Genomic DNA, 57,671 nt, shown 5'->3' with positions numbered 1-57,671 from the left:
ACGTTTGCAAAAGTTTCCATTTTTAAATCGCTGTATTCATAATTTGTATACGACAATCCAAAACCAAATGGATATTGTGGTTGGTTATCTTTTGAATACCCATTTTTATAATTTATTTCTTTTTTACTCTCGTTACTTGGATAGGTTACACACAATTTAGCCGTTGGGTTTACATTACCAACTAAAATATCTGCTATAGCATTTCCTCCTTCTTCACCAGGAAACCAAGCTTGTACAATTGCTGCACATTTATCTTCAAACTTGCTTACCAATTGTTGTCTTCCTCCCATTATAACTAAAACCACTGGTTTACCTGTAGCAATCAATTTTTCTACAAAAGCTTCTTGTTCTCCCGGAAGTTTAATTCCTTTTCGCTTTCTTCCTTCACCAACTAAATAGATATTTTCACCAACTGCCGCAACAATTACATCACTCTCTTTTGAAATTTTTAATGCATTATCCAAGTCTGGTTGTGGCAAACCTTCAATAGCCATTACTTTTAGTTTACTTAATCTATCATCTCCCATTCCAGCTTCTACCTTAGATTCTAATGGAGCACTCCAATCACAGCCTCTTTCATGTTGAATGATAACATTATCACCCAATTTAGATGCTAAACCTTCACTTAAAGGAACCAATTTTGGATTATTAGCATCAAATTTTGTACTCCACCAAAATGAAATCATTGATTGGTACGTATAATCTCCTAACATACCATAAACACTTGCTGCGTTTGGACCAACTAAAGCTACTTTTTTAATGTCCTTTTTTAATGGTAAAATTCCATTGTTCTTCAACAATACAATAGACTGACAAGCAGATTCATATGCCAACTCTCTGTTTACAGGTGGATCAAAATCTAATTCTCCATCTACACCAATTTGTGGTTTTTCATCTAACAATCCTAACCTAGCTTTCATAATTAATGAACGTCTTACAGCATCATTTACTTTTTCTAAGGTTGTTAAATTTTGTTGAATTGCTTCAGGCAATAATGGAAAACATTGTCCTTCTGATAGTTCAATATCTGTCCCTGCATTTAAAGCCATGGCTCCAGCTTCAACCATAGTTTTTGCTTGTTTATGACCTTTATAAGTTAATCGAATTGAACCATAATCACTAACAACAACACCGTTAAATCCAACTTGATCACGTAACATAGTAGTTAACATTTCTTTGTTTGCTACAACTGCCATTCCTTTGTACTTTCCATAAGAAGGCATTACACTTTTAACACCTCCTAATTTAATTGCTACTTCATGCGGCATCAAGTATTCTTCATATAATTCTTTTGGATCATTATTTTGTGCTCCATAGCCTGCAAAATGTTTTGTGGTACAAGCAACACCACTACTTAAATCTTCACCTTGTAAACCATTTACAAAAGCTAAACCTAAAGCAGAAGTTAAATATGCATCTTCACCATAACTTTCTTCAATACGCTCCCAATGTGCAGTTCTACTAATATCTAACATTGGAGAAAGAGCATATGTGGCCCCAGCCGCTCTCATATTTAATCTAGTAGAATTTGTGTTTTTTGAAATTAACTCTTCATTCCAAGAACAGCCCATTCCAATTTGTTGTGGAAACGTTGTTGCGCCTTGTGTTGCAAAACCTGTTATAGCCTCTTCGTGAAAAATTGCTGGGATTTTAGAATTAGTTTCAGTCATTAAATAATTTTGAACTGAACGTACAAAATCTCTTAATTCACTTGGCTCCATAGTTAAACCCGATGAAAACTGACTAAAATGCCCAATTCCATGTGGAATCATCTCTCTACATTTTTCTAATGAAATTTTTCCATCTGTCATTATCTCCATTGGACGAATACCTTGAATTTGAGCCAACTTTTCATCCATTGTCATGTTACTCATAATGGACTCAACTTTTTGGTCAATCTCTGAGGTTGAAAAATTAGAAATTAATTGTTCTGGTTTTTCCTGCTTCTCTGAACACGAAAAAAGAAAAAAAGTGATTAGTAGAATTGATAAAACTCTCATTTTATAATAATTATATTTTACTTGTTTTTATAATAACTTCAATCAAATATAAAACTATTAAAGTTTCGTTTTTCTAAATATTCCATTTAAATAGTTTAAAAACTCAATAGAACAACAATTCAAACCAAGAGTGTTATTATTACAACAATTGATAAGTTTATTTAATAAAATTTACACTATGTCTTTAAAATTTAAAGCAAAATAGTAAATGATAATTTTAAAAAAAACTCCAAAATTGTAGTTGGTTACAATTTTGGAGTTCAACATTACCAAACTCAAGCTAATGTTTATTCTTTTTTTTATTTTTATTTTTTAACCAAGATTTATTTTTCTTTATTGGCAATACTGCTCCAGGCTCTAATGGTCCGTGTGGTGCTGTAGCAAATAAATCAAACTTAGGTAACACCTTTTTCAATTTACTTTTTTCTGCCTTCAAATTTTTAGGTACAGTATTCCAATCTTTAATTACAGGATAACTAATTAAATCTGAAGGTGTTTTACTAACATCAAACCATTTATCTCTACCATCTTTTAAAACGTTTTTACTTCTAATAATTTGCGTACCAGATTTGTAAGCGTAAATCCATTTTCTATGCTCTTTTTTATCTGTAGTTAAATAAGGCCAAAAACTTTCTCCATTTATTTCGTAGTTATCAGGAATTTCAACTCCAACTATTTCAGCAATTGTAGGATATACATCTGAAATATTTAACAAAATATCTTGTTCACCTTTTTTAGTAAAGTTAAAACCGGGAGCATACACAATAAATGGAACGTGTACACCTTTTTGTATTTCGTTACTATTTTTACCATATCCACTCGTTCCATTATCAGCACAAAATATTAGAATTGTATTATCTTCAATTTTTAATTCCTTCATTTTTTTCAAATACAGCGAAACCTGATAATCTAAATATTTTAGATGACTATGCATTCCAGGTTCAGTTACAGTACCGTTTGTTTTGTAATTCCCTTTACTTCCTGTTACATTTGGTTTTGTTCTTTTGTATTTACCGTTTTTATATGTAACAATTGGAGTTCCAGGCCATTTATTGCCTTCCGTAGGATGTAAAAAATCAAATCCATCGTGTCCTAAATGCGAAGTATGATACAAAAAGAAAGGTTCATCTTTTTTCACTTTTCGCTCCATAAAATCTAACGCAAAATCTAACTCAACATCAGGTCCATATGTATTTACGCTGAATTCTTTTTTAGATTTCTTAGTGTTTGGCCACCATTCAAATTTCTTGTTTGAAGTTGGGTGATTCATTAGCATTACTTGTGGTTTCCAATACCAACTAGATTGTGGATAGGTAACAACTTCTTCACCTGAATCATTATTAACCACTAATTTTTTCCCATCCTTTTTAATTTGTTCCACTTGAAATGTAGTATAAGGATTATCACCTGCCAGTCTAACATTACCCGCTGTAAACACACCTTCTTCAAATCCATATTCTTCTAAATCGTCATTACGCATTTGAGTTTTTCCAACCCAAAATGTTTTGTAACCACCTTCTTGAGCAATATGTCCAATTAATTTAGGAGAACTTTTAAAAAGTGGATACGTAGCTGTTTTCTTTTTGCCTATTGAATACCTTCCAATATCACTATTTGCCCACCATTTATGAATATGTGCATATCTACCAGTCATCATCATAGCTCTACTTGGAGAACATACAACGGCTGCCCAAGCTGTCTTTACAAAAACACCTTCATTTGCAATATTATCTAATACAGGCGTTTGGGCTCTATACTTCATATCTTGCGTATTTCCACCTTTTGGTGGACTCCAAGTATCTGATTTGTAAATAGGCATTTCTCTTGCGCTAATATCATCTGCATAAATTAAAATGATATTTGGTTTTTTACTTTTTTGTGCTAAAACAGAAAATGTTACAGCAAAAATTAAAATGAATTGAATGTATTTAAACATAGTTGTTGTTTTTATTTCTTCGGAATTATTTTCTTTGGAATATTAATTTTTTTATCATCAGATCCTAAAGCAAAATCTGAAACATTATAATCGTTTACTTTAGACCAATTACTTTCAACTCTTCCATCTCCCAGCACAATATTTCCTAATTTTTGTCTAAACCAATCTGCCAATTTTATATACTCTTTATCATTGGCTACATTGTTTCTTTCTTTTGGGTCTACACGTAAATCATACATAGCCATTTCAACGGCATTTCTATCTGCTTCAACTCCCCATTTTACATTTGTATTAGGTCTATACTTATTACTTGCTTTTGAATTTTTTTCTCTTGTTCGCATAGAAAAAGAAAAGTTTTTAGTGCGTATATATGCTCTTGGACCAATTACGTGGTTCATTTCAGCAATAACATAATCTCTGTTAAGCTTTTTGTTTTCTAACACTTCAGCCAAATCATAACCATCTAAAAAATTGAATTCTTTTTTTGAAACATCTGAACCTCCAGCTGAAACAATTGTTGGAAAAATATCTACATATTCTGTAAATCCTTTATATACTTTACCTGCTGGAAATTTCTTTTTTTCTGAAGAAACAATAATAGCAGAAGTATGGTTTGATAATTCCCAAGGAGAAAATTTAGTTTCTATTCCTTGTTCACCTAATTGCCAACCGTGATCTCCACAAACATAGAAAATCATGTATTCTTGGTTGTTTCTTTTGCTATATGCCTTAAATTCATTTATTGCTTTTCCTATTTCTGAATCTCCATAAGCGCAAAAAGCATAATAGTCTCTAATAGTTTGTTGCTTTTCTTCTTCAGTTAAACCATCTATTTGGCCTTTATCATATAACTTTTTTAACTGAGGCGGTAATTTCTTTAATTCAGATTTACTAAACTCCGGTATGCTATATGTTTTTCCTTTAAAACGATCTCTAAATTCTTTTGGAGGCATAACTGGTGTATGCGGAAAATGGTAACTTAAACTTGTAAAAATTGGTTTAGAAGTATCTGCTCCATTAAGTTTTCTTCCCATTGGCGATTGGTAACTTTTATTAGCATTTTTTAAATAATCTAAAAATTCTCTTGTAATATTACCATCTAAAGTTTTACCTGCTGGCATTGAGTTTACACCACCAACAATTAAATCGGAACTGCTTCTTGTATACGCATATAATATATCTAACTCCTTCTCTACCTCAGCTTTAACTTTCTTTTCTTCTTTTGAAATACTTTCTAATCTGGAGAAAGACTTATGAGTTCCATCTGGATAGTAGAAATTTACTCTAGAATCAGTTTTTTTACTTTTTCCGTTTACTTTACCCCAAACTGAATTGTTATCCCAATCAGTTGTTTTAGAATTTCTTCGTAAATCATTTGAATACACATATTGCTCATAAAATTCAGGGTCTCCTTTTATAGTTTTCCCATTCCATTCAAAAATATAATACCCTTTTTTACCAAACATTGTAGTTTGGTAGCCATTATCAATCATTACTTCGGGTAAGGTTTTATTGAAATTATCATTTTGATTGTGCGTTTTTTCAAAACCATAAATTCCAGCATGATGTGGATATTTACCTACAACAATACTTCCTCTAGAAGGAGCACAAGCCGGTGAATTACAATGAAAATTTGTATAAACAGTTCCTTCTTTTGCTAAAGCATCTAAATTTGGAGACTCCACATAACCTAACGGACTTTCTTTTTTACCAGTAGTTATTTCGTTAAAATAGCCATTTGAATCCATTCTTTGATCATCGGTCATAATCCAAAGAATATTTGGTTTATTTTCTTGTGCAGATAGCTTTAAACTTAAAACTAAAAGGAATAAAATTTTTAATATGGTTTTCATTTAATATTGATTTGATAAAATTACCTTAATAGATAGATTACAATTACAATACCAAAAGAACAAAATAAAATATGTAAACCTCAGTTCATATGATTTTAAAACCGACACAAATGTTTAATCAAAAAATGAGATATTTACAGTAAAAAATAGTACGTTGTATATAAAAAGTATATATACATTATTCTACACAACACTCCATAAAACACTACTTGTCAGTAATTTAATTTTTAACAAAAATAAATTTTGCTGATTTATCACCTATTAAAATTTCAAACTCTCCATCTTCTGTAACTCGCTCTAAATTTGCATTTATAAACGATAAATCATCTTTATTCAATATAAATTCTACTATTTTTGAGGCTCTAGCTTTTAAATGAATACGGTTAAACTTTCTTAATTTTTTCATTGGTGGAATTACAGAAGCAACTAAATCTTTTACAAATAAATCGATAACCAAATCGCCATCAACTTTACCTGTATTGGTGACTTTTACTTTTACAGTTAACGATTCATTCTCTTTCAATGTTTTAGAACTCAATTCAATTTCATCATATTCAAATAAAGTATAACTTAAACCTTCACCAAAAGCCCATTGCGGTTTATAGGTTTTTATATTACGAACCGGAGCATCATAATTTAATAAATTACCGGAATATTTAGGATATGAAAATGGTAATTTCCCACTTGGGTTATAATCTCCAAATAACACATTTGTTATTGCATTTGCGCCTTGACTTCCAGGCCTGTATGCCATTAAAACACCATCTATTCCTTCAATAAATTCATTTACAATTCTTGGTCTTCCTTCGGTTAACACTAAAATTACAGGTTTATTTGTTGCAATTGCAGCCTTTGCTAGTGTAATTTGATCTTTAGACAGTTCTAAATCATCTATATTTCCTTTAGTTTCCGCATAGCTTATTTCACCCAAACACAAAATAATACAATCTACATTTTTAGCTTTTTGAGTTACACTTTTTATTTCTGAAGTAGTTATTTTTTGAAATTTATTTGGCGCAACACACGTAACATTTTCTTTTCCTATTTTGATTTCTATAGCTTCTTTAATTGTTAAAGTAGATTCAGCATATAAATGTTCTCTATCGCCTTGCCAAGTATACGACCAACTACCGTGTAATGTAGCTAAAGAATTTGCTGCAGGCCCAGCAATTAACACTTTTGAATTTTTACTTAACGGCAAAATTGGTTTATTATTTATTGATTTGTTTTTCAACAAAGTCATACTTTGTTCAGCAGTTTTTAAGGCTGTTTCTTTATATGAAGCCAAGCCAAAATTAGCAACTGCTTCTTTTTCAGGATACGGATTGTCAAATAACCCTAAATCGAATTTTACTTTTAAAATTCTCCTTACTGCATCATCTATTCGATCCATTGAAACCTCTCCTTCATTTACTAGCTCAATTAAGTCGTGATAAAAATCTAACTTATTTGGAACCATACTCATATCAACACCTGCATTTATAGCCATTTTCACTGCGTCTTTGTTGTTTTTAGCTACTTTATGTTCTTTGTGTAAATACATAATATCTTCCCAATCGGTAACCACGAATCCTTTAAAACCCCACTCGTTTTTCAACAAATCGGTTAATAAATACTTATTTATATGCACTGGAATTCCATTTATTGACCCTGAATTAATCATAATAGTTGGAGAACCTGTTTCAACAGCCTTTTTAAATGGCGGCATAAACGTTTCTCTTAATACAATATCGGGAATATATGCAGGTGTTCTATCTTTTCCAGATTGCGGAACTGTATAACCTAAAAAATGTTTCATACAAGATGCTACATTTGTATTGCTTTTTAAATTGTCTTTTTCATAACCTTTAATTACTTGTGTTCCAAATTCTGAAACTAGTAACACATCTTCTCCAAAAGTTTCTTCAAAACGAGGCCATAATGGTTGTTTTCCAACACCTAAAACTGGATCAAAATTCCAACGAATACCACTTGCCCTCACTTCTTTAGCTGTAATTTCAGCAATTTCAAAAGCTAATTTAGGATTTCGAGAAGCTGCCAATCCAATATTGTGAGGAAACAAGGTGGCTCCTTCAGTATATGTTGCACCGTGAATGGCATCAATTCCATATAAAACAGGTATTTGTAACCTACTTTCTTTAGCGTAATCTTGAATTTTAGTAATTAACTCGTGCCATTCTTCAACAGAAAAAGGAACTGAACCATCTACATTTAATAAAGAACCTACTCCATTTTTAACTATATATTCTTTTAGTTTTTCTTCTTGAAGAACTCCTTTTTTATAAAATACACTCAGCGTAATTTGAGTCATTTGCCCAACTTTTTCTTCGAGAGTCATTTTGCTAATCAAAGAATCAACCTTTGTGTTTTTTGGTTTATTATCTTTTTGATTACACGCTACTAACAAAACAAAAGCCACCAATAATAATTGATAGCTTTTTTTAAATATATATGTCATTTTTTAATTTTATTCAAGTGTGATAAATTTACTAATAATAATCCCAAAAATCGAAATCTACCGCATCGATTTTATCCTTATCATCGCCTAATTTAATCGCATTTTCTTTCATTTCTTTTCGCATTTCAGCAACTTTTTCTTTGTACTCCGGAAAAAATGAAAGATCTGTAGTTTCCCAAGGATCTTTAACAATATTAAATAGTTGTGTTACTCTAGAACCTGCAACAAACTCACCAGTTTTACGATGTTTTCCATCTGCTCTTACATATTCAATTAATTTAAAATCGCCTTTTCTATAAGCTCTTTGAAATTGTTTATAAGCAAAATACATAGAATTTCGAACTTGCTTAATTTCATTATTAATTATAGGCAACAAACTTTTCCCTTCAATTGAAGTTGGTTTTTCTATTTTAGCTAAATCACAAACTGTTGGAAAAATATCGTGTATGTACGTTAACGCATCAATTCTTCTACCTTTATCTTCAACTAAATTTCCTGAAATAATAAAAGGCACGTGAATTCCATCTTCATTATAAACGCTTTGCTTACCCATTAGACCGTGGTTTCCAACTGCCAAACCACTATCACCTGCCAATACAATAATTGTATTTTCGTAAACACCAGTTTCTTTTAAGGTTTTAATTACTTTTCCAATTTGGGCATCTAAATGTGTAATAATTGCATAATAGCTTGCCAATTGTTCTTTTGCAACATTTAAGGTTCTTGGCCAAGCAGCTAAAGCCTCATCTCTTAACACCATATCTCCATTATCAAATGGATGTTGTTCCAAATACGATGGTGGTAAATTAATATCTTTTACAGGATACATATCTATATATTCCTTTGGAGCTTGACGAGGATCGTGTGGTGCGTGAAAAGCTAGATACATAAAAAATGGTTTTTTCTTATCTGCTTGCTGAATGTATTTTGAAGCTTTTTCTGCAAAAACTTCAGAAGTATGAGGCCCAAAAGCTTCTGTTGCTGTTGGTCCGCGTTTATCATCTTTGGTTAAACCTCTTCTTTTTCTATTTCCATCTTTATCATAAATTAATAAAAATGCCTCATCTCTTGTATAATTACTATTTTTATTGAAATCCCAATAAGGCATTCTAAAATGATCGGTTAGGTAAGCGCTTCGCCCCATAATATTATCACCTGTATCAAATGAACGGTTTAGTGAAGGATTTCCTTGATGCCATTTACCAACAATATGTGAGTTATAACCTGCTTGTTGAAAAGCTTCACCCATAGTAGTATCTGTAGTTGGAATATGGCGGCCTTGTTCTTTTAAACTAAATAATTGTCTACCTGTATGTAACATTGCTCTACTAGGTACACAAGTAGCACCAGAAAAAGAACCCATTAGATATGCATTTGTAAATGAAATACCATCGTGTGCCAATGCATCCATATTTGGTGTTTTTACAGCCATACCACCTAAAGCGTGCACACCTGTAAATCTATGATCATCCGTATAAATTACCAAAACATTTGGCTTTTTCCCTTTTTTCTTTCTTTTACTTTGAGCAAAATTTGGTACTACGGTAAGAATTCCAATAGTTAGTACTACAATTTTTTTTATGAAATTACTTTTCATGATTCTTTATACTTTTCTAAATTATTATTTTTTATTTTTTTTTAGCTTCTTTTTATCAATATAGCCTGGTGCATCGTGGGCAGTAGCATGCAAATTATATTTTGGTAAAATTGTGTTTAATTGATCTCTTTCATCTAAATGTACTTTAGACATTTTAGACCAATCTTTTATTTTTGGGAAGCTTACTAAATCATCAGCATCTTCAGCTACATTGTACCAAGTACCTTCTCCATCTTTCATTACATTGAAACCTCTAATTAACTGCATTCCTTTTTTATAAGAATAAATCCACTCTCTATGTTTTTTAGTTGAAGTTGTTAAATACGGCCATAAACTTACACCATCAACCTCATAATTTTTTTCTATTTTCACTCCAACAATATCTGCTATAGTTGGCATAACATCGGCTATATTTACTAAAATATCTTGTTCTCCTTTTTTTGTTAAATGCATTCCAGGAGCATACACTATAAATGGTACATGTGTCCCTTTTTGGCTTACCGGACTTCCTTTTCCATAATAATGAGTTCCATTATCTGCACAGAAAATAAAAATAGTATTATTCTCAATACCCATTTCTTTAAACTTGTTTATATACAACCAGGCTTGGTAATCTAAATAGTTTACATGATTTCTAATTCCAGGTTCAGACAATGAATTATGCGTATTATAAACTCCTTTATCACCAGTTACATTTGGTTCAAATCTAATATACTCATTACCAGTCCATTTTATTTTTGGTGTTTGTGGGTAATTATTATCTGGATGCTGATTGAAGAAATCTACAGAACCGTGACCTAAATGCGTTGTATGATATACAAAAAATGGTTTCTTTTCTTTTTGTTTACGCTCCATAAAATCGAAAATTAATTCCAATTCTACATCAGGCCCAAAAGTATTTAAACCATACTTTTCTTTAGACTCTTTTGTATTTGGCCACCAATCTAATTTTTTATTAGAACTTGGATGGTTCATTAAACGCACATGTGGCTGCCAATACCAACCATACTGTTGATAGGTATTCATTTCTTTTCCGGTATCTGCATTTATATAAACCTTCTTTCCACCTAATTTTTTTGGAATAATTTTAAAATCTGTCATTGGGTTGTTTGGAGCACCTTGTTCTCCAGGTGTAAATACACCTTCATCAAAACCAAATTTTAATAAATCTGATCCTTTCATTTGTGTTTTACCAGACCACATAGTAGCGTAACCAGCTTTTTGAGCAATATGCCCAATTAAAGTTGAACTTTCATACAAAGGCCATGGTCTTCTTTTTCCTTCTTTACTTATAGACATTCCCAAATCTCCATTATGCCACCACTTATGCTTATCTGCATAACGACCAGTCATCATCATTGCTCTACTAGGCGAACAAATTGTTGCAGCCCAAGCAGTTTTTATAAATACACCTTCTTCTGCCAAACGACTTAAAACTGGGGTCTTAGCCCTCATTTTCAAATCTGTAGATTCTCCTTTAAAATCTGCATTCCAAACTGTTGAATTATAAATTGGAAATTCTCTAGCACTAATATCATCAGCAAAAACTACTACTATATTTGGCTTTTGCTTGTTTTGCTTTTGAGCATAAATATTACCAGCCAATATGATAATAACTATTGAAACTATAAATTTATTTAATTTCATTTTTACTTATGTATTGATTCATTTAGAACTAAATCAAATTTATAATTTTATCAACGCAATTACCTCTTTTAAGCTTCCTTATAATACTACATTTCAAAAAATTACTAGTACATATGATTTTTTCAGTTTACAAGTCCTACAATTATAATTAAAAAGTAATATGTACTAATCTTAAAATCATATGTACAAGCACAATAATAACTTTATTCTCAAATTTGTAGTCTAAAACTAAATATTATTATGAAACACATTAAATTATTAGTATCGTTACTTTTTGTAGTTACAATTTCATTTTCAACAGTTGCTCAAGATAAATCTGCAATGGCAGCTGCTAAAGGATTAGAAAAACTAAAAAAAGAAATAGTTACTGGTGATGCATCTGTGGCATTATCAAAAAAACAAGAAAAGGAATTTACGGCTGCATTTGTAAAAAATCTAAAAGCAATTAAAGAAGTTAAAAAAACAGTTACTGATAAAACTGAGAAACAAGCCCAAATTAAAGAACTTTATAGAACATTTAGTATTAAACTAAAACAAGAAATTTTAACAAAGGCTCAAAATGTTGCAAGACAAAAAGGTAAAAAAATTCTTAAAAAGTAAGTTTAATAAAACTCCATAAAAAAAGCTCCTTTTAAATTTAAAAGGAGCTTTTTTTATTAAAACTTTTTATAATTTATCTCAATCTAATTATTGAAGATTGCGGTTTAGCCGCACCTAATTTTTCGCTTAATGCTGAAGGTGAAGAATTACCAACTATAACTTTATATTCGCCTTTTCTCCATACCTTTTCTCCTGCAACATTTATAACTTTAAGTTCTTCAGCTTTAATAGTGAAGTTAACTGTTTTTGATTCCCCTTTTTTTAATGAAATACGTTGAAACCCTTTTAATGAAGTATTTGGTAAATTGTCATCATTTTCAACTGGGCTAATATACAATTGAACAACATCATCAATATCGAAATTACCAGTATTGCTCACTTCAACAGAAACATTTAAATCATCTTTACTTTTAAGTTTATCTTTATTTAAAGTAAGGTTTTTAATTTCAGTTTTTGAATATGTTAAACCAAAACCAAATGGAAACATTGGCTCTTCTTTCATATACTTATAAGTTCTACCTTGCATAGAATAATCATCATAAGCAGGTAGTTGAGCTATGCTTTTAGGAAATGTAATTGGCAAATGCCCTGAAGGTGAAACATCTCCGAATAAAATTCTAGCTACTGCGTTTCCTCCTTGTTCACCTGGATACCAAATTTGTAAAATTGCATCACAATCTTCTTCAATTCCTTCTAATGAAATTGGGCTACCGCTAGCCACAACTAATACAAGTGGTCCTTTTTTACGCTCAGCTATTTCCTTTACATAATTAATTTGATTTTCAGGTAGTTTTAAATCTGCTTTATCACCAATATCTTGTGAGGCAATAGCATCAACTTCTTCACCTTCTCTATCAGCTGTTAAACCTACCACACAAATTGTTACATCAGACATTGAAGCAACAACTGGTGCATAATTTTTAGGGTTTATATTTTTATGAAAAGGCAATGCTCCACTTCTATAATTTAATGAAGTTCCAAGTGAAACAATATCTGTAATTCCTTCTAAAATTGTAACTAAATTAGAACTTACACCATAGTAGCTACCCATTAACATATCTCCAGAATTAGCAAAAGGCCCAGTTACATAAGGAACTTTAATGTCTTTTGGTAATGGCAATACGTTGTTTTTGTTTTTTAATAAAACAATTGACTTTTCAGCAGTTTCTAACGCTAATTGTACATGTTCATCGCAATGAATTTCTTCTTTTCCAATATTTAAATAAGGATTGTTATCATCTTTATCGAACATTCCTAATCTAAAACGAGTTTTAAATAACTGTTTTGTTCTTTCAGTAATCAACTCTTCCGTTACAAGGCCTTTTTCCATTGCTTCTTTTACATGTTTAAATGTACTTCCACAATTTAAATTAGTTCCTGCATTTATAGCTACAGCTGCAGCTTCAACACCAGTTTTCACATACTTCATTTTATAAGCAATTCCTCCAACAGCACCACAATCTGATGTTATATAACCATCAAATCCCCAAGTATCTCTTAAAACTTCTTTTAATAAATAAGGACTTGCTGCTGCTGGTTTTCCGTATACTGCATTATAAGCTGCCATAACACCTTCAACTTTACCTTCTTTTACCAAAGCTTCAAAAGCAGGAAAATATGTTTCATATAAGTCTTGCTTATTAGGTTCTGCATTAAAAGTATGACGAACATTTTCTGGCCCAGAATGAACAGCAAAGTGTTTTGCACAAGCCGCAGTTTTTAAATATTTATCGTTATCTCCTTGTAAACCATTTACAAATGCAACACCAATTTTAGACATTAAAAGAGGATCTTCTCCATAAGTTTCTTGACCTCTTCCCCAACGTGGATCTCTAAAAATATTTACGTTTGGAGTCCAAAAAGTTAATCCAGCATATCTACTATGATTCCCCATACTTTGTGAAACCTTGTATTTAGCTCTTGCTTCATCAGATATTGCAGAAGCTACTTTTTTAGCTAAAACTGGATCAAAAGTTGCTCCTAAACCAATTCCTTGAGGAAAAATGGTTGCTTTTCCGTTACGAGCAATTCCGTGAAGGGCTTCATTCCACCAATCATAATCTGGAACTTTTAAACGATCAATTGCTGGAGCTGTATTTACTAATTGCCCAACTTTTTCTTCTAATGTCATTTGAGACACTAAAATATCCACTCGCTTATCAATTGAAAGAGATGAATCTTGAAAAGAAAAATCTACTTCCTGTGCTTTTAAATTAAAGCTACTTGCAACGCAAACAACTAAAAATGCAAAAAATTTATATTTCATTTTAATCATACTTCTAAATATATCTTGTTGCTATCTACTTTTTGTAAACAAACTTAAATTCATCTGTTACAATATTCTTTTTTCCATTAGGTTGCTTAACAAAAATTTTAGCAACATATGTTTTATTATTCTTTAATTTATTATTCAACTTTAATTGCAAATCTCTATTTCCAAAGCCAGCAAATACAGTATGTTTTGTTTGAATAACGGGCTTTTTATTTTCATCAAATAATTTAATTAAAACTTCTCTGTCTACATTAGACATATATGAGTAGCTTACATCTATATTATTTTTTGAAGAAATTTTAGATAGCTTATTGTTGAAGTATACTCTATCATTAAAAATGGTTAAATTCTCTGTTGCATTATTTTTAACTTTCTCGTCTATATCAACTAAATCATAAACTCGTACCCAATCGTAATAGCACGTGTTTTTTGTTGGATCAGCTAATTCTTCATCATTTGGTAATTTAATCCAAGGAAAAGGATAGGTTTCCGAAACCATATTTAATCCCATTGTTTTATCAAAAGGCTTTTTAGTAATTTCATCATAAAAATCAACCGTTTTAACCTTTCTATCATTTAAAAAATAACTCACTTTACTTTCGTTGTGCCACCAACCTCCATAAGTATAAAAATCTTCGGAAGGCATTGTTTTGGTTTCAATTTTAGATTGTGGTGCACGATAATCGTGTCGTTTTCCTTCACAATCTGTATACCAATAATGCGAATTAGAATTCATTCCACGAGCAAAATATTTACCATCAAAATCACCTTCTCTACCAATACATTCCTGAAAATCTAACTCCAATCCGTATTTATCACTTTCACAATCTGTTGGTCCATCTGTACTTCCTCTGGTAGACATCCAAAAAGTTGTAGACATAGTTGTTTTGGCTGCCTTAAATTTACACTCATAATATCCAAAATAAGCATCTGTAGTTTTTGAAACCACGGCTCCACCTGCTATGTTAAAAATTTTCTTAGTTCCATCTTTTCTAATTTGAATAGAATCTTTCTCTAATTTTTTTCCAGTAATAGACATATATCCATTTCCAACTTTTACTTGTGAAGGTAAAAATATACCAGGCTCTCTACCACTCCAATTTGGGTGATAATCATACCATTTTGTAGCATCTAATTTGTTTCCGTTAAATTCATCAGAAAACTTAGCATTTAAAACCCATCTTTTTCCAACTGGTGGATCTGGCGGATCGGCTCTTAAAACTGAAGTTATTAATGAAACAACTAAAAGAATTATTAACTTTTTATACATTTTATTGGTTATTTAAAGCTTTATTTTCTTCTGCAATTCTTTTTCTTTGTTTACCATTCAACCCCATTTTATAATAATATTCTGGTTTATGGTATACATGTGTCTTTTTCATATCCGGATCATTTACATCTAAACTTAAATCACAATCAAAACGTGTTAAAACTGCATGATTAGTTGACCAACCGTTTACAGCTGTAAAATGCGAAATTCCCCAAGTAATTCCTCTTCCGTCTTTTGTATCAGTAAAAGCATCAGGAATAAAAGGCCCACCTGCATTTGGCATATCTGTTGTAATTGAAGCAATGTTAAAGTTTACACCATCTTCAGAATATTGCACGGTATTGTGCTCGTTTCCATCTCTAATAACCAACGCAGCAATACCTCCTTTAAAAGGAAACAATGTTGTTTCGTGCCCTGAATTTATAATAGGATTTTGAGGATGTTTTGTAAATGGCCCTAAAGGATTATCGGCAGTTGCCAATCCTTGCATTCTAATTAAATTTGGCTGTCCATTAGAATCTGATTTATAATACAAATATATTTTTCCTTTATAAACCATTGGGTATGGATCGTGAATAGAGTATTGATCCCACTCGCCTTCTGCTCCATTAGGAATTACAATTTTATTATAAGGTGTCCAAGGTCCGTCAGGTGAATCTGCATATGAAACTGCTACAGGGCAATCATCTCCACGTTTTCCACTTGCTTCCATAAACCCTTGGTAGTATAAATAGTATTTACCTTTCCACTCCAAAATATCAGTAGTAGCTACAGATCTCCAACCTACATTTGGTTTTTCTGGTCTTGGTACTGCAACTCCTTGTTCTTCCCAAGTAAATCCATCTTTACTTGTTGCATAGTATATATCACATAAATCCCAATCGCTTGAAGGAATTACATCTGTACATTTTTTTGCTCCTTGTGGCGGTGTTGGAGTTTTTCTATGTGTGTACCATACATAATATTTACCATTTGCAAAAATTACTTTTGAAGGATCTCTACGCGTAATTGTACCATCATGATTACTATAATCTAACCCTTTTAATTTGGTATATTTAAATTGAGAATACAATTCATTATCTTGAGGGCGAGGTGCCATATAATTATCATAATTACGCTCCATTGCCGAACTTATTTTAATATTCGGTTTTTCATTTGGAAATTTATAGGGAAAATTTCCTTCTTTTAATTTAACCTCTTCTTTTTGGTTTTGAGAATTTGAACAAGCTGCTAAAAGAATAATAGCAAAACTGTATAATGTAAATTTTAAAACTTTCATTTATATTTAATTTTAGATACCTCTAAGGTAAAATAAAACCAAAAATGAAACATACACATATGTTTTTATATGTATAATTATTTACCTATTAATTTCAATGAAATAGAACAAACCTAGAATTTAAACTAGATTTTAACTAGACTAATAATTAAATGCTATTTATAAACTCTTCTAAATTATCACTTCTACTTAAACCTAATTTTTTTCGAAGTCTGTATCTAGATGAATGTACGCTTTCTACAGAAATACCCAGTAATTTAGCCATATGCTTACTTGGCATATTAAGTTTAACCAAAGCACACATTTTTTGATCTGCAGGTGTTAGTTTAGGAAAATTAGTTTTCAATGTCATATAAAAACTTTGATTAACGGCAGTAAATCTAGCTTCAAATTGTTCCCAATTATTATCATCACTTCCCTTAATTGCTTTCAACATTCTTTTTAAAGAATTCGCATTAATATTACCTTTTTCATCTGCCAATCTCTTTTCAATACTACTAATTAATTCGTCTTTTTCAATAAGTCGCAAAGCAGATTCTGTAAGTTCTTTATTTTTTATTTCTAAAATTTCAGACTGTTGCTTTAATTTTAATTCTTGCTCTTGAAGTTTTAAGCGTTGTTTTTCTTTTAAAATCGATTTTTCGTTCTTGTGTTTATTTCTTAAAAAACGTATAAACACATAACCAAACAGTAATGTAAAAATAAATGAAACAATTAAAATTACTTTTTGAAGAAACCATATTTTATCTTCTGTTTCCAACTCTTTTATACGTTGGTTTTTTTCGAGGCTTTGCTGTTTATCTTTTTCAATTCTAAATTTATCCTTAATTTCTAATAAATGTTGATTGTTTTTACTTCTAGATCCAAATATAAAATCATTCTCCAATTTTGCTAAGTTCAAGTACTTATAAGCTTCTTCATGATTTTTTCTTATTGCATATAAATTAGCTAATGATTCGTACACCAACATTTTATAGTTTAAATGTCGATTGTATTTTGAAGAAAACTCTAAAGATTTTTTATAATACTGAATGCTCTCATCAAAACGATTCATTTTTTTATAAATATCTCCTAAAAGCGCATAAATAACAATTAAATACGAAGGTTGTTTTTCTTTAAAATAAATTGATGATGCATTAATTCTATCTATAGATTTGGTATAATCTCCATTAACAGCTTCAATATAACCTTTCTCTATTTCTAAATAATGACTTTTTACTCTACGCTTAGATTCTGCTCCTAAAGCATAACTACTGTCTATATATTTTTGAGCCATATCAAACTCATTATTCATTCTATATAAATTAATTATAGAAAAATAACTGTTTAAAACATTATTGGGTTCAACTTTGTTAGCTGCCACCAATTTTTTATGAAGTTTTAGTGATAAGTCGAAATATTTTAAAGCCTCTTTATCTCGTTTATAAAAACTGTATAACCAACCTAAACCTCTATAAATTTTAACTTTAGAAATTAAATCGTTCGATTTATCTGCCAATAATAGAGCTTGCCAATAATAATCGTACGATTTTTCGTAGTTTACATTATGACCATGTAAATCTGCTAATTCTATTAAAAAATTAATAGCCTTTACTGTATCTTTTTTTTCTAAACTTAATTCATAGCCTTTATTATAATAATATGCAGAACTATCTAACTCTTTAAACTTTAATGAGTTTGCCTTCTTATATATTTTTTTACTCCAGTTTTGACTATTACAAGTGTAATTTACTAATACACAAAATGTAACAAATAACAATAATTTGTAGAAACGCATATTTATACTTTAATCAATACAAATATATGGATTAAACTTTATTCCTATAAATTGTATTTCTTATACTATTCTATTAATTATCCTTTTCAGATATTTTTATTATTTCTTTATAACTTTTACACTTACAGGTTTTTCGCTCATAACTCTGGCAAAGTATATTCCTGAAGGTTTATTTTTTAAACTTAAACTTATTCTACCTGATTGAATAGTATATAATTTAGATGAAATTAAACGAGAATAAACATCATATATTCTTACAATAATTTCACCTTCCATTACTGGCACTAACAATTGAAAATCTCCATTTGTTGCATTTGGAAAAGCAATTATATCTTCATAAAAATTAATAGTATCGACCAATTCTCCTTCACAATCTTTACTTGTTTTAATTTTAACTTCATCACCTTGATCAACGTTAATAACAAATGATTTATCAAATGTTTGGTATTGCATTTCATTGTTAACAAATACCATAAATGGAGTTGTCCCAGTTTCCATATTAACCGAAAGCTGTCTATTTGCTAAAGATGTTTTACCAGAAATCTCTGAGGCCTGTTTAATTTCAAAATTAAAACACTGACTCTCGGTAAGGTTTTTAACCGAAATACATAATTGGTAAACACCTGGTTCTAAATCTTCAAAGTTAATTTCATTTGTAAAATTTGTATCTACATTATTAAAACTAACAATATAATCTTGAGATATATCTGCAACTATATTAATTTTACCATTGTTCTCGTTAGTACAAGTTTCTGATGTAGTTGTTATCGTAAACAATGCATCTAATACAGACAATGTTTCTCCTTCTCCAGTATCTTCAATGGCATTAACACCTGCTGTCCAATTTGTACCAAATCTTTCATAAGCTCCTATATCTGGTGCACTACCTTTAAAAGGCTTATCAAATCCAGAAATAATCATTCCTGCATCGGTAACAGCACTTCCTGCAGAAGGCATAAAATTTTGATTGTTTGCATCTTCAAACGGAGAAGTGCTAGTTATTAAATTATTTTGAATATCGAAATCTGTTGATGTTTCAGTAAACCAATTTCCTGCACTAGCAAAATTATTATAAATCTTATTATTTTCTTGCGTATAACCATTTACCCAAGAATCCATTGCTCTTTCTGCATTCCAAATAGTATTATGATAAAAATCTAAATCCGTATTATTCCAATTAACTTGATAGCCACTCCAAGACACATTCCATACAACATTATGGTGAACTGTGTATCCTTTACTATTATTATCTAAATAAATTCCTGCAGCTTTAGCTGGGTCACTTGGATTATGAGAGTAATCTGGTGCCGTAGCATCGTGAAACCAATTGTGATGGATTTCATTATTTTTTAAAGATGAATTTCCAACTGTGTAAAAAATACCTGAGTCACTATTAATTTTTTGTGAAACAGAAACATCATTATATGCTATTTCGCAATTAGTACCACTTACATACATACCATCTCTACCTGCATTAAAAATAGTGTTTTTTAATATTTTCATATCGTTTGCACTAGTTCTTATTGGAGATGCGTGAATACCTACATAATCTATATTACTAATATAGTTTTCTTCAACAGTACAATTTGAAGCTGCCCAACCACCAATATTTATACCACTTACAGAACTATGGTCAATAGTACAACCTTTTATTAATGTGTTATCACCCAGAATTTCAATAGCAGCTTCACCTACTTGTGCTGATGTATTAGTTAAGCTATCATGACCTTCGCTACCATGAACTACTTTACAATTTATAATTTGATTATTATCTGCATTATTGTTGATTTTAATACTACCTCCAAAAAAGTTTAAGCCTTCTAATTTAATATAATCTCCTGTTAATTGTGCGGCAAATTTATTAGCAGCATATTCAACAGTTCCATTAGCTGGTATAGAACCATCTGCTGTTTGAAAATATAAGGTTTGCGTATCTTGGTCATAAAACCATTCTCTAGCATAATCTAATGCCTCTAATTTATTAAATAGGTATAATTGTCCACGGTTATTACCAGGATAATCTCGCCATGTAGTTGGGTTGTGAGTACTAAAAGGCCATTTAGTAATATCTACCTCAGTAAAATCTATTCTAGTTGTAGAACTATTAGTAACAGTTCTCGTCCAACTTGCTCCTGAATGTGCCCCTAAATAATATACTAACCCTCCAGTCCAATCTATACTAGGAATATTGTTTGCAATAAAATGTGTTCCATCACCTCCGGTAACTGGAGTACAATTAATAGTCCAACGATTATTATCGGTATTATTTGGCCATCGAGCCAAATCCATAAATTCATTATTATGGTAAACAGCACGAAACCTACTGTCTATAGACATATTTACATTAACTTTGTATATACTACCACTATGAACTTGCCAACCACTTAAAGCTTTTGTTGCTTTAATATCTACGGTTTCTCCATCTGCTGCTTTAAAAGTTAAATAATTGCCGGCTGTTCCATTTTTACTTATTAATAATTCTTCTTCATACACTCCACCTCTAATAATACAAACATCTCCTGCAGACATTACAGAAATTGCTTTACTAAAAGTTTTAAAAGGGCTTTCTATTGTTCCAGTATTAGAATCACTTCCATTTGTAGCAACATAAATATTTTCGGCAGAAACATTTAAGCTGAATAAAATAATTGATAGATAAATAAAAAAACGTAATGTTTTTAGCATAATGATATAATTTTAACTTTAAAGTATATCAATAATAAGACGATAAAGCGTAAAGGAATACAACGATTCGTTTTTTATTAACAACAATTAGTTTTTTAATCCCTTATACGCTATAATTGTTTTTTTATGAAGAGTAGAATACTTTTCTTGTTTAAAATCTACAGTACTTTTATTTTATTTATTCAATAATTTCTCTTCCCAAACTTTTAATATTTCTTCATCCGAAGCGTCTATATTTAGCCCTTTTTTCTTGAAGCCTTTTGCCAAAAACGCATGTGATCCTTGTTTTGCTCTTTCAACAGCATCTGAACTTTCAACAAACATATTTTTTTCAATTATTTTCAATTCTGAAATTAATTTATCAGAAAGTCTTTTTAGAATTTTAGTATGCTCTTTAGATTCAGCTAAATTTTTAAACTCATTTGGATCCTTAGATAAATCATACAATTCAAATTCAGGTCTTGTTTCAGCCATAAATTGATTGTATGGTGCTTTTAATTCTCCTTTTTTATCTAAAACTTTGTACAAAGTAAAAGCAGGATATTGTAATTTTTTATAAGACGTTAATTGCATATAAGGTAACTCTGGCATTCTGTTCCAAATTAGTTTGTAGCGACCATCAGTTATAGAACGAATATTATCAACAGCATCTCCACAACGTTGACGAAAACCAAACATATATTCTCTTTTTTCACCGTTTAATACATCTTTTCCGTGCATATATTCTGGAACTTCAATTCCAGCTAATTTTAATGAACTAGCAGTAACATCAACTAAACTTATCAAGTCTTGTTTAATTTCACCTGCATTCATTTTTTTAGGATAACGAACAATTAACGGAATTGCCAAACCACCTTCATATAACCATTGTTTATCACGTAAATGTGGACGGCCGTGATCTCCAAATAAAATAACAATAGTGTTATCCGCCAATCCTTCTTTTTCCAATCTATCTAAAATATAACCAACTCTCTTATCGGCAGTTTGAACACTTTCTAAATACAGTTTCCAATCTGCTCTAATTATTGGATGATCTGGATAAACTTCAGGAATTGTAATTTTTTCAGCATCTAAAGGATGTTCTTTATCTTCAACAAAAACTCTATGTGGTTCGTGAATTTGAACTTGTGCAAAAAATGGTTGTCCTTCTGCACGTTGATTCCAATCAGTACCATCAAAAAAGTTTTTACCTGAAAAATTGTAATCTTCTTTACCGTTTTTAGTCATTTTATGTGCCCAACCATTGGTACAGAAATATCCTTCTTTTCTAAATAGTTCCATAATTGGAACAATTCCTTCTTCTAAAGGAACTCTATCCATTGTTCGGTGGTTTAGTAAATTATAGGCACTAGGGTAAGTTCCTGTAATTTGTGACGAACGACTCGCAGAACAAACTGGCGCATTAGAATATGCATTTACATATTTTACACCTTGTTTTGCCAATTTATCCATATTTGGTGTGTATACATCTGGATTTCCGTAGCAAGCCAGTTCTCTACCTAAATCATCACAATTAATCCAAAGAATGTTTGGTTGAACTTTAACTTCTTTTTTTGAAGTACAAGAAACCGCTACAGTAACTAAAAATATAGCTACAACAAATTTTAAAATATTATCCATTATTAATTTTTTTTGATGAAATTCTTCTATCTACCTTCAGGATTTTTTCCTATACTTCCCATTCCTTGTGCAAAATAAACCTCTGGTCTATGCCATACACCTGTTTTTTTCAACATTGGTTCGTTATAATCTAGGCTTAAATCACAATCAAAACGAGCCATTATAGAATATCCTTTTTTAGGTTTTCCTGCATTTACAAAATGACATAATCCCCAAGTAAAACCTCTTCCATCAGTTGTATTTGTAAAAGCATCTGCAACAAATGGTGCCGCCGCCGTTGGAGTTAATGAAACTGCTGAAGCAATTTTAAAATTAACACCATCTTCAGAATATTGAATAGTTTCACGTTCATTACCATCTTTAATTGCTAAAGTGGCAATACCACCTTTAAAAGGCCAATAAGTAGTTTCGTGTCCAGATTGCATAACTGGATTTAATGGATGTTTTTTAAATGGACCTAATGGATCTTCACCAATTGCCAATCCGTGCCCAACAGCATAATTATTTCTGTTATCTGGCCATTTGTTATATGCAGCTTTATAATAAATATAAATTTTTCCTTTGTAAACAATTGGATGCGGATCGTGTGTTGCATTTCTATCCCAATCAGTCTCTTTTCCAAAAGGAATCACTTTATCTCCTCCGTGAGTCCAAGGTCCATTTGGAGAATCGGCATATGAAACAGAAACTGGACATAAATCTCCTCTTAATCCACTTGGTTCATCAAATGCTTGATAATATAAGTAGTACTTACCTTTCCAAACCAAAATATCTGGTGTTGCAACCGAACGCCATCCAGATTTAGGTTTTTCTGGTCTTGTAACTGCCGCTCCTTGCTCTTCCCAAGTTGTTCCATCTTTACTTGTAGCATACCAAATATCACATAAATCCCAATCTGTTGAAGGGATTTCATCAGTAGCTTCTTTTGCTCTATTCCATCCAATTGGCGGTACCTTTGTATGTCGTTTTGTATACCAAATGTAATACGTTCCATCAACCAAAATTGGTCGTGAAGGATCTCTTCTTGAAATAGTTCCATCACCGTTATTATAATCAAATCCCTTTAAACGTGTATATTTAAACTGGCTAAACAACTCATTATCTTGCACTCTTGGAGTTGAATATTCAAACATTCTTTCTGAAGCAGTACTCATTTCAATGTTTGGCTTTTCAGAAGGCATTTTAAAAGGAAACATTGTTTTAGCCTTTGCTTCATTTTTATCAATAGCTTCTGATTTTACTTTATTTTCTGAACAAGAAAAAAGGGTTCCAATAACTAATACAAGAAATCCTATTTTTTGAAGTTTATTTATTCTTTTCATTTTTATATTTTATTTTATTATTAAAACTGAAACTTTAATACACCTATTTACTTGTATTAAAAATTCGCTCCTTTTGTTTTTTACTTAAACCTTGTTTAAAATAATGATCCATATCGTAATGAGTTCTGGTTTCTTTCATTTCGTGGTCATCAATAGTTCTACTTAAATCACAATCAAATCTAGCTAAAATGGAATGTGGATTCACTTTTGGTTTTCCTGCATTTATAAAATGACATAATCCCCAAGAAATTCCTTGTCCATCTTTGGTATCCGTAAATGCATCAGGTACATAAGGAGCCGATGCAGCAGGAACCAATGATAAAATTGAAGCAATTTCAAAATTTACCCAATCTTTGGCATATTGAATGGTAAAATGCTCGTTTCCATCTTTGGCAACAATAGCAGCTACACCTTCTTTAAAAGGAAACAATGTTAATTCATGTCCTGAATTTAATACAGGATTCAGTTCATATTTTGTGAATGGCCCTAAAGGATTATCGGCAATGGCTAAACCACCAGCTACCCAAACATTACCAGGCCTGTTGAATGCCGATTTATAATATAAATATATTTTTCCATCATGAACAATTGGATAAGGATCGTGAATTGCGTATTGATCCCAAGCTCCTTTTGGACCAGTAGGAATCACAATTTCATTTGTTGGAGTCCAAGGACCATCTGGTGAATCTGCATATGAAACTGCAACAGGGCAATAATCTCCTTTTTTACCACTAGCTTCCATAAAACCTTGATAGTATAAATAATACTTGCCTTTCCATTTTAAAATATCAGTAGTTGCAACAGCTCTCCAACCTACATTAGGTTTAGGTGGTCTTGGTACAGCAACTCCTTGTTCTTCCCAAGTTAAACCATCTTTACTAGTAGCATACCAAATTTCAGCTAAATCCCAATCTGTAGAAGGGATAGTATCGTTACATTTTTTAGGTCCCATTGGAATAGTTGGAGTATTACGATAGGTGTACCACACATAATATTTCCCATTTTCAAAAATTACTTTTGAAGGATCTCTTCTACTTACTGTTCCGTCATGATTGTTGTAATCAAAACCTTTTAGTTTTGTGTATTTAAATTTGGTGTACAACTCATTATCTGCTGGGTGAATGGCACTATAATTATTGAAGCTACGCTTCATTGCAGCACTCATTTCAATATTTGCAGTTTCCTCTGTTACAGTATACGGAAATGGTTTAATCTCTTTTTTCTCTGTGTTTTTTTCATTGGAACAAGATGCTATTACAATTAATAAAACAGTTGCTATATATGGTAAAATGGTTTTCATTAGTATTTTTTAATTTAAGTTAATCTTGCCACTCTTTGTAAACTTCTTGGAGTTGATAATAAGCTTTCTTTCTATTGCGTTTTTCATCAACAATTCCCCATTCTCTAAACCCAGAATCTGGAGTACCTTTATAATTACTTCTATAATCATTATAACTCCAAATAGAAATCCCTGTTACATATGGATAGTTTTTTAGATTCTTCATAAAATCAATCAAATCTTCTTGTAATTGCGCGTCAGGTGCTGGTCCTATTTGCCCTCTTCCAATTTCTGAAACAAAAATGGGTTTATTAGGAAATTTCTCATAAACATTTTCTATTATTTTTATAGCATTTCCATAGCTATTTACACATAGAAAATCTAAATTCTCATAAGGTTCATTGCCTATTTCACCTCCTTGATATGAGGTATTACTCACATAGGTTTTAAGCCTTGAATTATCTAAAGAGCTTGTATAATCAATCATTTCATTTACATACTCATATTGATCATTTGTAAGGTGTTGCATTCCCCATTTAGGCTCCGTAGTTCTCAATTCATTTCCAACACTCCACGCCACAACACTTGGGTGATTGTAATCTCGCTCAATCATTTCTTTCATCCATTTTTTTGTTAATGGGTTATTAGGTTTAGATTGCGGGTCATTTTCTCCCCATACAGGAATTTCTTCAACCAATAAAAAACCAATACTATCGCAAAATTTCAATATATTTTTAGAAAGCGGAGCGTGCATTAATCGTGAAAAATTACAACCTAAATTATTTTTAATGTCTAACAAATCACTTTTTATTAAATGGTCTGGTTCTGTATTTCCATAATCTGGATGGTCGTGAACACGATTTACTCCATTCATTCTTACAGCTTTATTATTTAAGAAAAATTGCTCTCCACGAACTTCAAATTTTCGAACGCCAAATTTGTCTGAAACCGAATCTACTCTACTATTTTCAACTTTTACGATACTATTTAATTCATATAAATATGGATTATTAAAATGCCAAAGTTTTACATTAGCCAATTCTTTTTGAAATTTTATTGATGAAATAGCATTTGATTTCGCTTTAATTAACATTTCTAAAGAATCAACTTCAACACCATTAATATTGGAATAAACTTTTGCTGAAGCTTCTTTATTTCCGTTATTTTCGAGTTTATATTTAATTGTATAATTTACTTTATTATTTACAAAATCTGGTTCAGAAGTTATGTGTTGATAAATTATTCTTACCTCTTCAGTTGCAAATAAATTAACATCTCTACTTATACCTCCCCAAGCCCACCAAGCTCCACGTTTATAAGAATTATCTGCCATAACAACTATAGAATTTAAATTACCAGTAGTTACTTTATCAGTAATATTAAATTCAAAAGGCGTGTAACCACCAATATGTTTTCCTAATAATTCTCCGTTTAACCAAACTTTAGCAGTTTCATAAACAGCATTAAATTTTAGATGAATTTGTTTTTTTTCCCAATTAGTAGGCACTTTAAACTGTTTATAATAATATCCCTTTCCTTCATATTCTGAATATCGCTTACGAGTATCCCAATTTCCAGGAACTTGTATCGTGTCCCATTGAATATCCTTATTTTTTACAATGGAGTTTTCGTTCAATTTATTAGATGCAATAAACTGCCAAGTACCATTTAATGATAGCTGATTATTAGAATTCTCTTCTTGAGAACTAGTACAAGCCGTAACTAAAAAAAGTAGTATGAGAATGTTAAAAAGTGCCTTCATAATTAAAATTTATTCTTTAGTAACTTTTAAAGGAATTTGAATGTTAAATGAATTTCTAACTTTATTCACTAACGTATCAGCTGCACACATTAAAGCAATTGCTTCTCCATTTTCAACCACAACTTGTGGACGTTCTAAATGTGTAAACTGTTGCTCTCTTCCATTTTCCCAAGTAACAATTCTATCCGAAATTTCGTGGTGTTTTGATGGTTTCCAATCCAATCCATCTTTTGAATCATATTGAACTAAAGAGAATACACGCTTTTTGCCAACATGCTTAATTCTTTTTACAATAGCTCTGTATTTCCCATCTTGATGCCAGATATATGGATCTTCAGCAGGAAAACGTTCTCCTTTAATTTCAAAAGCTAATTTTTCTTGCTTTACAAACGGACCTGTTGGGCTATCAGCAATTGCAACCATATGAACAACTGGACCTCCTTGAGGTAATGGAAATTTTTTACCTACCGCTTTGTACACCATTAAAACTCTACCATCAGTCATTTGACAAACAGACGGGTTTGAAGTCATTAAAGCATCAGGAGCATCCTCATTATTATATGTAATGTCTAAAACTGGCTTGTCGAATCGTTTCCAAGGTCCGTTTGGAGAATCTGCAACTGCAACTCCAATGCGCTGATTGTTACGGTGCATCCAATTTATTTTAGCCTTTCCAGGAACACTTACAATTTTTTTATCTCCAAAATTACCCATATAATACAGGTAATATTTTCCGTTCATTTTATGAACTGTTGGATTGTGGGTTGCCGAACCATCCCAAAATTTTTCTCCTCGTTCGTCTAAAGCAATATCCACATGTTTAAATGGTCCGAAAGGTGATTTTGATGTAGCGTGTGCAACTTCAGAATAGTTTACCCATTCCCAACCTATTTTTTTTGGCCAACGTGCATATAACATATGGTACAAACCATCTTCTCCTTTTACTACTGAACCTCCCCAAATACTTATAGAATCTCCTCCACTAAATACAGACTTTGGAGATACTTTTCCAAACTCAATTTTAAAATCAATTTCCTTTTGAGGAACTTCTTTTTCAACCGTTTTTTTAGGTTTCTCTCCACAAGAAACTAATACGAATACTGCTAATACTAGTGTTGCTAAATATTTCATGTTGTTTATTATTTTAGTAATTATAAATTGTTTTTTGGTACGTTATACATTTTTTGAAGCTTGTTTAATTCCTTTTTTAAAAGCGCTATTTCTTTTTTATATATTGAATTTTTATATTGATTTTTCATTTCTGAAGGATCTTTCTTTAAATCGTAGAATTCCCATTCACCAATTTCATAAAAGTATATTAACTTAAATCTTTTCGTTACTACTCCTTGATGTTTATGAATATCGTGTCCTCCAGGATAATCGTAATATTGATAGTACAAACTTTTTCTCCAATTTTTTGCTTTTCCTTTACTTAGAATTGGCACCAAACTTTCTCCTTGCATATCTGATGGAATTTCAACTCCTGCAAAATCTAAAATAGTTGGTGCGTAATCTATATTTTGAACCAATTGTTTGCTAACTATTCCTTTAGTTCGTATTGACGGACAAGAAACAATAAGTGGTGTTCTAAATGCTTCTTCATACATCATACGTTTGTCATACCAACCGTGTTCTCCTAAAAATAATCCTTGATCCGAAACATAAATAACCAACGTATTTTCTTCCAAACCAGCAGTTTTCACATAATCCATTAATCTACCAACATTATCATCAACAGATTTTACACAACCTAAATAGTTTTTCATAATTCGCTGATATTTCCAACGAATTAAATCTTCTCCTTTTAAATTAGCCTTTAAAAAAGCTTCATTTTTTGGATTGAAAACTTTATCAAAACTTGCTTTTTCTTCATTACTTAATCTTCCATAAGCACGCTTCCAAAGTGTGCCTCCAAAATCTTCATACCTGTTTGGTTTCTCTTTCATTTCAGACCAAAGTTGACAATACCAACCCATTGGCATTTCTCCAATAGTCATATCTGTTTCTTTAACTCCCAATCCATTTCCTGAATGATCATCAAATAAATTAGTTGGTTCTGGAATTTCAATAGCATCAAATGTGGTTAAATATTTTACAGGTGGCAACCAATTTGCGTGCGGTGCTTTATGCCCAACAATCATCATAAAAGGTTTCTCTTTTTCTCTTTCAGCATCTAACCAATTTATTGCTTTATCAGTAATTACATCGGTTACATAACCTTCACTTCTGGTAACTCCTTCTTTAGTTTTAAAATCTGAATTGTAATAATCTCCTTGTCCAATTAAAACATCCCAATTAGAAAAACCTTCTGGACTATTTTTCAAATGCCATTTGCCAAAAAATGAAGTTTCGTATCCGTTTTTTTGAAGAATATTAGCAATTGTTGGCTGACTTCCATCAAACTTTTCTTTTAAGGTTTTTATTCCGTTTAAATGACTGTGTTTTCCTGTAAGCATTGTTGCTCTAGATGGCGCACAAATAGAATTCCCAACGTAACTTCTTTCAAAACGAACTCCACTATTGGCCAATTTGTCAATATTTGGAGTTGGAGCAATGTTAGCTAAACGATGATTATAAGCACTAATTGCTTGGTAAGCGTGATCATCGGTTATTATAAGAATTATATTTTTTTGAGAATTACTCTGACTTATTCCTAAAAAAGAGAAAGCATAAAAAACAATTAACAAACTATATTTTAATATTCTTGTTTTCATTTATTCAATTTAATTTTTGCTATCCGTTTTATTGTTTTCTTCTTGAATTCTTTCAATTTGTTTTTCACTCAGTCCCCAACGAAAATAATCTTCAGGATTCCATCTATTATTGTGATGCTTCATTTCAGGATCATCAACATCAAGACTTAAATCACAGTCAAATCTATATAATTCTGAATGCCATTTATCACTATTTTTCCCTTTAAAATTAATAAAGTGACCAATTCCCCAAGTAATTCCTCGTCCGTTTTTATTATCTAAAAAGGCATCTGGTATATAAGCATTTGGACCAATTGGCATCATTTCAGTTATAGACATAATTTCAAAATTAACCCAGTCTTTAGCATATTGAATTGTAAAGTGCTCAGATCCATCACGAATTGTCATTGAAGCCAAGCCTTCTTTCCAAGGAAAAAAACAAATTTCGTGACCTGAATTCTGAACTGGATTTAATTCGTGTTTCTTAAACGGTCCTAACGGATCATCTGCTATTGCTAATCCTATTCCACTCCAAACAGTTCCTGGACGATTAAAGGCTGCTTTATAATACACATATATTTTTCCGTTATGAACCAAAGGTGTTGGAGCTTGTATCGCAAATTGATCCCATTCTCCTTTTGCTCCAGTAGGAATTACGGCTTTATTAACGTGCGTCCAAGGTCCATCAGGTGAATCTGAAAACGCTACACTAACAGGACAATAATCTCCTCGTTTACCACTTGCCTCTGTAAAAGCCTGATAATAGATATAATATTTCCCTTTAAATTTTAATACATCTGGAGTTGCTACTGCTCTCCAACCTGGAGTTGGATATGGAGGACGTTTAACAGCAACTCTTTGTTCTTCCCAATGAAAACCATCTTTACTTGTAGCATACCAAATTTCAGCTAAATCCCAGTCTGTAGAAGGAATTTTATCCGTTGCTAAATGTGCATTTCTAGCTCCAACTGGTGGAGTTTTAGTATCTCGCTTGGTATACCAAACATAATATTTTCCATTTTCTTTAATTATTTTTGAAGGATCTCTACGCGTAATAGTTGCATCTCCATCATTATAATCGAACCCAGTAAGTTTTGTGTATTTAAACTGACTATACAACTCATTTTCAGCATTTACATGCGATGGATATTGATTAAAACTTCTATTCAAAGCAGCACTTAATTTACGTTCTTTAGAATATTCAGTTACCTGATAAGGAAAGACATCTGTACTTGGTTTTGGAGTTTTTAAAGGTATAACTAATGAATATGATATTTCACTGTCTTTTGGTAAAATGGCTATAATTAATGCTTTTGGAATTCCATTTTCCATATAGAACTTAGGCATATCCGCAGTACGTGCTGTTTTTGTAGTAGTACCATCTGTCCATTTAATTTCACCTGCTTTTAAAACTAAAAAGTTTTTGGCTGGTTTCCACTTTAATCCCAAATCATCACCTTCAAACAACATTGTTGAACCATTAGGATAATCACTCCAAGCACCACGTGAATCTTTTGCAATGCAATAGTAATTTCCGTTGTAAACCCATTCTAAATGATCATCTATTGCAAAACTTGCTGTTGGGTGCGTAATAAAAGGAACTCCCGTATCTACAAAAGGTCCCATTGGTGAATTAGAAAGAGAAGTTACGTGAACAACCTTTCCATTTTTAAATTTTTCGTTTGGTTCTACATATTTATATGCTAACAAAAACTTACCATCAGTACGTTTTGAAATAGTTGGAGTTGAAGTCATCATTCTATCTCCTGTAACATCAATTAATGGTTTATCAAAACGTTGCCATTCACCATTTAAATCGTCAGCTACAGCTAATCCAACGCGTTGATTATTTCTATTTATCCACCATTCTTTATCTGTATATTTTGGCATAACTGAGTCTGCAGTTTTATCCCAAAAACCACTTCCTTTGTTTCCCATATGGTATAAATAATACTTCCCATTGTGCTCCAATACGTGAGGATTATGAGTACAATCACCATCCCAATATTTTTTACCTCTAGGCGGCAATACTAAATTTTTAAATTTATAAGGACCCGTTAAATTATCGGAAACGGCGTGTGCTATTTCAGAATGTGTAACCCAACCTAAATGCCCTCTAGATTTTAACCAACGTGAATAAATTGCGTGGTATTTACCATCTTTTCCTTTTAAAATATTTGTTCCCCAAACATTATAGTCTTCTTCTTCAATAATATTTTCTTTATTAAATTTTTCAGGAAGCAACTCTTTAAAATCGAAATCTGCTTGTGCAAAACCAATAAAGGTTACAAAAAATGAAAAAACAGAAATTACACTACTTTTAAGATTCATAATTTATTATTTTTTTATAGTTTGAATTGGAGAAAAATCTTTCTTAATTTTTCCTCCTCCTTGTTTTACTCCATTTTCCCAATTCCAATCAATATCTCTAGTACTTTTATGGCGGTAATACCTAAAGAAATCAAAATCTACAGACAAATCATTTATAGTATGCGTATTTGTTCCATCTTCAACTTTAGCAAGCACATACCTGGCTACAATGTTTCCTAATAACCAAAACGCAGGTTTTCTAGCATTCTTTCCAATAGTACTAATAGTGTATTTGCTTTCTGGATTTGATTCATCTTCATCTACAAATTTTACAACTCTTTTCCCCATATGTACCCATTCTCCATTTTTCCATTCCCACAGTTTTATATATTCAGGTGTATACTCTAAACCTACGGTTTGCCAAACAGGATTATAAGTTTGAAAAGGACCTTTTGTCATAATTGCTTTTTCAGCACCTTTTCCTTTAGTTATCACTTTTCGCTTTACACCTTTACTATCTTTTAATCTTGCGGGTGCATCACTGCTCCAACCATTTGCTCCATTTTCCCACTCCATAAAATCAATTTCTGTCCAAAAATCTTTGTTTTTTATTGAGCTCCTTTTTACTCCATCAGTATTATTATTTATAGCACACCAAACTGCTGGATGCCAAACTGAACCTTTCTCTTTTACATCTTCAGTATCAAAACCTCTAAATCTAAATTTCACTGTATAAAACCCATAAAAAGCTGACGCATTACTAACTAAACCAGCTGTTTTTGGGGATCCTTTTTCCGTAGTTGCTTTTATTGAAACAAAATTGGTTGTTACACCTTTATTAGTTTCCTTTTCCATTACAACCAAAGATTTGTCTGCAACATAATTTTCTATTGAAGCTCCTCCTGTATTTCTTCTTCCCCATTTATTAGTATTCAATTTTTTACTATTAAATTCATCTGAAATACTATTATCTCTATAAGTTTCATACTGATTTCCATTTTCAGAAAGTTGCTGTGGTGTTTGAGCATTGGAAACTTGCCAAATACTTAAAAAAGCAATCAATATTTTTATAGAATTTTTCATTATTGTTTAGTTTTAATTGGAATTTGAACATTAAAGGATTGAAGAACACCAGCACTATCTTTAACATCTGAAGCACATACAAGAACTTTAGGAATTCCGTTTTCTAAATAAACTTGAGGTCGTTCTAAATGGGCTACTTTCTGCACTGCTCCATCTTCCCACTTAATTTCTAATTTTGAAACCAATGCATTTTTCGATAGTTTCCAATCAAAGCCATCTTCAGATTCAAATAAAACCAATGCCTGACCAGCATCTGTAAATGCTCCATGCATATCTTTTAAAATAGCTCTATATTTTCCAGCTTCATACCAAATAAATGGATCTTCAGCAGGAAAATCATGTCCTTCTGCTAAAAATACTGGTTTTCCATATTTAACAAACGGTCCTGTTGGACTTTCAGAAGTTGCTACACAATGTACCACCGGTCCTCCCCAAATTCCTTTTTTCTTTTTCCCAACAGCCTTGTACACCATTAAATAACCACCATCTGGTCTTTTAGTAATTGATGGATTGCTCACCATCAAAGCATCAATAGCTGTGCTGTCCTTACTTACATCAACCAAGGGTTTATCAAAGCGTTTCCACGGTCCGTTCGGACTATCGGCAACGGCTACACCAATTCGCTGATTATTTCTATGAATAGGGTTTAATTTTATTTTTCCTGGCTTACTGTAAATCTTTCCATCTCCAGTATTTCCCATATAATACAAGTAGTATTTGTCGCCAAACTTATGTACTGTTGGGTTATGCGTACACAAACCATCCCATAATTTTGAATCTCTAATTTCTAAGGCAACATCTTTGTGTTTAAAAGGTCCAAAAGGCGATTTTGAAGTTGCATGTGCAATTTCAGAATGCGAATCCCAAACCCAACCTAAATCTTTTTTCCATCGAGAATAAAACATATGATACAAACCATCATTACCTTTTGTAATAGATCCTCCCCAAATACTCATTGTATCACTCTCAAATTTTGAGAATTTAGCAACTTCTCCCAATTCAACTTTAAAATCTGATTTTTTTATTTCTACAGTTTTTTTGGGCTGTTCTTTACAAGAACTTAAAAAAGTAACTGTTATTAAAAATAGTGTTAGAAATCTCATTTTGTGCTTTTTAAATAATGTATTTATTAATTCTTATTGCTTCTTTTTATAATATCTTACATAATCTACCTTCATAGATTTTCCATCTATTTCGTCGGTAACTGAACCGGACCATTTTATAATGGCAAGACTTAACCAAATAGGAGTTTCACTAAAACAAAATGTATTTTTTTCTCTTCTAATTTCTTCTCCATTAAAGTAAAATACAATCTCGTTTTCATTCCATTCTAAACCATATGTTTGATAATCTTTAGCAAAATTGCTACTTTTCTCAACATCTAAAGTTGCAATATCTTTCCATACACCATTTTTAAAATATTGTACTTTATAATTGGACATTAAATCGTGCCAATTTCCCTTACTATTCCAACCATTAATAAATTGAATGCAACCAATAGTAATGTTTTCTTTCCATTCAAATTCAATCCACTTGTCTCCTTTTATTTGTGAAATCCAAGAAGTTTCAATTTTACCATCAGCTAAACCATATTCGGATTTTTGATTTTTAAATGAACCACTTGAAGTTATTTTCACATCATTTTTTCTAACATAATTAACCAAACCATCCACATCATTATCTGCTGAATTAGACAATGTTTCAGGAAACGTTTCGGTTTGTGTTCCATAAACTCTAAACTCTCTAAGGTGAAATTTTGAATTGCTTTTAGAAATTAGTCTAACTTTTTTTGTTTCAATTGGAATTTCTAACTGAAACGAATAATCTGGCTTTGCGCCATATGAAAATCCTTTATGGCTTGAAGGATGCGTTTTTTTCCCATTTTGATTATACGTAAAGTCTGACCAGTTATGAATATTTGTATTTACTTCATTTGGAAAATGTCCTTCGTTTATATCAATTTCAAATCTTTTACCTTCAGTTGGCTCACCTCCTCTTGTCATTAACCAAAAAGAATTGTTGGTTGCCGTTGCTCCTGCATACTTATAACGACATTCAAAATATCCATATTTGAATTTCTTTTTACTCCAAATATTACCTGCGGTCCATTCCTGTCCTCCTCTGTTTTCTTTTCGTGCCTGTAACTCTAAAACACCATTTTTCACCACTGCATTTTCTCTCCACCTACTGCATAAAATATGTCCGCTTGGGCCATTTTGAGATTCCCAATTTTTATCTAGTTTTTTATTACTATAATCAAACTCATCTTGCCAAACTAAATCCCATTCATTCAAATTGATTTTATTAACTGTTTGTTGAGCTTTAAGTTGCAAAAAACTAAAAACTAATATAATTGAAACTATTACAGATTTTAAGTTCATACTAATTTGCTTTAATTATAGCAGACCAATTCCCTTTTTGACCTTTAATCTCGCGTTGAATTTGGAAATAAACTTCACTCTCATTTTCTAAATCAATGGTCATCATTCCTCTTACATTAGATCTAAATTCTTCATCTAAATTATCTTTCGATGTCCCGTATTTTACTACGTAAAAATCGTCTTGTTTTTCACTGGTATAACCAATTACAATTTTGTTATCTTCAATAAAAGATTTCCAAACTTTTGGTGCTAACGGCTTTCCATTTGGTGTTCCTGAAATTGAATTTGGTTGCTGACTTTCACCTTTTTCATTGATTGCAATCACACTGAAATCAACTGCTTTTCCATTTGTTAAACCATCAATTTCAACAGCATTGGTAATGGTTTTAAAAGAACGAACCGTTTCACCTTCATTTTTATATTCAACCAAATATTCATCAGCTCCGGCAACCTTTTTAAACCAAACTCGTACAGACTTATCTCCAACATCAATTCCGGTAATTTTTGGCGATAATGGCACGGTAAACGGTATCACTTTTTCGTAACGTTGGTAACCATTTGCACTTATCAATCGTACTCTTAAATCCAACACATCGTTTGAAGTTTTATTCCAATGTATGTCTCCTTTCCAAACTTTATTTCCCGGCTTAATCAACGGCAATTCTTTAGCATTTTTTGCTACTACTTTTCCGCCTTTGTTTCTTACATCCCACTCCAATTTATAACCTTGTAAACTATAACTTGGATAATCATTCAAACCTCTAATTGGCATCTCTACGGAAGCTTTTCCTTTGGAAAGGTCAATATTTTCAACTACAATATTTTTTATTGGGCTGAATTCCTTCTCAACTCTATGGAACAACCTTCTTTTATTACGCCATACATCAATCAATCCCCAAACTCGATTTTCTTCTTCTGAAGTCGCTGCATAAGCACTTCTGTAATCATTAAAAGTCCACATTGAAGCTCCAATTACAAAATCATTTTTACCTCTCCAATGTTGATTCCAATCAGAAACAATTTGCTGGTCACCATCCAATGAAGTTGTTGGGTATGGATCAAAACCATATTCTGAAATAAATATTGGTTTTTCTGGCCATTCGCTTCTTAATTTATCAATAATTTCCTGAGGTGTTCCCTGCCAACGATACATATTGTGCATAATCAAATCCACCTCTGTATTTGGGTCGGTTTTACGATTTGAAAATGATTTTTGACCGCTATTACTCACACAAGTCAGTAATCTGTTTGGGTCTAATTCACGGGTAAAATCCATTGCATATTTTGCATAATCGTAATGGTTTGAAAGTTCATTTCCAATACTCCAACCAATAATACTTGGATGGTTCCAATCACGTTCTACCATACCAGTAATCCATTTTTTAATTAACGGATATTCCGGAGCTGTAAATTCAGGGTTTGTTAAATTTCGAACATTGACTTCTTCAAACAATAAAATTCCTTTTTTATCGCATAAATCGATTAGCTTTTCGTTTTGCGTTCCGTGCATAATTCGCATAAAGTTTGCTCCCGCTTCTTTCATTAAATCAACATCTTCTTCCAAAACTTGTAACGGCTCTGATGAACCCCAATATCTATGTTCGCTAACACGGTTAAATCCTCCTAAACGAACAGGTTCTCCATTCAATAATAATTTTGAAGCTGTTAATTCTATTTTTCTTATTCCGAAGTTGTCTTTTCTACTATCAATTACAGTTTCTCCTTCTGAAATAGTGGTTTTAATTTCATATAAATTCGGATGATCAAAATGCCATAACGCTACGTCTTTCGACGCTAATTTCCCTTCTAAAAATTCATCAATAATTTTATTAGCAGGAACTTTTACGGTTTTGGTTAATTCCAATAATTCTCCATTTCTTGAAACCACCGATTTTACCGCGATCTCTTTTTCTACTTCAGAATTATTTTCCAAACGAACCTTTAGTTTTAAATCTGCCGAACCTTTAGCCAAATCAGGGTTTGCGTGTATATTCTGATTGTTAATTCTAACTTCGTTATTCTTTGTTAAATACACATCACGAATAATTCCACCCCAATTCCACGTTGCACCAACTATATTTCTGTTATCAACTTCAACAGCAATTACATTGGCTTTTCCGTAGTTTAATTTATTGGTAATATCAAACTCAAAAGGTGTGAATCCTCCACGGTTCTCACCAATTAATTCATCGTTTAAATACACTTTACAAACGTGGTACACACCTTCAAACTTAATTCTAATGCGCTCATTAGCATTTTGCGACCAGTTTTCAGGTAATTTGAATGCTTTTCTATACCAGCCAAAGCCATTGTAATTTGAATAATCGTTAATCATTCCCCAGTGGCCCGGAACTTTTAAATTTTTCCAATCGCTGTCATCAAAATTGGTTTGAAAAACTTCTTTTGCATCTTTTTTCGTTTTTAAAAAGAATTCTTCTGAAATTGGCTTGAACATCACTGCATCAGCTACAACACCACCATCGGTAATAGCTGTAACTTCCACATAATTTTCTTCATTTTTATTGAATTTGTAGATTCCCAAACTCATCCATTTTCCATTATTGCTACGTTGAAGGAAATGTTTTGGTGTTTTTCCTCCGGAATGTTTTACGTTAAACTGAGCCGTTGTATGACTTCCAAACGGATACATTGCAAACGCTTCGTAATAAGATGTTTCATCATTTTTAAGATAAAAACGCACATAATTTTCTGCAGATTCACCAGCTTTAAAATTACGCTCAAAATAGTTTTCTTTATAGACATCTGTTCCTCTTGCTCCTACTTTTTTGGTTCTCCATTTTCCTTTCACTTCAACCAATTCTGAATCCAAATTATCGATAATAATATCTCCTTCTTCTTCAACTACATTCATTGGATTGGTTCCTTGGCCGGCAAGTGCATTGAATTTCCAGTTACCGTTTAACAATGCTACATTTTCAGCATCAGCGTGTAATTGCTCTGCATTTTTTACAGTCTCACAAGCAATTAAGCTACTGATGATTGCAATAATTAAGAATATTTTTTTCATTGGTTCATTTATTATTTATGAATTCTGATTTAATTTTTTTGAGAATCGTCATTCTAAATTTATTTCAGAATTTCATCTCACTTTTTCTACAAACTTGAAACAAGTTCAGAATAACAAAAAAAGTTAACTACAGATTATTTCAAATATTGATGCAGGAACATTTTCTGATGGATGTTCGGCTTCTATAATTATTCCTTTTGTTTTTATTTTCGAATCCAATTTCCACGTATTTATGGTTTGGTAATTTCCTTCTTTTTGAACTAAAATTGTTCCGTTTAAATCTTTAATAGTATAATTTCTTACACAAAATGGCGCAACCTCTTCTGGATGTCCCATTAATGTACATTCTAACGGATGATCGTAATCTGGATCCAAAAACAATTTAATTTCTGACAATTCTTTTTCTGAATCCCACTCAATTTTTAGAGTAGGATTTTTATCTTCTAAACTTGCACTCCAAGCGTTTACCGTTCCCCAAGGGCGCACATAACCATTACCAATATTTGAACTATCAAAAGCTTCTATTGCTGGAGAAATTTCCATTGCAATATTAAAACCATCAGGTCTACGTTGTGGAATCCAAAACTCAAAAGTATCAACACCAATTCCATCTGGTGGTGTTTGTTTTCCGTTATTTGAAACCGCTTTGTTTACTCCGTTAAACACTGATAGAACACCTGAATAACGTTTGTTACTATTTTTTAAATACACTTTTTCGTTCGACATAAAAGTGACAAAAGCATATTGATTATTAGGTATTGATGTTGAAAATTCAAATTCTATTTCTTGCTCTCCTTTTTTAAGGTTGATGCTTTGCGTTTCGTAAATAGCTTCTGGAGTATAATTTTTAGACGCTGTTGAAGTTCTTAATTGCACTGCAATTTTGGTGTCTTCATCAGCTTTTACTAATACCTTAAACTTGTAATTTTCATTGGCTCTAAAAGGTAATAATTGTGCTGCAGAAGTTGCTAAATTTGTCCATTCTCCATCAAAAGGAATTTCATTTAAATTTAAATTTGAAGAACTTGTAACAGTTGCCGAATTCACTAAATTACTTTCAGTTTGAATAGGAATATTAGGAATACTTTGCCCCGTTAAATTCAATTCATTTTGAAGTATTTTTATTAAACCATTCTCCAAAATTTCAGCAGGTTTCACACTGTTTTCAATACAAACAGCAGCAGCCATACCAACAGCTTGAGCACATAAACCAGTTGTTGCCATAACTCTTGTAGAACCAAAAGCAACGTGTGTAGCACTTATAATTCTTCCTGCTAAAAACAGGTTATCAATATCTTTACTTACAAACGAACGATAAGGAATTTGATACACACCTTTTGAATGCCATTGCGTACAACCAGACAATTCGCTATAAACACCTTCTGCTGGATGTAAATCAATTGCCCAACCACCGTGCGCTATTGCATCATCAAAATTAGCCTGACCAATTACATCTTGCTGTTTCATCATATACAAACCTTCAAAACGGCGACTTTCACGTTTTCCAGGAACTGTTCCAACCCATTCCAAGGTCATATTATCTACATCTTCAAATTCTCCTGAATTTTTAATATAATCCCAAACTCCATAAATTACTTTCCAAAGTTCGTATTTAATTTCTTCTGTATCGTGAATGGTATCTCCTTCTCCACCATATTCAAACCACCAAAAACGACAACCTTTATCGTCTTTTCCAATGGCTTTATAACGAGGAATTTTCTTGATGTCTTTCAATGCAAAATCTGGAGCAACAAACTTAACCGGCTTGTCGGTAGTTTTACTGTAGAAATACATTGAGTGCCCCAATAACTCACCATATGATTTGTCTGGAGCAAATAATTCTCCGAATTCTTCTTTACTTTCTGCTCCCATTCTAAATGAAGCTCCAGCTTTAAAAGCTACAATTCCATCACCAGATGCATCGCAAAATAATGGTGCATTTATAACATATTCTGTTGAGTTTTGAGGATTAAATGCTTTAACCGATTCAATTTTGGTATCGCTCGATTTTGACACATCGTACACACTTGTGTTTAGTAAAAGTGTAATGTTTTCTTCATTCAATACTTTTTCTAATAAAACCGTATCAAAAATAACAGCGTTACCTTCTTTGTTTCTATATAGGTTTTCAACTAAAATTTCATCCATTACGCCACCTTCACGAGACCAACGGTTGTTGTTTCCCATATGCGAAGTTGCTCCCAATATCCATAATCTAACTTCAGAAGAAGCATTTCCTCCCAAAACTGGTCTGTCTTGAACTAATACCGTTTTTGTTCCTTTTCTTGCCGCTGTTATAGCTGCACAAACTCCTGCTGTTCCTCCACCAATAACTACAAATTCACTTTGTAATTCTTCAACCTTATTAGATCTTACTTCTTTGTTAAAACCCTTAACTAACATTTATTTCTTTTTTTGAATTTTTTAAAATAATATAACTTCCTAGCGCTAAAACTAACGCTCCCATTCCCGTAACTAAAAGTGTTGGATTCCCTTCTAACATTGAAATAATAATGATTAACAACCCTGTTGAAGCAACTCCAATTCCAATAACTCTTCCTCCTTTTTTATTTCCTCCTTTAGATTCTGCAGCATCTTGAGGTACTTTTGAATCTACTTTTTCTAAATAGCTTTCATATTGAGAAGTATCTGTGTTTTTTGTTCTGAAATAAACTTCAAAAATGATTAACATAAGAATAGGAATTCCTACACCTGCAGTCATTTCCATTGCTCTATTTAAACTATAATCGAACATTGAAGGCATTACAAATTTGAAAAACGAGTTAATTATCAAAGAAACTATAGTTACCACCAATACACTTTTACCAGTTTGATATTTTGAAAACAATGCAACTAATGGCGGTAAAAACATTGCTCCACCTGTAATGGCAGCTAAACTCATAACAACTTCAACAATTCCGCCCATATAAGGCACTAATAATGCTACCACAATAGTTATTAAACCTAAAACAATTGTTGCCATTCTACCAACTTTCACTAATTTATCTCCAGAAGTTTCTGGGAAAAAATGTTTATAAACATCATTAGATAGTACGCCTGCAGAAATATTTAATGTAGTATTTACTGAACTTGATGTTGCGAAAATCATTCCACCTAACATTAAGCCAAGCATACCAATTGGTAATACTTCTTTACACATTAATAAATACGCTCCTTCATCGGCTAAACCACCTAAATCTGGATTTAATACTTTATAAATCATTGGTGGTAACATCCAAATTAGCGGACTAATTGTATATAAACCTCCAAACAACCAACCTACTTTTTTTGCATCTCTAGGTGTGGCAACACTTGTATAACGTTGAATGTAAGCCCAGTTTCCTGCAATAAAAAACAAATTATATAAACCAAAAGTTACCATAAACTCCCAAGAGTATTCGGCATTGGTAAAGTTGAAAAAGTTATCTGGTGCTTGAGCTATAAAATTGTCTATTCCTCCAATTTTATCAAACGATAATGGTACAACAATTAAAACTGCTGCGGTTAATACCACAAATTGTAAAACATCAGTTACAATTACAGCCCATAAACCACCAACTGCTGTATAAATTAAAATTAATACTCCTAAAAAAATGATACTTGCTGAAATTGGAATTCCTGTTGAAACTTCCACAATTTTTGCTACAGGATATAAAAATGCGCCTGTAGTAAATACCGATATTCCTAAAAATAAATAAGTGTAAATTTTTTGAGTATTGTAACCCAATCTATCCGTAATAAATTCAGCTGCTGTTAAGGCTTTTGTTTTTTGCCATTTTGGAGCAATTACAAAACCAATAATTAAACCCGCAATACACATTGTCCATTGTATGGTTACTGCAACCCAACCGCTGCTGTATGCGATAGAGCCCCAAACTACAAATGTTCCTGCCGAGAAAAAACTCATAAATAATGATAAACCACTCATCCACCAAGGTAGTGCTCCACCTGCGGCAAAAAAGGATTTCATATTTTTTCCAGATTTTGCAAAGCTTAATCCGCAAATAAAAACTAGAAGGGTAAAAATTAAAATAACTCCGATATCAATAGAACTCATAATTGTTTATTTTTCTTTCAAGTAAATTTAATCAATAGCTAAATGCGTTTAACAATAATCTTTAAATACGCCCAACGAAAACGTTTTCGGACAGGTAAAATATTTCCGAGAACGTTCTCGGAAATTCAAAAAGATTGTATCTTTGGTACTTTCTAGAACTAATAATGAAGTACATAACCATAAAAGATATCGCTAAAAAACTAAACACATCTGTTTCAACAGTTTCACGTGCGTTTAATGATAAATCGGATATTAGTGCTAAAACCAAAGAATTAGTATTAAAAACTGCCAAAGAAATGGGTTATCGCCAAAATAGAATGGCGAAAAATTTGGTTCAAAAGAGAACTTATAATATTGGTATAGTAGTTCCTGAATTTGTAAATAGCTTTTTTCCTGAAGTGATAATGGGAGCTCAAGAAGTTTTATTCAAAAAAGGATACCAAGTTTTAATTACTCAATCTAATGAATGCTACACAACAGAATTAAAAAATGTACAATCGTTAGAAAATAGTATGGTTGATGGATTACTGATTTCTTTATCTTCGGAAACGGATAATATTGACTATTACCAAGATTTAGTAAATAGTGGATTTCCAATTATATTTTTTAATAGAACCTACAAAGAAATTAAAGCTTCAAAAGTACTATTTAATGACTATAAATGGGCAATGTTTGCAACTGAACATTTAATTAGACAAGGCTACAAGAATATCTATCATTTACAAGGAATAAAATCCTTAACACTATCAAAAGAAAGGAGAAGAGGCTTTGTTGATGCTCACAAAAAACATAAATTAACTTACGACAAGAGTCAAGTTATAACTTCTGGATTTCACATGGAAGATGGTGAAAAAATTGCAGCACAATTAATTGAAAACAATACAATACCAGATGCTATTTTTGCCGCAAACGATCAACTAGCTATGGGTGCAATGAGTGTTTTTAAAAAGCATGGTTTTAAGGTACCTAAAGATATTGCCTTTGTTGGTTTTTCTGAATCTAAAATGGGAAGTATGGTTGAACCTCCACTTTCTTCAGTAAAACAGCCTACTTTCGAAATTGGAAAGCAGGCTGCTAAATTATTATTAGATCAAATTGAAGCAGGTACTAAACACACTCCTCAAACTGTAAAATTAGATGGAGAACTTCATATTAGAGAATCTTCTCTGAAAAAGTAACAACTATTTTCTCTCTATATCTCTTTTTGAAATTTCTTTTCTATTCAGAAAAATACTACTGGTAAACCCATCAATTACATCATCAAAAACAATAGGTTTACGTTTATCTTCTTTCACTGTATTTAAATGAAAATTACTGATTGTTAACCCTTTAATATGACGCGCATAAATTCCTGAAGCTGGTAACGTTTTTACCAAATAAAATTCTGGCCACCATTTACCTAAAACATCCAACGTGTATTCTTTAATTTCTTTTGAAGCATCTTCTTTTGTACCTCCACCAGCAACTGTCATTTGAACATTATTAATTTGAATATCGTTAATATAATGATTAGGCATTCCTGTTAAAAAGAAAGATGAATCCTTATCCAATTCTCTATTATCCACAATAAAATCACTAAAAATAAAACTATGCATTGCTTTCATTGGTAACATTCCCATTGGAGCATCAACTCCTGCACGTTGTTGACAGAAAGTCATAAACACCGGTCTAGGTACGTTACGCATAACAATATTTGTAAACGACATATTTTTCATTTCTCCGCCTTCATTCATTTGAATTTTAAACCCAGAATCTTGAATATCGTGAAACGTACAATTTGAAACAGTTACAGAATCAAAATCTCCACGAGAAGACAATCCTATTCTTAAAGCTGCCCATTTACTTGTAAACACACAATTTGTTACTACAATATCTTTACAAGGTTTATCTGGTCTTGAAGTTTGTAAACAAATAGAATCATCACTTGTATCAAATGAACAATTAGCAACACGAACATTGGTACAACCATCAAAATCTAAACCATCTCCATTACCATTTACTCTACTATGAATTTTAATTCCATCTACAACAATTTCATCGCAATACAACCAAGCCGAAGTCCAAGCTGCTGGATTGATCAATGTAATATCATTCATATGAATTTTCTGACAATTCAAAAAACGCATCATCATAGGTCTTCCAGTTTTTCTATTGAAATTCTTCATATGCCCATTTCCATCAATAGTACCATAACCTTCAAAAGCAAACGACTTGGCATCCTTCGCAAAAATTAAACAACGATCCATATGAGGTTCGTTTTTATACATATTTTTATGCGTATCGGTTGTATAATCTTCAATATCTGGACTTCCTAATAAAACGGCTCCATTTTCAACATGAAGTGTAACAAAATCTTTCATATAAATGGTTCCAATCATTACCGTTTTACCAGCAGGAATGATAACTTTTCCACCTCCATTTTTGGTGCAAACATCTATTGCCGCCTGTACTGCTTTTGTATCTTTTGTTACTCCATCTGCTTTTGCTCCGTAATCTATTACATTAAAATCGGTTGCAAAAACTTGCAACTGAAACCCGATTACCAATAAGAAGATTATTTTTTTCATTTTGTTTAATTTTTATTTATATAAAAGTATCTTATTCTACAAGCGTTCCCTTCGCTTCTAGCATCTTTGATTTCTGAAATTTTTATTTCAAGTGTATGCTTTTTGTTGGATAATTCACTAGCTAATGTATAATACCAAGGTAAATGAACTTGCCCACTCCATTTGGTAAATAAGTTTTGTGTTTTCCATTCTCCTTTATCTATTCTGTATTCAATAATTCCAGCATCTTTACCAGCAGCAATTGCAATACCAACTGTATTCCCTTCAAACTTAAATTTTAAAACTTTGCTTGGTTTATCACCAATTAACATTGGAACATCTACATAATTTGGTCTTGTTCTTTTACCATCATTCGGATTCCAAGAGGAATTAATAAACCAACCTTTTGGTAATTTTATAGTTGAAATATCTACAAGCTCACCATTTTCATATGAAAACTCATTTATTTTTTCCTGTAAGTCATAAGAGAAAATCTTATCGTCAGCATCCAAATGCTTTGAAAATGAATTCTCCAAAAATTGAAGCATTGAATGTGCATAAATTCCTTGACCAAAAGGCGATGGATGTAAGTTTTTGAAATCTTTCTCCCAAGTAAACTCTCCATTATCAATTCTATCTGTTACTTCTTTGGCTAAATTTATGGTTGAAATTCCATAATGATCAGCAATTAAATTATGATTTGTAATAACTTCTGGTTCAACACCTCTCCTATAGTCTTCCATTTTATCTGGATCTACAAAATGCATCATAACTATATCCATTTCAGGGTTCGTTTTTCTTAAATGTCTTACAATTCCTTCCATTCCTTTAATTTGCTCTTCTGAAGTTCTTTCGTTTGTGGAATCATTAACTGCAGCTTCTTCAAATAACAAATCTATTTTTCCTTTAGACAAAACATCTCTTTGCAGCCTAAATGCGCCCGGCGTACTTCCCATTGAAGGAATACCAGCTGCTACAAATTCAAATTTTGTTTGTGGAAAGCGTTTTACTAGATAAGCTGAAATACTATCTCTCCAACCTGTATTATATGTAATTGAGCCTCCTAAAAATGCTACTCTTCCTACTTTTTCTCTTTCAAACTTGATGTAACTGTTAGCAATTCCTTTTCTTTCTAAATGATAATTAGATGAATTTAATTTCCCTTTTTGAATAGAATTGTACTTAATAAAATCGATAACCAATTGAGGGTTGTCAATTTCATAATGATGCCCTTTTAACTTTTGAATTCCTTTAGAACATGGTAAAATAGAAGCTGGCGCATCCAATTCAATATATCTTTGAATCAGTTTTAACGAGTTTTCTTTTGGAGGAACAATTTTATCTTGGTTACTTATGGAGTGCAAAATAGGAACTCTGTTTTTAGCTAATTCTTCTAAATTATCAATGGGATTATTTAAATAAGCAATAGCCTCTTCATCATTTTTAAAACCATATTCTTGTTTCAATCGTTTCCATTCATTCTTACTTCCATCGCCAGCGCCAAATCCGGCTGGCCAACTTTTAAAATCACACACAATTGCATCAGCATAAATACAAGCAACTTTTTCCGGATTAACTTTCGCCCAATTGTATGCAAACAAACCACCTCTACTATGGCAGTGAATGGCTACTTTTTTTTGAAGCTTATAATTTTTTACTAAATATTTATAAAACTTATTCCAAATTTTAACAGCATTTGGACTTCCAAATTTATTATCTGTATTTATATATGCAATATGGAATCCTTCAGCAACTAAACTACTATCTATCTTGTTATGATACTCTGGAAAACGAGCTCTCCAAACCCAAGGATTTCCGTTTAAAGCTTTTTTAGGAATTACTAACCTAGCATTACAATTTTCAACTTCAAAATTTATTCTTTTAAAACCTTTCCACTCTGATTGTTCTAAATTTTGAGCTGAAATGTCTACCACAAAAAATAGTATAAAAACTGAAACAATAAATACGTTAAATTTTATTTTCATTTTAAAAATTTCCAGAAATTTTAACCGTATCACCTACTTTTAGTTGCCAATTTTTTAATTGGTTTAATAAATTTTTCACTTCGGAAGTTGAAGATTTTTCATTTATCAAATTTGTTGTTTCCCAAGGATCATTCTTTAAATTAAAATATTCTACATCGCCCGTTTTAGGATATACAATTAGTTTTTTATTCCCAGAAACCACTCCTCTTTGATCATCAAACATTGCTAAATATATTGATTCTCTTCCTTTAGCTTCTTTATTAATTAGCGGTTTTAAACTTTGAAAATCAATGTTTTTTGGGCCTTGAATTCCTAATAAATCGAATAACGTAGGATTCACATCTTGCAAATAAACACGTTCCTTAATTTTAGTGTTTGGTTTAATTTTTGGTGCTTTAATAATTAAAGGTGCTGTTACACTTGGCTCATATAAACAAACCTTACCTGCAACGCCATTTTCACCAAAGTTAATTCCGTGATCAGACATAAATACAATAATAGTATTATCATAAACACCTTTTTGTTTTAACGCTTTTATTATGTCTCCAATTCTATCATCCATATGCGTAACCATTGCATTATTTTGTTGAACTCTAGATTGCATTGTTTTAGAACTTAAAGGATTGTTTGTGTATTGATATTTTACGTTTTTATTTAAAGGCTTACCATTTACTACACTTGGCGGTAACACCATATCTTTTGCTGGATATAAATCGTAATAATTTTGAGTAGTTTGCCTTGGAACGTGTGGAGCATTAAAAGCAACATACATAAAAAACGGCTTCTCACTTTTGTAATTATTTATATAATCCACAGCTTCATTACCTGTAATATCAGTTACGTGTCCGCCAGTTGTATTGTATGTTTTTAATTGTCCAGGTTGAATACTTCCTAATTCATCAAAAATAGCTGATGGTTTCTTTCCCCAAGCGTGCCATTTACCTGTCATATAAGTTGAATAACCGTTTTCTCTTAAAACTTCAGGAAATGCTTTTGGAGCATTTTTATTAGTTATTTTTTGAGATTTCCAAATATGTTGCCCGTAAAACAACATAGTTCTACTAGGAATACAAACCGCAGGAGACCAACAACCCATATTATAAGCTGCAGTAAATGATACTCCTTCTTTTGCTAAAGCATCAATATTTGGAGTAACCATTGCTGAATTTCCATAAGCTCCTAAAGCTTGGTTACTTTGATCATCAGATTCTATAAAAACAATATTTGTTTGAGCGTTTATTTGAACACCCAAACAAATTTGTAGTACTATAAATAGTAGTTTTTTCATTGGTATAAAATTTATTTACTTCAATAAGTGCGTCGACTCCGCTCAGCAACCGGTCATTAAGCGGAGTCGAAATGCTGGTTCTCATCATACTAGTAACCATTAGAATGAGATTCTGAAACAAGTTCAGAATGACGGATTTAATAATTGAATGAAAGGAAATGAAGAATCTCTATTTATCAATTTTTCGTGAGATTGCCACATTCTGCTGTGCTACATTCGCAATGACATTTTATATTAATGTCCTCCTTTAGGATGACTATCATTTGTATATCTTAATACTTTTGGTTTTCCAACTCCTCTTGCTGCAACAATTTCAGTTTTCCAAACTTTACGTAAGTTTTCTAAAATAGTTTTATGCTCTTCTTTAGAAGCTAAATTATGTAATTCAGCAGGATCATTTTTCAAATTATATAACTCTTCATAAACTGGTTTTTCACCTTCAACTGGAGCATCTATATAACTTCTATACACAGCAATTGCAGGATCGTGAACAGCATACAACATTTTACTTACAGGTATTCCCATCATTTTAGCAGTTTCAATTTCTTTAGTTGCTGAAAAATTGTTGTTTTTATAATATCTAATGTATTTCCATTCTTTATCTTGAACAGATTCACAACGTGGATTTCCAAAATGTGTAGACCATAAGTTTTCAGTATAAACATACTCTCTTACTTCTTCTTTTTCCCCTTTAATTAAGTTTGAAATATCTTTCCCTTGAAAAGAAGCAGGTTTTTCAATTCCTGCCATTGCAACCATTGTTGCAGCTACATCAATACTTTGCACTAAAGCATTACTTTTAAAACCTCTTTGTTTTTTCTTTAATCGTGGATCTAAAACAATCATAGGTACGTGTGTTGTTTTTTCGTAACACAAAGATTTTCCACCTAAACCTTGTTCACCCATAAATAAACCGTGATCTGAAGTAAAAATAATCACAGTATTTTTATCTAATTTTAAATCTTTTAGCTTCGCTCTTAAATTTCCAACCAAACGATCAATACCTGTCATAGCTTGTAACTGACGTGTGTAACGTTCAATAGTTCCTTCAGGAGTATCAGAATAATTATAACCAGTTTGTCTGTCTTCAACTTTATGAATTGAAGCTGGTAATTTTGGTGTTTTAATATCCTTTTTAGCTACATAATTTTCTGGTAATGGAATTTTTAAATCACGATACAATGTTTTGTAAATTTCATCATCATCTTTTTTCATTTTCATAGTACCTGTACTTGCACTATGTGGCAAATTGAAATTAATCGACAACATAAAAGGTTTGTTTGCTGGTCTTTCATCTAAAAACTTAATAGCTCCTTTTAAATTACGCTCGTTCGGGTCAATAAAATCATCAACAGCTTCATTTAATAATTCTGGTTGCGTAAATGCAATTGCATCATTAAATATTTTGTGACGATCTTTTGGGTAAAAACTTAAATGTCCGTGACCTGCATACCAATAATCAAAACTATTGTCCATTAGCCCACTTGTATATCCACCTTCTCCAATTGGAGCGTGATTTTTACCAATCCAACCCGTAAAATAACCAGCTTTACGCATTACCATTGGGTAAGATTGCTCCCAAGCTTCATCAGAAACACTTGTTCCTGAATTAAAGTTTACACCGTGTTTACGTTCGTATTGACTTAACAAAATTGAGATTCTACTTGGTGTACAAATAGCACTTGTAATATGTGCATTGGTAAATAACACACCTTCACCAGCCATTTTATCTATGTTTGGCGTTTGTACAATTTCATTTCCTGTACAACCCATCATTCCATACGATTGATCATCGGTTAAAATGAATACAATATTTGGACGTTCTTGAGCACTTAACTTTAAAAAGCTAGTGATTAAAAGTGCTACTATTAATAAAGTTTTTTTCATTTTTTATTTTATAATTTATTTTAATTCTTGAATTCTAACGTTTCTATAGGTTAACTCTGCTCCTTCAGCTTGTAAACATATATTTCCTTTAGTTAATGGCTTTCCAGTTTCATCAAAGAAATTTTTAATTTCATTAACCAAATGACCATTTACATAATACTTAGCTGATTTCGATCCTCTAACTTCAATTCTAACAGCATTCCAACCTTCAATTTCATAATTATTGTATTTAATATTGCGCTGAAATCTTTTTACTTTTGAATCTAAAACTTTTTCATTTCCATCTTTTCCAACAACTGTAACTTTTGGGCCTTTTATTACCCATAAATCTGCTGTATCATCTTCTTGAATTTGACATTCTAAACTAGTTGGCCAAACCTCTTTTTTACCTTGAACGTGAAATAAAATTCCCGCATCACGTTTGGCTTCAGCTCTAGGTTCAAATTTGCGCTCACCCCATTTATATTCTAGTTCTAAATTAAAATTGCTGAACTCTTTATTAGTTGTAATTATTGCAAATGGCGCTTTTTTACCTTTCCACTTTTTAAGTACTTCAATCCTGTTTTCTTTTACTTCAAAATGTTTATTCCCTAATTCATTCTCTTCCTCCGAAGTAGTATAAACGCTACCTAAACCATCTTTTGGGAAAGGATTTTTCCAATCAACTTTATTCGCTTGTTTTTGTTCAGTTACTTCTCTTACCCAAATGTTTCTATATTCAATAGGATCGTTATGATACTGCAAATAAATTGGTCCTTTAGCAGCCAAATTATCAGGATAAGAAGTTACCTTTCTATACAATGTTGGGCCTTCATACACTTGATTATTTTGAATTAAAACACCATTATGCAAAACTGTTATGCTAGCTTTTTCTTTCATTTTACCATTTTCATATACAGGCGCTTTAAAAATTATATCATAGCTATTCCAATTACCTTGTGGAGTTGATGCATTTACCAAAGGTGGAAACTGGCCATAAATAGCACCAGCTTGTCCATCTGCATAAGTTTCATTTACAAAGCTCTCCAAAATCTGAACTTCAAACTTACCCATTATGTAAATTCCACTATTACAACCTTTTTGACCCTTTACTTTTAAAGTATCATTCACTCTCCATTCAATATGCATTTGCATGTCACCAAATTTTTGCTTTGAAGTAAGTCCACCTTTACCAGCAACCATATGCGAACTATCCACAATTTTAAAGTTTCCTGGTTTCCAAGCATCTAAATTGCTTCCATCAAAAAGAATAATTGCATCAGAAGGAGGTGCTGTTCTTGTACCTTTTCCTGGAATTACCCTAACTGGTTTTTCTCTAGTTACATCGTGTAATCTATCTTTTAAATAAACACGTTTACTTTTTTGAGCAATCGAATTAAAAACAATTGCAAAAGTTAAAATTGTTGTAACAAATAATTTTAATCGAGTTAATCTCATTTTTATTTTGTCTGAATTGAAACTTTTGAATCTTGTAATCCTTCTGAAGTTGCTTTTATTGAAATTGAACCTGCACTTTCAGTTGATTTTACAACCAGTAAACACATACCATTAAACACCTTTCTTTTTGGAACTTGAAACCCTTCTAAAGAAGTTTGATCTCCACTTCCAACAGCTGCCAAAGTTCCAGCTCCTTGAATATCAAAATTCACTAGATTATCTGCTAATGGACACATATTTCCATCTTTATCCTCAATTTTAACTGTAATAAACGATAAGTCATTTCCGTCAGCGTCAATTTCTGTTCTATCTGCTACTAACGAAATTTTAGCTGGTTTTCCTGCTGTTTTTATCTCTTTAGTTACAATTTCTTTGCCATTATTATAAGCAACAACTTTAATACTTCTAGGTCGGTAAGGTACATTCCAAGATAAACGGTATTTAGATTTGTACATTCCTTTTTCATAATCGTGGTATTCTGCTGGAATCATTGTAAAATCTTTACCTTTTACTTTCTTACCAAATGATTTTCCGTTCACAAATAATTCAACTTCTTCACAATTTGTGTAAGAGTAAACCGGAATTGTTTCTCCTTCTTTACCTTCCCAATTCCAATGTGGTAATACGTGAACCATTGGCTCCGTAGTCCATTGACTTTGGTACAAGTAATATCTATCTTTTGGAAAACCACATAAATCTACTGGCGCAAAATACGATGAACGTGATGGCCAATCGTCGTTCCAATAACCGTGTGTTGAATTGTCTCTACCTCCATAAGGTGTTGGTTCTCCAATATAATCGAAACCTGTCCACATAAACTCACCTAATGATTTTGGGCATTTTTCTTGAGCATCAAACTCTACATCTGGAGGATATGCCCAAGGCGGACCAACAATAACATCGTAACTAGAAACGTGATTTGTTGAATGTCTTTCTGTATATTCAATTGGTAAATGATAAACACCTCTACTACTTGTTAATGATGCAGTTTCAGATCCATACAAAATCATATCAGGATTTGCCTCTAAAATTTCATTGTAATTTTCTGGCCAATAGTTCATACCAACAATATCAACTTCGTAGGCTAATTTATTTTTAAACGGAGCTGGATAGTAGTTAAATCCAACAGTTGTAGGACGCGTATTATCCTCATCGTGACAAATATCGTTTAGCATTTTAGCTACTTTCCAACCGTCTTTTCTGCTTTGCTCTAAAATTTCATTTCCAATACTCCACATAATAACCGATGGATGGTTACGATCACGTTTAATCATATCACGTAAATCACGTTCGTGCCATTTGTCAAAAAACTTATTGTAACCGTTTTTAACTTTCCCCATTTTCCACTCGTCAAAAGCTTCAACAATTACAACAATACCTAATTCATCACAGGCTTGTAAAATTTCTGGTGAAGGTGGATTGTGACTTGTACGTAAAGCATTAACACCCATACTTTGCATAATTTGCATTTGACGTTGTTTTGCTCTAAAGTTAATGGCTGTTCCTAAAGGCCCTTGATCGTGGTGCATACAAACACCATTCAATTCAACAGCATTCCCATTTAATAAAAATCCTTTGTCTTTATCAAACTCTATAGTTCTAATTCCAAATTTAGTTTTGTATTCATCTACAACTTTATTGTTTACAACAACTTTACTAATTGCAGTATATAAAACAGGATTTTTAACATCCCATAAATTTGGATTTTCAACATTTAAAGCAACGTTTATTTTTTCTTCTGAAGTTGAATTAACTGTAATTTCTGAAGTTGTTTCAACAACTACAATTCCTTCAGCATTTAAAACACTTGTTTGCAATTCTGCTTTTGAAACCGAGCTTCCTGCATTTTTAATTTTTGTTTCAATAGTAACTTCAGCAGATTTTGAAGTTACTTTAGGAGTAGTAATGTATGTTCCATACTGCGGAATATGTACTGAATTGTTCATTTTTAAACGAACATTTCTATAAATACCAGCACCCGAATACCAACGCGCTGCCAAATCTTCAGGAGATAATTGAACAGCAATTACATTATCTTCTCCAAATTTAATGTGTTTTGTTAAATCTAATTCAAAACCAATATAACCATATGGCCTTTCGCCTACATATTCACCATTTAGCCATACTTTAGCATTGTTCATTGCCCCATCAAATTCAATAGAAATTTGTTTTTGGCTAAATTTATTATCTACCGTAAAATGTTTTCTGTACCATGCAATTCCGTGAACAGGTAAACCTCCAGTTCTAGCATTGTATTTATTACTAAACGGACCTTCAATTGCCCAATCGTGTGGTAAATTAAGTTTTCTCCAATTGGTATCATCAAAAGTAATAGATTTTGCTTGGTCTGGTGCTTCTTTTTGAAACAACCAATCTTTATTAAAATTTTGATCTTCTACAGAACTTATATCTTCTTTATTACAAGAAATAAAAGTTATAATTAGAATTAAGAAAAATGATTTGAAATACAATTTGAGTTTATCCATTTTTAATGACTTTTGGTATTACATTTTTTTTGCAACGTAAATATAATTTAATAAACTACCACATTAAAAAATTGAGATTGCTAATTGCTTTAAAAAAACATTTGTTCTATCTTTTAAATCAAAATGTTCATTAAACCCTGTTTTACAGAATTAAAATAGACTCTAGATCTAGAAAATAACATATGTTATGTTGCATTCTAAATTAACTATAACAAAAAAATCCTCTATCAAATTAATGATAGAGGACTTATTTAATATTAATACTAAGGTCTATTTTTTAGGAGTAATTTTAAAAGAAAAAGCGTGGTTACCAACTTTTGTTTTTGGTAATTTTATTGTTAATCCTTTATCTGTAGATTTAAATTCTAAATTACCTTCTGTACCCAACATTTTAATTGATTCGATTTGATGTTTATACAATCCATTTCCTCCTTTTAAGGAACGAATTGTAAACTCATCTCCTTTTGGCCAATCTAATACAGTTGCGTATAAAATATCTCCTTTAGTTGTAAAACGAATATCTTTTGCCGTATTATCTGCATTTTTGTTTTCACTTAAATGCCCTTCAACAACTTTAGCATCACCTTCTCCATAAACCTCGAAAGTTCGTGTACCGTAAATAGCTTCACCATTTACTTTTAACCATTGTCCCATTTCTAATAAACGTTCTTTTACTGGCTCAGGAATAGTTCCATCTGCTCTTGGAGTAATGTTTAATAAAACAGCACCGTTTTTACTTACAACATCTACTAAAAAGTCTATTAAACGATTTGTAGATTTATAATTAGGGTTGCTAATGTTACACCAAGCATTCCAATCTATAGAATCATCTGTTAACCAAGGAAAATCTTTTTTCTCGCTCATTCTTGCACGTTCTAAATCGTACACAGCAGAACCTTTTGCAAAATCGTAGAATTTATATGTTGAAACAACTCCTTTATTGTTATTATCTGCTTTATTATAGTAATACTCTAAAAACTCTTTTCTATGCTCTTCGCTAACAATATCCATTTTATTATCAAACCATACTAAATCTGGATCGTATTTATTGATAATTTCTTTTAATCTATTTAACCAATCATCGTTAAATTCTTTATCAGCAACAGGGTAATAGCTTTGAACACCTTCATCAATTTCGTGTTTGCTTCTAGGCATTTTATTATCTCCTTTTTTTAATTTAGGACCATATAAACCAGCATATTTTGGATCAGATGCATCTGTATTTTCATCCCAAGTTGGGTACCATCCAAATAACCAATGACGGTGGTAAGTTGCGATAAATTTCATATCACGTTTACGAATTTCTTTAGATAATTCGCCCATAATATCACGTTTAGGCCCCATATCTTTTGAATCCCATTCTGTTAATTCACTATCCCACATAGCAAAACCATCTGCATGTTCAGATACTGGACCTGCAAATTTAGCTCCTGCTTTTTCAAACAAATCTGCCCATTCAGCTGCATCAAATTTTTCAGCCTTAAACATTGGAATAAAATCTTTATACCCAAATTCATTTAAAGGCCCATAAGTTTCAATATGATGCTTGTTAATTTTATGTGCTTCACCTTTTCTAGCTTCAGGATTGTTAGCATCTACATACATCCAGTGTGCATACCACTCCGTTTCATATGCAGGAACAGAATATGGCCCCCAATGCGCATAAATACCAAACTTAGCATCTAAAAACCACTCTGGTGTTTTATGTTGTTTTAAAGATTCCCAATCTGCTGTATATTTTGGTTCTTGTCTTACTTGCTCTTCAGCTTTTTTGTCTTTTGAATTACAAGAAATCAACAATAAAACAGTTAGAATTCCTACTAAATAATTTTTCATAATTTATAATTTGATTGATTATTATATACTCTTTTTCTTAGCCAATAAAATATGATCACAAACTAAAACTAGTTCATCTCGTTGATTAAAAATTTCAACGTGCTCATTTATATGACCTAATTCAGGACGTTTAGATTCCTTTTTCTCACTTATAGTAATAACAACCCTAATAGTGTCATTAATATAAACAGGTTTTACAAAACGTAAACGATCATAGCCTTTAGAAAAAGCTTCTGGATTAATTTCTGTTGCTGTCATTCCAATTCCAACAGCAAAAGTTAAAGTTCCGTGAGCAATTCTTTGTTTAAATGGTTGTGTCGCACACCACTCTGCATCCATATGATGAGGGAAATAATCTCCCGTATGACCGGCGTGAACAACAAAATCTGTTTCAGTTATTGTTCTTCCTAAGGTTTCTCTTTTACTACCTAACTCGTAGTCTTCGTAAAATCTTGATACTATATGCATTTTATGATTTTTTAAAGTTAATCAATTATCTACCCATCCATCCACCATCAACAAGAACTACTGCTCCGTGCATATATGCTGCTGCTTCTGATGCTAAAAATACAGTTGGACCTGCAAAATCTACTGCATCCCCCCAACGTCCTGCTGGAATACGTGATAAAATAGATTCTGAACGTACTGGATCATTTCTTAATGCTTCTGTGTTATCTGTTGAAATATATCCTGGTGCAATTGCGTTTACATTTACTCCTTTTCCTGCCCATTCATTAGCAAAAGCCATCGTCATTTGACCAATTGCTCCTTTACTTGCTGCGTAACCTGGCACTGTAATTCCTCCTTGGAATGTTAATAATGATGCTGTAAAAATTACTTTTCCTGAACCTCGAGCAATCATATCTCTACCAAACTCTCTTGTTAAGATAAACTGAGCGTTTTGATTAACCTCAATTACTTTATCCCACATTTCGTCTGGGTGTTCTGCTGCTGGTGTTCTTAAAATAGTACCTGCATTGTTTACCAAAATATCAATTTGAGGGTGATTGGCTTTTACTTCTGCAATAAATGCGTACAATGCTTTTCTATCTGAAAAATCACATTGGTAAGCTGTAAACTCTTTTCCTACTGCTTCAACTGCTTTTGAAACTGCACTTCCTTCTTTTTCTAATGAAGCTGATACTCCTATAATATTTGCTCCGGCTTCAGCTAAACCTACTGCCATTGCCATTCCTATTCCTCGTTTGCAACCTGTTACAATTGCAACTTTACCTTCTAGACTAAATTTATTTAAAATACTCATTGTTTTGTTTTTTTATTGAATGTTTTGTTTATA

The 57,671-nt window shown here is 31.8% G+C and carries 35 protein-coding genes (1 of these 35 running past the window's edge); 2 read left to right on the top strand and 33 right to left on the bottom strand.

Features of this window, described 5'->3' with window-relative positions; all coding sequences use genetic code 11:
• The 6 genes from BLU40_RS15255 to BLU40_RS15230 form a co-directional block, all read right to left on the bottom strand.
• Positions 1 to 1,874, bottom strand: the 5' portion of a protein-coding gene (locus BLU40_RS15255; RefSeq protein ID WP_175454809.1) for a glycoside hydrolase family 3 N-terminal domain-containing protein. The gene continues 361 nt to the left of window position 1, outside the view; only the first 1,874 of its 2,235 coding nucleotides appear in the window; its start codon is at positions 1,872 to 1,874; its stop codon lies off the left edge, out of view.
• Between the two features lie 406 nt (positions 1,875 to 2,280).
• The gene (locus BLU40_RS15250) at positions 2,281 to 3,936 is read right to left on the bottom strand and encodes a sulfatase-like hydrolase/transferase (protein WP_090125591.1); all 1,656 of its coding nucleotides are present in this window, start codon (positions 3,934 to 3,936) and stop codon (positions 2,281 to 2,283) included.
• An 11-nt stretch (positions 3,937 to 3,947) separates the two neighbouring features.
• Positions 3,948 to 5,789, bottom strand: a complete 1,842-nt coding sequence (locus tag BLU40_RS15245; protein WP_090125589.1) for a sulfatase-like hydrolase/transferase — start codon at positions 5,787 to 5,789, stop codon at positions 3,948 to 3,950.
• A 220-nt stretch (positions 5,790 to 6,009) separates the two neighbouring features.
• Positions 6,010 to 8,247, bottom strand: coding sequence for a glycoside hydrolase family 3 N-terminal domain-containing protein (locus tag BLU40_RS15240; RefSeq protein ID WP_090125585.1), 2,238 nt, complete (start codon positions 8,245 to 8,247; stop codon positions 6,010 to 6,012).
• A 31-nt stretch (positions 8,248 to 8,278) separates the two neighbouring features.
• Positions 8,279 to 9,844: a sulfatase family protein gene (locus BLU40_RS15235; protein ID WP_090125581.1), complete on the bottom strand. Its 1,566-nt coding sequence runs from the start codon at positions 9,842 to 9,844 to the stop codon at positions 8,279 to 8,281.
• 24 nt (positions 9,845 to 9,868) lie between these two features.
• Positions 9,869 to 11,491, bottom strand: a complete 1,623-nt coding sequence (locus BLU40_RS15230; RefSeq protein WP_090125578.1) for a sulfatase-like hydrolase/transferase — start codon at positions 11,489 to 11,491, stop codon at positions 9,869 to 9,871.
• Between the two features lie 240 nt (positions 11,492 to 11,731).
• Between BLU40_RS15230 and BLU40_RS15220 the strand changes: the two genes are divergently transcribed.
• On the top strand, positions 11,732 to 12,091 hold the full coding sequence (locus BLU40_RS15220; protein ID WP_090125573.1) for a hypothetical protein: 360 nt from the start codon (positions 11,732 to 11,734) through the stop codon (positions 12,089 to 12,091).
• 73 nt (positions 12,092 to 12,164) lie between these two features.
• On the opposite strand, the gene BLU40_RS15215 is transcribed toward BLU40_RS15220, so the two are convergent.
• From BLU40_RS15215 to BLU40_RS15130, 18 genes are all read right to left on the bottom strand, one after another.
• Entirely contained in the window at positions 12,165 to 14,357 is a 2,193-nt protein-coding gene (locus tag BLU40_RS15215; RefSeq protein WP_090125735.1) for a glycoside hydrolase family 3 C-terminal domain-containing protein, read from the bottom strand.
• Positions 14,358 to 14,391: 34 nt separating this feature from the next.
• Positions 14,392 to 15,633: a LamG domain-containing protein gene (locus BLU40_RS15210; protein WP_090125570.1), complete on the bottom strand. Its 1,242-nt coding sequence runs from the start codon at positions 15,631 to 15,633 to the stop codon at positions 14,392 to 14,394.
• Position 15,634: 1 nt separating this feature from the next.
• Positions 15,635 to 16,912, bottom strand: a complete 1,278-nt coding sequence (locus BLU40_RS15205; protein ID WP_090125567.1) for a glycoside hydrolase family 117 protein — start codon at positions 16,910 to 16,912, stop codon at positions 15,635 to 15,637.
• Positions 16,913 to 17,060: 148 nt separating this feature from the next.
• Positions 17,061 to 18,689, bottom strand: coding sequence for a tetratricopeptide repeat protein (locus BLU40_RS15200; protein ID WP_090125565.1), 1,629 nt, complete (start codon positions 18,687 to 18,689; stop codon positions 17,061 to 17,063).
• 99 nt (positions 18,690 to 18,788) lie between these two features.
• Complete coding sequence (locus tag BLU40_RS15195; RefSeq protein WP_090125562.1) at positions 18,789 to 21,374, bottom strand: right-handed parallel beta-helix repeat-containing protein; 2,586 nt, start codon at positions 21,372 to 21,374, stop codon at positions 18,789 to 18,791.
• A 174-nt stretch (positions 21,375 to 21,548) separates the two neighbouring features.
• Entirely contained in the window at positions 21,549 to 22,994 is a 1,446-nt protein-coding gene (locus BLU40_RS15190; RefSeq protein ID WP_090125559.1) for a sulfatase family protein, read from the bottom strand.
• 26 nt (positions 22,995 to 23,020) lie between these two features.
• On the bottom strand, positions 23,021 to 24,316 hold the full coding sequence (locus tag BLU40_RS15185) for a glycoside hydrolase family 117 protein (RefSeq protein WP_090125557.1): 1,296 nt from the start codon (positions 24,314 to 24,316) through the stop codon (positions 23,021 to 23,023).
• A gap of 43 nt (positions 24,317 to 24,359) precedes the next feature.
• A complete protein-coding gene (locus BLU40_RS15180; RefSeq protein WP_090125555.1) occupies positions 24,360 to 25,616 on the bottom strand; it encodes a glycoside hydrolase family 117 protein in 1,257 nt (418 codons plus the stop codon).
• 19 nt (positions 25,617 to 25,635) lie between these two features.
• Positions 25,636 to 27,357 (bottom strand): glycoside hydrolase family 2 protein, encoded by a 1,722-nt coding sequence (locus BLU40_RS15175; protein ID WP_090125553.1) that lies wholly within the window; start codon positions 27,355 to 27,357, stop codon positions 25,636 to 25,638.
• Between the two features lie 9 nt (positions 27,358 to 27,366).
• Positions 27,367 to 28,488 carry a glycoside hydrolase family protein gene (locus BLU40_RS15170; RefSeq protein ID WP_090125550.1) on the bottom strand — a complete coding sequence of 374 codons (1,122 nt, stop codon included), beginning with the start codon at positions 28,486 to 28,488 and terminating at the stop codon, positions 27,367 to 27,369.
• 20 nt (positions 28,489 to 28,508) lie between these two features.
• Positions 28,509 to 30,071: a sulfatase family protein gene (locus BLU40_RS15165; RefSeq protein ID WP_090125547.1), complete on the bottom strand. Its 1,563-nt coding sequence runs from the start codon at positions 30,069 to 30,071 to the stop codon at positions 28,509 to 28,511.
• A 9-nt stretch (positions 30,072 to 30,080) separates the two neighbouring features.
• Positions 30,081 to 32,381: a family 43 glycosylhydrolase gene (locus BLU40_RS17860; protein ID WP_317040142.1), complete on the bottom strand. Its 2,301-nt coding sequence runs from the start codon at positions 32,379 to 32,381 to the stop codon at positions 30,081 to 30,083.
• A 6-nt stretch (positions 32,382 to 32,387) separates the two neighbouring features.
• The gene (locus BLU40_RS15155) at positions 32,388 to 33,443 is read right to left on the bottom strand and encodes a LamG domain-containing protein (protein ID WP_090125544.1); all 1,056 of its coding nucleotides are present in this window, start codon (positions 33,441 to 33,443) and stop codon (positions 32,388 to 32,390) included.
• The gene (locus tag BLU40_RS15150) at positions 33,443 to 34,546 is read right to left on the bottom strand and encodes a glycoside hydrolase family protein (protein ID WP_245729958.1); all 1,104 of its coding nucleotides are present in this window, start codon (positions 34,544 to 34,546) and stop codon (positions 33,443 to 33,445) included. The genes BLU40_RS15155 and BLU40_RS15150 overlap by 1 nt, the downstream gene beginning before the upstream one ends.
• A gap of 33 nt (positions 34,547 to 34,579) precedes the next feature.
• Positions 34,580 to 35,824, bottom strand: a complete 1,245-nt coding sequence (locus BLU40_RS15145; protein WP_090125542.1) for a family 16 glycosylhydrolase — start codon at positions 35,822 to 35,824, stop codon at positions 34,580 to 34,582.
• Between the two features lies 1 nt (position 35,825).
• On the bottom strand, positions 35,826 to 38,852 hold the full coding sequence (locus BLU40_RS15140; RefSeq protein WP_090125539.1) for a glycoside hydrolase family 2 TIM barrel-domain containing protein: 3,027 nt from the start codon (positions 38,850 to 38,852) through the stop codon (positions 35,826 to 35,828).
• 123 nt (positions 38,853 to 38,975) lie between these two features.
• Positions 38,976 to 41,255: an FAD-dependent oxidoreductase gene (locus tag BLU40_RS15135; protein ID WP_090125536.1), complete on the bottom strand. Its 2,280-nt coding sequence runs from the start codon at positions 41,253 to 41,255 to the stop codon at positions 38,976 to 38,978.
• Positions 41,245 to 42,909: a sodium:solute symporter family protein gene (locus BLU40_RS15130; RefSeq protein ID WP_090125533.1), complete on the bottom strand. Its 1,665-nt coding sequence runs from the start codon at positions 42,907 to 42,909 to the stop codon at positions 41,245 to 41,247. Before BLU40_RS15130 ends, BLU40_RS15135 begins: the two co-directional genes overlap by 11 nt.
• A gap of 164 nt (positions 42,910 to 43,073) precedes the next feature.
• On the opposite strand from BLU40_RS15130, the gene BLU40_RS15125 reads away from it, so the two are divergent.
• Positions 43,074 to 44,087, top strand: coding sequence for a LacI family DNA-binding transcriptional regulator (locus BLU40_RS15125; protein WP_090125530.1), 1,014 nt, complete (start codon positions 43,074 to 43,076; stop codon positions 44,085 to 44,087).
• 3 nt (positions 44,088 to 44,090) lie between these two features.
• On the opposite strand, the gene BLU40_RS15120 is transcribed toward BLU40_RS15125, so the two are convergent.
• The 9 genes from BLU40_RS15120 to BLU40_RS15080 all read right to left on the bottom strand — a co-directional run bounded on the left by BLU40_RS15120 (position 44,091) and on the right by BLU40_RS15080 (position 57,632).
• Positions 44,091 to 45,476, bottom strand: coding sequence for a glycoside hydrolase family 28 protein (locus tag BLU40_RS15120; RefSeq protein WP_090125527.1), 1,386 nt, complete (start codon positions 45,474 to 45,476; stop codon positions 44,091 to 44,093).
• A gap of 5 nt (positions 45,477 to 45,481) precedes the next feature.
• On the bottom strand, positions 45,482 to 47,440 hold the full coding sequence (locus BLU40_RS15115; protein ID WP_090125524.1) for an SGNH/GDSL hydrolase family protein: 1,959 nt from the start codon (positions 47,438 to 47,440) through the stop codon (positions 45,482 to 45,484).
• Between the two features lies 1 nt (position 47,441).
• On the bottom strand, positions 47,442 to 48,728 hold the full coding sequence (locus BLU40_RS15110; RefSeq protein WP_090125521.1) for a sulfatase-like hydrolase/transferase: 1,287 nt from the start codon (positions 48,726 to 48,728) through the stop codon (positions 47,442 to 47,444).
• A gap of 234 nt (positions 48,729 to 48,962) precedes the next feature.
• Positions 48,963 to 50,615 carry a sulfatase-like hydrolase/transferase gene (locus tag BLU40_RS15105; protein WP_090125518.1) on the bottom strand — a complete coding sequence of 551 codons (1,653 nt, stop codon included), beginning with the start codon at positions 50,613 to 50,615 and terminating at the stop codon, positions 48,963 to 48,965.
• A 15-nt stretch (positions 50,616 to 50,630) separates the two neighbouring features.
• Positions 50,631 to 52,052: a 3-keto-disaccharide hydrolase gene (locus BLU40_RS15100; RefSeq protein WP_090125513.1), complete on the bottom strand. Its 1,422-nt coding sequence runs from the start codon at positions 52,050 to 52,052 to the stop codon at positions 50,631 to 50,633.
• A 2-nt stretch (positions 52,053 to 52,054) separates the two neighbouring features.
• Positions 52,055 to 54,538: a beta-galactosidase GalB gene (galB, locus tag BLU40_RS15095; RefSeq protein WP_090125510.1), complete on the bottom strand. Its 2,484-nt coding sequence runs from the start codon at positions 54,536 to 54,538 to the stop codon at positions 52,055 to 52,057.
• A gap of 270 nt (positions 54,539 to 54,808) precedes the next feature.
• Positions 54,809 to 56,374, bottom strand: a complete 1,566-nt coding sequence (locus BLU40_RS15090) for an alpha-L-fucosidase (protein ID WP_090125507.1) — start codon at positions 56,372 to 56,374, stop codon at positions 54,809 to 54,811.
• A gap of 21 nt (positions 56,375 to 56,395) precedes the next feature.
• On the bottom strand, positions 56,396 to 56,842 hold the full coding sequence (locus tag BLU40_RS15085; RefSeq protein ID WP_090125504.1) for a MaoC family dehydratase: 447 nt from the start codon (positions 56,840 to 56,842) through the stop codon (positions 56,396 to 56,398).
• Positions 56,843 to 56,867: 25 nt separating this feature from the next.
• The gene (locus BLU40_RS15080; protein WP_175454812.1) at positions 56,868 to 57,632 is read right to left on the bottom strand and encodes an SDR family NAD(P)-dependent oxidoreductase; all 765 of its coding nucleotides are present in this window, start codon (positions 57,630 to 57,632) and stop codon (positions 56,868 to 56,870) included.
• Positions 57,633 to 57,671: the final 39 nt, after the last annotated feature.

The sequence above is a fragment of the Lutibacter oricola genome (assembly GCF_900106565.1).
GTDB classification, from domain to species: domain Bacteria; phylum Bacteroidota; class Bacteroidia; order Flavobacteriales; family Flavobacteriaceae; genus Lutibacter; species Lutibacter oricola.
Note: the sequence above shows the minus strand (reverse complement) of the source record. Positions and strands in the feature narration are given on the sequence as shown.

Excerpts from the sequence above, each read along its gene's own strand:
- BLU40_RS15085 (WP_090125504.1), bottom strand. The coding sequence starts at position 56,842 with ATGCATATAGTATCAAGATTTTACGAAGACTACGAGTTAGGTAGTAAA.
- BLU40_RS15140 (WP_090125539.1), bottom strand. The coding sequence starts at position 38,852 with ATGAAAAAAATATTCTTAATTATTGCAATCATCAGTAGCTTAATTGCT.
- BLU40_RS15150 (WP_245729958.1), bottom strand. The coding sequence starts at position 34,546 with ATGAGATTTCTAACACTATTTTTAATAACAGTTACTTTTTTAAGTTCT.
- BLU40_RS15250 (WP_090125591.1), bottom strand. The coding sequence starts at position 3,936 with ATGTTTAAATACATTCAATTCATTTTAATTTTTGCTGTAACATTTTCT.
- galB (WP_090125510.1), bottom strand. The coding sequence starts at position 54,538 with ATGGATAAACTCAAATTGTATTTCAAATCATTTTTCTTAATTCTAATT.
- BLU40_RS15200 (WP_090125565.1), bottom strand. The coding sequence starts at position 18,689 with ATGCGTTTCTACAAATTATTGTTATTTGTTACATTTTGTGTATTAGTA.
- BLU40_RS15185 (WP_090125557.1), bottom strand. The coding sequence starts at position 24,316 with ATGAAAAGAATAAATAAACTTCAAAAAATAGGATTTCTTGTATTAGTT.
- BLU40_RS15240 (WP_090125585.1), bottom strand. The coding sequence starts at position 8,247 with ATGACATATATATTTAAAAAAAGCTATCAATTATTATTGGTGGCTTTT.
- BLU40_RS15205 (WP_090125567.1), bottom strand. The coding sequence starts at position 16,912 with ATGAAAGTTTTAAAATTTACATTATACAGTTTTGCTATTATTCTTTTA.
- BLU40_RS17860 (WP_317040142.1), bottom strand. The coding sequence starts at position 32,381 with ATGAATCTTAAAAGTAGTGTAATTTCTGTTTTTTCATTTTTTGTAACC.
- BLU40_RS15175 (WP_090125553.1), bottom strand. The coding sequence starts at position 27,357 with ATGAAGGCACTTTTTAACATTCTCATACTACTTTTTTTAGTTACGGCT.
- BLU40_RS15165 (WP_090125547.1), bottom strand. The coding sequence starts at position 30,071 with ATGAAAACAAGAATATTAAAATATAGTTTGTTAATTGTTTTTTATGCT.
- BLU40_RS15120 (WP_090125527.1), bottom strand. The coding sequence starts at position 45,476 with ATGAAAAAAATAATCTTCTTATTGGTAATCGGGTTTCAGTTGCAAGTT.
- BLU40_RS15245 (WP_090125589.1), bottom strand. The coding sequence starts at position 5,789 with ATGAAAACCATATTAAAAATTTTATTCCTTTTAGTTTTAAGTTTAAAG.
- BLU40_RS15090 (WP_090125507.1), bottom strand. The coding sequence starts at position 56,374 with ATGAAAAATTATTTAGTAGGAATTCTAACTGTTTTATTGTTGATTTCT.
- BLU40_RS15215 (WP_090125735.1), bottom strand. The coding sequence starts at position 14,357 with ATGAAATATAAATTTTTTGCATTTTTAGTTGTTTGCGTTGCAAGTAGC.
- BLU40_RS15130 (WP_090125533.1), bottom strand. The coding sequence starts at position 42,909 with ATGAGTTCTATTGATATCGGAGTTATTTTAATTTTTACCCTTCTAGTT.
- BLU40_RS15115 (WP_090125524.1), bottom strand. The coding sequence starts at position 47,440 with ATGAAAATAAAATTTAACGTATTTATTGTTTCAGTTTTTATACTATTT.
- BLU40_RS15230 (WP_090125578.1), bottom strand. The coding sequence starts at position 11,491 with ATGAAATTAAATAAATTTATAGTTTCAATAGTTATTATCATATTGGCT.
- BLU40_RS15105 (WP_090125518.1), bottom strand. The coding sequence starts at position 50,615 with ATGAAAAAAACTTTATTAATAGTAGCACTTTTAATCACTAGCTTTTTA.
- BLU40_RS15100 (WP_090125513.1), bottom strand. The coding sequence starts at position 52,052 with ATGAGATTAACTCGATTAAAATTATTTGTTACAACAATTTTAACTTTT.
- BLU40_RS15220 (WP_090125573.1), top strand. The coding sequence starts at position 11,732 with ATGAAACACATTAAATTATTAGTATCGTTACTTTTTGTAGTTACAATT.
- BLU40_RS15135 (WP_090125536.1), bottom strand. The coding sequence starts at position 41,255 with ATGTTAGTTAAGGGTTTTAACAAAGAAGTAAGATCTAATAAGGTTGAA.
- BLU40_RS15110 (WP_090125521.1), bottom strand. The coding sequence starts at position 48,728 with ATGAAAAAACTACTATTTATAGTACTACAAATTTGTTTGGGTGTTCAA.
- BLU40_RS15235 (WP_090125581.1), bottom strand. The coding sequence starts at position 9,844 with ATGAAAAGTAATTTCATAAAAAAAATTGTAGTACTAACTATTGGAATT.
- BLU40_RS15145 (WP_090125542.1), bottom strand. The coding sequence starts at position 35,824 with ATGAACTTAAAATCTGTAATAGTTTCAATTATATTAGTTTTTAGTTTT.
- BLU40_RS15170 (WP_090125550.1), bottom strand. The coding sequence starts at position 28,488 with ATGAAATATTTAGCAACACTAGTATTAGCAGTATTCGTATTAGTTTCT.
- BLU40_RS15210 (WP_090125570.1), bottom strand. The coding sequence starts at position 15,633 with ATGTATAAAAAGTTAATAATTCTTTTAGTTGTTTCATTAATAACTTCA.
- BLU40_RS15125 (WP_090125530.1), top strand. The coding sequence starts at position 43,074 with ATGAAGTACATAACCATAAAAGATATCGCTAAAAAACTAAACACATCT.
- BLU40_RS15195 (WP_090125562.1), bottom strand. The coding sequence starts at position 21,374 with ATGCTAAAAACATTACGTTTTTTTATTTATCTATCAATTATTTTATTC.
- BLU40_RS15190 (WP_090125559.1), bottom strand. The coding sequence starts at position 22,994 with ATGGATAATATTTTAAAATTTGTTGTAGCTATATTTTTAGTTACTGTA.
- BLU40_RS15155 (WP_090125544.1), bottom strand. The coding sequence starts at position 33,443 with ATGAAAAATTCTATAAAAATATTGATTGCTTTTTTAAGTATTTGGCAA.
- BLU40_RS15180 (WP_090125555.1), bottom strand. The coding sequence starts at position 25,616 with ATGAAAACCATTTTACCATATATAGCAACTGTTTTATTAATTGTAATA.